This is a genomic window from Pseudomonas sp. Irchel 3E20, assembly GCF_900187645.1.
Lineage (GTDB): Bacteria > Pseudomonadota > Gammaproteobacteria > Pseudomonadales > Pseudomonadaceae > Aquipseudomonas.
On record NZ_FYEE01000001.1, the window covers coordinates 400,019 to 456,567 of the forward strand.

Sequence of the window (56,549 nt, forward strand, 5' to 3'; positions counted from 1 at the left end):
GCTTCGAGGCGGGCGAGGTGGTCGGCGTGTTTTTCGATGGCCCCGGCTATCGCCAGCAGAATATTGGAGCGCTGTTGCGGCGTGGTCCGCGACCATCCGGCGAAGGCGCGGTGGGCGGCCAGTACGGCGCTTTCGACCTGTTCGGTGCTGGCCTCGGCGATGCGCGTCAGCACCTCCCCGGTGGCGGGGTTGAGGATCGGCTCGGCCACGCCCTGGCCCTGGACCAGTTCGCCGTCGATCAGCAATGCGGTGGACAGTTGCGTCTGCGCGCCAGCCATCTTGGAGGTTCTCTTTTTTTGTACGGTCATTGGGGCTTCCCGCTGGGTGCGCCCGACCTTTCTTATTGGGTTCGCTGAGACTAGAGGTCGGGCGTGAGGTCGACAAATACTAAATACCGAAGGTGGCATTCGATTAAATAGATGGCTTGCGCCCGGTATGGGGTTGTTCGCGGGCCACGGTCAGGAAGGGGTCCACCAGGGCCGGGCGCGCCGTGCCCCGGCGCCAGGCCAGGCCGACGTCCAGGGTTTGGTTGAGGTCGGCCAGGGGCCGCGCCTCGATGATGTCGCCCTCCAGCGACCAGGGGCGGTAAGTCATGTCCGGTTGCACCGACACGCCGAGGCCCGCCGCCACCAGGCTGCGTACCGCTTCGGTGGAGGCGGTGCGCAGGGTGATGCGCGGTTGCAGGCTGGCGGCGGCCCACATGCGCTGGGCGTTGCGGTCCATTTCATCGACGTTCAACTGGATCAGCGGCTCGCGGGCCACATCCGCCAGGTTGATGCTGTCGCGTTCCAGCAGCGGGTGCTGGGCCGGCAGCCACAGGCGATGGGGCGAGTGGGTCAGCACCTCGGTCTGCAAGGCGTGGCGGTCTTCCAGGTTGGACAGGATCAGCACCCCCACGTCGATTTCGCCGCTCACCAGCAAGTGCTCGATGTAGGGCCGCTCGTCTTCCATCACGCGGATTTCCACGTTGGGGTAGGCGCGCTGAAAGCGGGTGAGCAGGTCTGCCAGGTAGTAACCGGCCACCAGGCTGGTGACGCCGACGATCAGTTGCCCGGCCACCTGGTCGGTGCTCTGTTGCAGGCTGCGCTTGGCGTTGTCCACGGTGGCCAGGATCAAGTGGGCCTGGCGCAAAAACTGATGGCCCTGGTGGGTCAGGGTCATGCCTTTGGCGTGGCGGTTGAACAGGGTCACGCCGATTTCCTGCTCCAGCTGCTGGATAGCCAGGGTCAGGGTGGACTGGGAGATATACACCGCTTGGGCGGCGGCCGAGATGGAGCCGGTTTCGGCCACGGCGATGAAGTGACGGATCTGGCGCAGGGTCATCATGGGGTTTACCGGTTAGGCGTTTTTATAGATTTGCTCGAGTCTATATCTTTTTTTTAGAAAGCCGAGGATCACCGCCTGCCGGCTCGTCAAGGGGTAAGCAACATCTGGAAGTACTCTTGAAAACTGTCGAAGGGCACTTAGCTCTACGCTGATGGCCTTATTGTTCCGGCTAATCCCATTTATTGGAGGCAACAAATGAACACCCGTGGATTGCTCGATCAACTGCTCAAGTCCGGCCAGGACATGCTGCAGAACAAAGCGGGCGGCACCCAGAACAAAGGTGCCGACAAAGGTGCGCTGGGCGGTTTGCTCGGTGGCTCGGGAGGCTTGGGTAGCCTGCTCTCCGGCGCGGGCGGCGGGGCGTTGGCGGCGGGCGCCATGGGCCTTTTGCTGGGCAACAAAAAAGCCCGCAAGTTTGGCGGCAAGGCCCTGACTTACGGCGGCCTCGCCGCCCTCGGCGTGCTGGCCTACAAGGCCTACGGCAACTGGCAGGCCCAGCAGGGCACGGCCCCGCGCAACGAGCCCCAGACCCTCGACCGCTTGCCCGCCGCCCAGGTGGAGCAGCACAGCCAGGCGATCCTCAAGGCCCTGGTGGCGGCGGCCAAGGCCGATGGCCATGTGGATGAGCGCGAACGTGCGCTGATCGAAGGTGAGTTCACCAAGCTGGACAACGACCAGGAGCTGCAACACTGGCTGCACGCCGAGCTCAACAAACCCCTGGACCCCGTCGACGTCGCCCGCGCCGCCAGCACCCCGGAAATGGCCGCCGAGATGTACATCGCCAGCGTGATGCTGGTGGACGAAGAAAGCTTCATGGAAAAGTCCTACCTCGACGAACTGGCCCGCCAGCTCAAGCTGGAACCGGGGCTCAAGGCCGAACTGGAAAAACAGGTACGCCAGGCCTCTGCCTGACCCCTTGTGGTAGCAAGCGGGCAAGCCCGCTTGCTACCACAACACCCGCATCAGGGCTTCTGGCCCATTAATGGCCTGGCAATGGCCATTACCCCCTCCCGCAGGGCCGTATCGGCACCTTAAAAAAACGCCTAAACCCCGACCAAACCCCCGATCCAGAGCCTATTCCAGGTTTTTTGTGCGGACTTTTGCGCCACCACACATCCGCGTGCTTAATGATGGCACCGCCTCGGCTATACTCCCCCCCATTTGAACGCCCCCCGAGGACTGACTGTGAAGAACTGGACGTTGCGCCAACGCATTTTGGCGAGCTTTGCGGTAATCATTGCCATCATGCTGTTGATGGTGGTGGTCTCGTATTCCCGCTTGTTGAAGATCGAGTCCAGCGAAGAAATGGTCCGCGCCGACGCGGTGCCGGGGGTCTATTACAGCTCGATGATCCGCAGCGCCTGGGTCGACAGCTACGTGCTGACCCAGCAGATCGTCGGCCTGTCCGACCGCCGCGAACTGACCCCAGCCGACAAGGCCGCCTACGCCAGTTTCGAGGCGCGGCTGAACCAGGAAATCGCCAACTATCACGGCACCATTTTCGATGCGCTCGACAAAGCCTCCTTCGATGAATTCGAGCAGCGCCACCAGGCCTTCAACAAAGCCCTGAACAATGTGCTGGCGCTGTACGAAGCCAAGGCCTACGACCAGGCCCGCGCGGCGTTGGACAACGAATTGACCCCCGCCTGGGTAGCCGGGCGCCAGCATCTGAACGGGGTCATCGACCACAACCGCGAGTCGGCCACCAGCGCCACCAATGCCATTGGCGATGCGGTCACGGCCGCCAAAGTGAGCATGGGCGTTTCCCTGCTGCTGGCGGTGATCGCCGCCGGCCTGTGCGGTTGGCTGCTGATGCGCACCATCATGGCGCCGATGAAGCGCATCGTGGAAATCCTCGACGTGATGCGCACCGGCGACCTCAGTGGGCGCCTGGACCTGGCGCGCAAGGACGAATTCAACGCCGTGGAAACCGGCTTCAACGACATGATGGCCGAGCTCACGGCCCTGGTGTCCCAGGCCCAGCGCTCATCGGTGCAGGTCACCACTTCGGTGACGGAAATCGCTGCCACCTCCAAGCAGCAACAGGCCACCGCCACCGAAACGGCGGCCACGACCACGGAAATCGGCGCCACTTCCCGGGAGATCGCTGCCACTTCCCGAGACTTGGTCCGCACCATGACTGAAGTCTCCACCGCCGCCGACCAGGCCTCGATTTTGGCCGGTTCCGGCCAGCAAGGCCTGGCGCGCATGGAAGACACCATGCACTCGGTGATGGGCGCCGCCGACCTGGTCAACGCCAAGTTGGCGATCCTCAACGAGAAGGCCGGCAACATCAACCAAGTGGTGGTGACCATCGTCAAGGTGGCCGACCAAACCAACCTGTTGTCCCTCAACGCCGCCATCGAGGCCGAAAAGGCCGGTGAGTACGGCCGCGGTTTTGCCGTGGTCGCCACCGAAGTGCGACGCCTGGCGGACCAGACCGCCGTCGCCACCTACGACATCGAGCAAATGGTGCGCGAGATCCAGTCGGCGGTGTCGGCCGGGGTAATGGGCATGGACAAGTTCTCCGAAGAGGTGCGCCGCGGCATGTCCGAGGTGCAGCAGGTGGGCGAGCAACTGTCGCAGATCATTCATCAGGTCCAGGCCCTGGCGCCGCGGGTGCTGATGGTCAATGAAGGCATGCAGGCCCAGGCCACTGGCGCCGAGCAGATCAACCATGCGCTGGTGCAACTGGGCGATGCCAGCAGCCAGACCGTGGAATCCCTGCGCCAGGCCAGTTTCGCCATCGACGAGTTGAGCCAGGTCGCGGTGGGGCTGCGCAGCGGCGTCTCGCGTTTCAAAGTCTGATGAGCCAGAGCGCGCTCAAACAGGGCGCCAGCGCGGCGCTGTTCCTGTTGTTTCGCATTGCCAACGAACGCTTTGCCCTCAAGGCCACCGAGGTGCTGGAAGTGCTCCCGCGCCTGCCGCTCAAGCCTATCGCCCGGGCCCCGGCCTGGGTCGCCGGGGTGTTCGGCCATCGCGGCGTGGTGGTGCCGGTGATCGACCTCAGTGCCCTGGCCTTCGGCCACCCGGCCCAGGCGCGCACCAGCACGCGCTGGGTGCTGGTCAACTACCGCCCCGGCCAAGTGCTGGGGCTGGTGCTCGAACAGGCCACCGATACCCTGCGCTGCAACCCGGCAGACTTCCAGCCCTATGGCCTGGACAACCCCGCTGCCCGCTACCTGGGCCCGGTGCGCCAGGACGAAGAGGGCCTGGTGCAATGGATCCGTGTCGCCGACCTGCTGGATGACGACGTGCGGGGGCTGTTGTTCCCCGCGCAGGCAACGGGCCTCGATCCGTTGGAGGCGCAGCCATGAGCAGCGACCAGCGGTTTTTCGACTTCCTCAAAGAGCGCATCGGCCTGGACGTGGCGTCCGTCGGCCCGGCAATCATCGAGCGCGCCGTGCGCCAGCGCAGCCTGGCGGCCGAGGGCCTGAGCAGCGACCAGTATTGGCAACGCTTGCAGGGCTCGCGGGACGAGCAACAGGCGTTGATCGAAGCGGTGATCGTCCCCGAAACCTGGTTCTTCCGTTACCCCGAATCCTTCGCCGCCCTGGGCAAACTGGCCCTCAAGCGCTTGGGCGAGCTGAACAACATGCGTGCGCTGCGCATCCTCAGCCTGCCGTGTTCCACGGGCGAGGAGCCGTACTCCATCGCCATGGCGCTGTTCGATGCGGGGCTGGCGCCCCATCAGTTCAAGGTTCAGGGCCTGGATGTCAGCCCGCTGTCGGTGGAGCGGGCCAAGCGCGCGGTGTACGGCAAGAACTCGTTCCGTGGGCAACTGGGGGATTTTCGCGAGCGCTACTTCAGCGCCGGGGCGGACGGCTACCAGCTCAGTGCGCGGGTGCGCGAGCAAGTGGCGCTGAACGTGGGCAACGTGCTCGACCCGACCTTGCTGGCCAATGAAGCGCCCTTTGATTTCGTGTTCTGCCGCAACCTGCTGATCTACTTCGACCAGCCCACCCAGCAGCAGGTGTTCGAGGTGCTCAAACGCCTGACCCACACCGACGGCGTGCTGTTCATCGGCCCGGCCGAAGGCAGCCTGCTGGGGCGTTTGGGCATGCGTTCGATTGGCATTGCCCAGTCTTTTGCCTTCAGCCGCCACACCGCCGTGGAACCTGCACCCCGCTTTGTGCCCACACCCTTGCCGGTGCCGCCGCCGATTCGCGCCCCGGCACCCTTGCCTGTGCGGGCGCGGCCCTTTATCAGCAGCGCGCCCGCCAGCCCGGTGAGCAAGCCCGTGGCCCCGGCCAGCGATGCCCAGGCCTTGCTCGCCACCATCGCTGCCCTGGCCAATGAAGGGAAAAGCAGCGAAGCGCAGCGCGCCTGTGAACAGTATTTGCGCAGCCACGAGCCGGTGGCCCAGGTGTTCTACTGGCTCGGCCTGCTCAGCGACGTGGCCGGTAGCGCGCTGCAGGCCCAGGGCTTTTACCGCAAGGCCTTGTACCTGGACCCGCAACACGCCGAAGCCCTGATGCACTTGGCCGCCCTGTTGGCTTCCCAGGGCGACGAGGCGGGGGCCCGCCGATTGCAGCAACGTGCCGCGCGCAGTGAGCGCGGCGCCGACAGTGAGCGTAAACGATGAGTCAATCCGCTGCGTTGAACGTCACCTGCGCCGATGCCCAGGCCATCGATGACTGCTGGAACCGTATCGGCATCCATGGCGACAAAACCTGCCCCTTGCTGGCCGACCATATCCATTGCCGCAACTGCGCGGTGTATTCGGCCGCCGCCACGCGCCTGCTCGACCGCTACACCCTGCAACAGGAAGACCACCACGCCGGCGCCGAGCAGGAAGCCGACGTCGTCACCCGCTCGCTGTTGATGTTCCGCTTGGGCGAAGAGTGGCTGGGCCTGGTGACCCGTTGCCTGGTGGAAGTGGCGCCGCAGCAACCCATTCACTCCCTGCCGCACCAGCGTTCGCGGGCCTTGCTCGGCGTGGCCAATGTGCGCGGCGCGCTGGTGGCGTGCCTGTCGCTGGTGGAGCTGCTGGGGCTGGACCCCGCCCCCGTGGCCTCGGCCGGCGGGCGGGTGACGCCGCGCATGCTTATCATCGCCGCCCACGGTGGCCCGGTGGTGGTGCCGGTGGATGAGGTGGATGGCATCCACGCCATCGACCAGCACGCCCTCGACGCCGCCTCGGTGCCCGGCCCCCAGGCCAGCGCCAAGTACACCCGTGGCGTGCTGCCTTTCAAGGGCCGCAGCCTGCGCTGGCTCGATGAAGAGCAACTGCTGGCCGCCGTGACCCGGAGCCTGACATGACCCCCGATCAGATGCGCGACGCCTCGTTGCTGGAACTCTTCAGCCTGGAAGCCGACGCCCAGACCCAGGTTCTCAACGCCGGGCTGCTGGCCCTGGAACGCAACCCGACCCAGGCCGACCAGCTCGAAGCCTGCATGCGCGCCGCCCACTCCCTCAAGGGCGCGGCGCGGATCGTCGGCGTGGACGCCGGGGTCAGCGTCGCCCACGTGATGGAAGATTGCCTGGTCAGTGCCCAGGAAGGGCGCCTGCTGCTGCGCCCGGAGCACATCGACGCCTTGCTGCAAGGCACCGATTACCTGATGCGCATCGCCACGCCGGGCAATAGCCTGGCGCCGGCGGATATCGAGGCCTATGTGGGCCTGATGGAGCGCCTGCTCGACCCGGCCGCCGCCCCCGTGCCCGCGCCGCCCACGGTGTCCGCGGTGTCCACGGTGTCCACGGTGTCCGCGGTGTCCGCGGCGCCGGAACCCAGCGAACCACCCCCCGAGGCGCCGGTGCTCGATACCCTGCTGCGCGAAGCGCAGATGCCGGCGCCCACGGTGGAGCGGGGCCGTGGCACGCGCACCGTCACCGAGGGCGGCGAGCGGGTGTTGCGGGTGACCGCCGAGCGGCTCAACAGCCTGCTGGATTTGTCGAGCAAATCCCTGGTCGAAACCCAGCGCCTCAAGCCCTGGCTGACCGGGTTGCAGCGCCTCAAGCGCATGCAGAACAACGGCCTGCGCGCCCTGGAAAGCCTCAACGTACACCTCAAGGAACACGAACTGAGCCTCGAAGCCCAGGAAGTGCTCAGCGATGCCCGGCGCATGCTCGCCGAATCCCAGCAACTGCTGGCCGAACAGGCCGCCGAGCTGGATGAGTTCGGCTGGCAGGCCAGCCAACGCGCCCAGGTGCTCTATGACACGGCCCTGGCCTGCCGCATGCGGCCCTTCGCCGATGTGCTGGCGGGGCAGGTGCGTATGGTCCGCGACCTGGGCCGCAGCCTGGGCAAGCAAGTGCGCCTGGAGATCGAAGGGGAAAAAACCCAGGTCGACCGTGACGTGCTGGAAAAACTCGAAGCGCCTCTGACCCATTTGCTGCGCAACGCGGTGGATCACGGCATCGAAATGCCCGAGCAGCGCCTGTTGGCCGGCAAACCCGCCGAAGGCCTGATCCGCCTGCGCGCTTCCCACCAGGCCGGGCTGCTGGTGCTGCAACTGAGTGACGACGGTAACGGTGTCGACCTGGACCGGGTGCGCCGCAGCATCATCGAGCGCCAGTTGTCCCCGGCCGAAACCGCCGCCCAGTTGAGCGAAGAAGAGTTGCTGACCTTCCTGTTCCTACCGGGCTTCAGCCTGCGGGACAAGGTCACCGAACTGTCCGGGCGCGGCGTCGGCCTGGACGCGGTGCAGCACATGGTGCGCCAACTGCGCGGTGCGGTGGTGCTGGAGCAGACCACGGGGCAGGGCAGCCGCTTCCACCTGGAAGTGCCGCTGACCCTCTCGGTGGTGCGCAGCCTGGTGGTGGAAGTGGGCGAGGAGGCCTACGCCTTTCCGCTGGCCCACATCGAACGCATGTGCGACCTGGAGCCGGACGACATCGTGCAGGTCGAAGGCCGCCAGCACTTCTGGCACGAAGGCCGCCATGTCGGCCTGGTGGCCGCCAGCCAGCTGTTGCAACGCCCGGCCGCGCAAAACGCCGCGCAAACCCTCAAGGTCGTGGTAATCCGCGAGCGCGATGCGGTGTATGGGGTGGCGGTGGAACGCTTTATCGGCGAGCGCACCCTGGTGGTGCTGCCCCTGGACGATCGCCTGGGCAAGGTCCAGGACATTTCCGCCGGGGCGCTGCTGGACGATGGCTCGGTGGTGCTGATCGTCGATGTCGAAGACATGCTGCGTTCGGTGGACAAACTGCTCAACACCGGGCGCCTGGAACGTATCGCCCGCCACAGCCAACACGTGGCCCAAGTGGCACGCAAGCGCGTGCTGGTGGTGGATGACTCCCTCACCGTGCGCGAGTTGCAGCGCAAGTTGCTGCTCAACCGCGGTTACGACGTAGCGGTGGCGGTCGATGGCATGGACGGCTGGAACGCCCTGCGTTCGGAGAACTTCGACCTGCTGATTACCGACATCGACATGCCGCGCATGGACGGCATCGAGCTGGTCACCCTGCTGCGCCGCGACAACCGTTTGCAGTCACTGCCGGTGATGGTGGTGTCGTACAAGGACCGTGAAGAAGACCGTCGCCGTGGACTGGACGCTGGGGCCGACTACTATCTAGCCAAAGCCAGCTTCCATGACGACGCCCTGCTCGATGCTGTGGTTGAGCTCATCGGAGGAGCCCACGCATGAAAATCGCCATCGTCAACGATATGCCCATGGCCATCGAGGCCCTGCGCCGCGCCTTGGCCTTCGAGCCCGCCCATGAAGTGGTGTGGGTGGCCAGCAATGGCCAGGAAGCGGTGCAGCGCTGCGCCGAGCTGACCCCAGACCTGATCCTGATGGACCTGATAATGCCGGTGATGGACGGCGTGGAAGCCACGCGGCGGATCATGGCCGAAACCCCGTGCGCCATCGTCATCGTCACCGTCGATCGCCAGCAGAATGTCCACCGCGTGTTCGAGGCCATGGGCCACGGCGCGCTGGATGTGGTCGATACACCGGCCATCGGCGGCGGCAATGCCAAGGAGGCCGCCGCGCCGCTGCTGCGCAAGATCTTCAATATCGGTTGGCTGGTGGGCCAGAGCGGCAGCCGCGTGCGCGCCGAGCCCAAGCCCCTGCGCACCATGGTGCAGCGCCAGAGCCTGGTGGCCATCGGCTCGTCGGCGGGTGGCCCGGCAGCCCTGGAAATCTTGCTCAAGGGCTTGCCGGCCAACTTTCCCGCCGCCATCGTGCTGGTGCAGCACGTGGACCAGGTGTTCGCCCAAGGCATGGCCGAATGGCTGAGCAGCGCCTCGGGCCTGACGGTGCGCCTGGCCCGCGAGGGCGAGCCGCCGCAACCCGGCACCGTGCTGCTGGCCGGCACCAACCACCATATCCGCTTGTTGAAAAACGGCACCCTGGCTTACACCGCCGAGCCGGTCAACGAGATCTACCGGCCGTCCATCGACGTGTTTTTCGAGAGCGTCGCCAGTTACTGGAACGGCGATGCCGTGGGTGTCTTGCTTACCGGCATGGGCCGCGACGGCGCCCAAGGGCTCAAGTTGATGCGCCAGCAGGGCTACCTGACCATCGCCCAGGACCAGAACAGTTGCGCGGTGTATGGCATGCCCAAGGCTGCTGCCGCCATCGACGCCGCCGTGGAGATCTGCCCGCTGGACAGGATCGCCCCACGTTTGCTGGAGATATTTGCCCAATGACCGACAATTACTGCTTTTTTGGCCACGTAGTCTTTCAGGTGACCGCACATGCATAACTTACAGCTCGACGAATTCAAGAACGATGAAAATGCCGCCATGGTGTTGTTAGTCGATGACCAAGCGATGATCGGCGAAGCTGTGCGGCGTGGGCTGGCCAATGAAGAGAACATCGACTTTCACTTCTGCTCCGACCCCCACCAGGCCATTGCCCAGGCGATTCGCATCAAGCCCACGGTGATCCTCCAGGACCTGGTCATGCCCGGCCTGGACGGCCTGAGCCTGGTGCGCGAGTACCGCAACCACCCGGCCACCAAGGACATCCCCATCATCGTGCTCTCCACCAAGGAAGACCCGATGATTAAAAGCGCGGCCTTCGCGGCCGGGGCCAACGATTACCTGGTCAAGCTGCCGGACAACATCGAACTGGTGGCACGCATCCGCTATCACTCGCGCTCCTTCATGACCCTGTTGCAGCGTGACGCCGCGTACCGGGCGCTGCGGGTCAGCCAGCAGCAGTTGCTCGACACCAACCTGGTGCTGCAACGCTTGATGAACTCCGACGGCTTGACCGGGCTGTCCAACCGCCGCCACTTCGACGAATACCTGGAACTGGAATGGCGCCGCGCCATGCGCGACCAGACCCAGTTGTCGCTGCTGATGATCGACGTCGACTACTTCAAAACCTACAACGACACCTTCGGCCACCTGGAGGGCGACGAAGCCCTGCGCAAAGTGGCCTTGGCCATTCGCGATGCCAGCAGCCGCCCCTCGGACCTGCCGGCCCGCTACGGCGGCGAAGAGTTCGTGCTGGTGCTGCCCAACACCTCGCCCGGCGGTGCGCGCTTGGTGGCGGAAAAACTACGCCAGACCGTCGCCGCCCTGAAAATCCCCCACATCGCCCCCACCGAAGGCGCGAGCCTGACCATCAGCATCGGCCTGTCCACCATCACCCCACAGCAGGGCAGCGATTGCCGGCAGCTGATCTCGGCGGCGGACAAGGGCCTGTACCTGGCCAAGCACAACGGCCGCAACCGGGTGGGCGTTGAGTGACCGCCCGCCCTGTGGCTGGCGTGCGGCACTCACAGGGGCGAGGCGGTGCCGGGCGTGGCCTTGATAAAGCGCCGGGCAATCCGCTCTGAATTGATGAAGATCGCAATGCCGATCAGCACCAGCGCAATCGCCAGCCCTTGGGCGGGGCTCAGGCGCTCATCGAAAAACAGGTAGGAGGTGAGCACCCCCGACACCGGAACGATCAGCGACAACGGTGCGACCAGCGACGCGGGGTAGTGTTTCATCAAGTTGTTCCACACCCAGTAGCCCAGGATCGTGGTGATGTAACTCTGGAAAAACAGCGAAAAGCCCGCACCCCAAGTGAAGTCGTCGAGCAAATTGCGAAATGGGCGCAACCCTTCGGCAAACAGGGTCATGATTAAAATCGCCGGCACCGAAAATAAACTCGACCAGACAATAAACGCGATCATGCTCTGCGGTTTTTTGACTTTGACGATGAGGTTGCACAGCGACCAGGAAAGTGCCGCCAATAACACCAACAAGATCCCCGTCGTGGTGGACGATTGTTCGGCCAAGTACAACATCATCAATAACCCGGCACCGGCAAGTAACATACCGGCCCCGTGCACGGCGTTAATCTTTTCTTTAAGAAATAGACTACTTAGCACGATGGTAAAAAACGCACTGAACTGCAAGAACACCGAAGACATGCCCGGCGACAGGCCGTTATACATGGCAAAGTTGACCACCCACCACAACCCGGCGCCAAACAGCACGCCATATAACGCCAAGGTGCGGTAACCGATGTTCGGCGGCTTCTTGATGAACAGGGCCAGGGGTATGGCGCAGAGGAAAAACCTGAGCAGGGTCAGTAGAAAAGGGTCGAGGGACTTGAGCCCCAGGCCGATCACGGAAAAGTTACAGCCCCAGATCACGGTCACCAATACGCCGGCCAACAGATCGATTTTTTTTAACTTCATGCAAGGTTCCACAGGTTGTGGTTAGACGCGGCGCCGGCGATGAGCCGCTGGCGCCCAGTGCAGTGCTGGTATCGCCTAGGCGGTCTGCTCGGGTTCCAGGGTCTTGGGCTTGATGCCGTAGTAGACGAAATTATCGAAGTCTTCGTGGCGGTAGGTGTCGTGGCGCTCGTAGTAGTTGTACACCACCGAGAGCTTCTGTTCGGTCACCGTGGGCTCGCTGTCGTGAAGGCTCTTGCGCCCCTGCATGACCAGCAGTGAACCCTTCTTGGCGAAGATCTTGCGGTGTTCGACCCAGGGTTGCTTCTTGCTCGGGTGGGAGCGTTCGACCTGCATGCGCAACGGCGCTTCATGGTTGGTGGTCAGGAACAGCAATACCGTGATGCCGTTGGTGTCGTAATGCAGCCCCAGGGTTCCGCCGCCGGGCGGGTAGGCTTTTATATTGATATCCGACGCCGGGTAGGGCGACACCACGGTGTCCGTGTGGGTGATAAGGCTTATCAGCGGTACCAGCGAGTGATACACCGCGTTGAGTTCGGGAAAGTGCTGACGGATATCGCTGCCCTTGAAGATGTGATGGTTATAAGCGCCCCCCAAGTCCGATACGGCATCGGTGCCCAGGCTTTCATGCCGAACCAGGTCAACTTTATTGGCCTGGATAATAGCGTTGGCCCGTTCTCTGAGGGTGTCGCACAGCGCATCGGGAATGATGCCGTCAATCACGGTTTCAAGGTTGTAGAAATAATTGTGTCGGTGTTGGTTGATGTCGAACACTTTTATTTTCCTCCGTTGAGTAAGTCAGAAAATAGGCAGTAGTTGTTATGCGCAACTTTTTCCTGATTTGTTGGCGGGTGTTATTGCTTGCCTGAATAGTGTTAGGAAAAACCTAGGTTTAGTGCAATAACGGTTATTGTGCGAAGTGTCTTCTAGTGCGGGTTATTGTTTCCTACATATGCAGCAGCGTATCTGCTTACTGCGAATAAGCAGGGAAGTTGCTGTAGGTGTTCGAGCCGCAGCGGGCTGTTTGCCGCCCAAGGCATTGACGACGGGCACCGTGCGCTTGTGGCCGATTGATTTGCCTATCGGCTGCCAGGCGGGCTGCCGCTGTGGGCTGATTGCGTTTATACTCGCCGGCTTTCAAAAGTTCGCCAACGAGTGCTGCCTGCCATGGAAATCAACCCGATCCTTAACAGTATCAAGGACCTGTCCGAGCGCTCCGAAACTATTCGGGGGTATCTTTGACTACGATCAAAAGCATGAGCGCCTGACCGAGGTCAATCGCGAGCTTGAAGATCCGAGTGTCTGGAACAACCCAACCTACGCCCAGGAACTGGGGCGCGAGCGTTCGATGCTGGCGCAGATCGTAGAAACCCTGGATGAAATGCACAGTGGCCTGGCCGATGCCAAGGACCTGCTGCTGATGTCCGCCGAGGAAGAAGACCAGGCTGCCGTCGATGACGTAGCCGCCGAAGTCGAGCGCTTGCGCGAGTCCCTGGAAAAACTCGAATTCCGTCGCATGTTCAGCGGTGAGATGGACGCCAACAACGCCTACCTGGATATCCAGGCCGGTTCCGGCGGCACCGAGGCCCAGGACTGGGCCAACATCCTGCTGCGCATGTACCTGCGCTGGGCCGACAAGCGTGGCTTCGACGCCACGATCATGGAACTGTCCGCCGGCGAAGTCGCCGGGATCAAGGGCGCCACCGTGCACATCAAGGGCGAATACGCCTTTGGCTGGTTGCGTACCGAGATCGGCGTGCACCGCTTGGTGCGCAAGAGCCCGTATGACTCCGGCAACCGTCGCCACACCTCGTTCTCGGCCGTGTTCGTGTCGCCGGAAATCGACGACAACATCGAAATCGACATCAACCCCTCCGACCTGCGGATCGATACGTATCGTTCCTCCGGCGCCGGTGGCCAGCACGTGAACACCACCGACTCGGCCGTGCGTATCACCCACGTACCGACCAACACCGTGGTCAGCTGCCAGAACGAACGTTCCCAGCATGCGAACAAAGACACCGCCATGAAAATGCTGCGGGCTCGTTTGTATGAGCAGGAAGTGCAAAAGCGCAACGCCGCGTCTCAGGCTCTGGAAGAAACCAAGTCCGATATCGGCTGGGGCCACCAGATCCGCTCGTACGTGCTGGACGCTTCGCGCATCAAAGACCTGCGCACCAACATCGAGCGCAGCGACTGCGACAAAGTGCTCGACGGCGATATCGACGAATACCTGATCGCCAGCCTCAAACAAGGCCTGTAAGTCCGCAATACGGGGCATGGCGCGCTCCCTGTGGGAGCGGGCTTGCCCGCGATCCCCAGCCGCAGGCTGGGGGCAACGAACCTGTGATGGAATCTTTAAAGACATGAGCGACCAACAACTCGACCAAGCCCTGCAACAGGAAGAAAACTCCCTGATCGCCCTGCGCAAGGAAAAGCTTGCGGCCGAGCGCGCCAAGGGCAACGCCTTCCCCAACGACTTCCGTCGCGACGCCTACTGCGAAGACTTGCAGAAGCAGTACGCCGACAAGACCAAGGAAGAACTGGCCGAAGCGGCGATCCCGGTCAAGGTGGCAGGTCGCATCATGCTCAACCGTGGCTCGTTCATGGTGATCCAGGACATGACCGGGCGTATCCAGGTCTACGTCAACCGCAAGACCCTGCCCGAAGAAACCCTGGCCGCGGTGAAAACCTGGGACCTGGGCGACATCATTGCCGCCGAAGGCACCCTGGCCCGTTCCGGCAAGGGCGACCTGTACGTGGAAATGACCAGCGTGCGCCTGCTGACCAAATCCCTGCGCCCGCTGCCGGACAAGCACCACGGCCTCTCCGACACCGAGCAGCGCTACCGCCAGCGCTACGTTGACCTGATCGTCAACGAAGAAGTACGCCAGACCTTCCGCGTGCGCTCGCAAGTGATCGCCCACATCCGCAGTTTCCTGATGGCCCGCGACTTCCTTGAGGTCGAGACGCCCATGCTGCAAACCATCCCCGGCGGTGCGGCGGCCAAGCCGTTCGAGACTCACCACAATGCCCTGGACATGGAAATGTTCCTGCGCATCGCCCCCGAGCTGTACCTCAAGCGCCTGGTGGTCGGTGGTTTCGAGAAGGTCTTCGAGATCAACCGCAACTTCCGCAACGAAGGTGTCTCGACCCGCCACAACCCCGAATTCACCATGTTGGAGTTCTACCAGGCCTACGCCGACTACGAAGACAACATGGACCTGACCGAAGAACTGTTCCGCGAGCTGGCGCAACTGGTGCTGGGCAGCACCGACGTGCCCTACGGCGACAAGGTGTTCCACTTCGGCGAGCCGTTCGTGCGCCTGTCGGTGTTCGACTCGATCCTCAAATACAACCCTGAACTGACTGCCGATGACCTCAACGACATCGACAAGGCCCGTGCCATCGCCAAGCAGGCCGGCGCCAAGGTGCTGGGCTTTGAAGGCCTGGGCAAGTTGCAGGTGATGATTTTCGAGGAACTGGTGGAGCACAAGCTGGAACAGCCGCACTTCATCACCCAATACCCGTTTGAAGTCTCGCCGCTGGCGCGCCGCAACGACGACAACCCGAATGTCACCGACCGCTTCGAGCTGTTTATCGGCGGCCGTGAAATCGCCAACGCCTACTCCGAGCTCAACGACGCCGAGGACCAGGCCGAGCGCTTCATGGCCCAGGTGGCTGACAAGGATGCCGGCGACGACGAAGCCATGCACTACGACGCCGATTTCGTCCGCGCGCTGGAATACGGCATGCCGCCGACCGCCGGTGAAGGCATTGGCATCGACCGCTTGGTGATGCTGCTGACCAACTCCCCGTCGATCCGCGACGTGATCCTCTTCCCGCACATGCGCCCGCAAGCCTGACGCGACTGCACCCCCGCCGCCTACAGCGGGCTGATATCAACCAGCCAAGGCAACCCGCGCTGTAGCAAGCCCGCTTGCTACAGCGCCGTTCAGGGTTTGCCTGGTTTGGCCGATATCAGCCTTGCCGGGCGGCTTTTTATTGCCTGAATGGAACAAACGTATCAACTTGTTACCTATCCGACCGTAAAGAGGAAGACCTGCCGTGAACCCTGCAATTGCTCAAGAAGGTGCAGCTGGCGTTGCCACTGCGGTCGCGCAAAGCGTTCAGTACCAGGGGCGCAAGCCCAGCCGCCAGGGCAGTGAGCAGCGTCGGCAGGACATTCTCGATGCGGCGATGCGCATCGTCGTGCGCGATGGCGTGCGAGCGGTACGCCACCGTGCCGTGGCCGCCGAGGCAGCGGTGCCGCTGTCGGCGACCACTTACTACTTCAAGGATATCGATGACCTGCTCACCGATACCTTCGCCCAATACGTGGAACGCAGTGCGGCCTTCATGGCCAAGCTGTGGGCCAACAACGAAGGCCTGCTGCGCGAGATGGTCGCCTTTGGCGATGGCAGCGTGGCGGCGCGCAGCCAACTGGCCGACGACATCGCGCGGCTGACCGCCGACTACGTGCAGCACCAGTTGCACACCCGCCGCGAGCACCTGATGGCCGAGCAGGCGTTTCGCCAGGAAGCCCTGCTCAACCCACGGTTGGCGCTGTTGGTGCGCTCGCACCAGCAAATTCTCCTACAGGGCACTTGCCATTTTTTCCAGGTGCTGGGGTCGCGTGAGCCACAGCAGGATGCCAAAGTGTTGACGGCGATTATCGGACGGATGGAGTATCAGGGCCTGCTTAATGGCCCTGAGCCACAAGCCGAAGAAGAAATGCTCGGCATCCTCAAGCGCCACATGCACTTGGTGCTGGCCTCGGCCTAGGGCGCCGAGTGGGGGCAATCAGGAGAAACCAATGAAAACCTGGCGTGTGCTGCTGATGACCCTGGCCTTCATGCTGCTAGGCGGCTGCCTGGTGACCTTCACCCAACCGATGGCCGAGCACCAGGCCCTGCCGGCCGGTTTGCTGGGCAAATGGACCAGCAAGAACAGTTGGGGCGAGCCCCTCAACCTGGAGTTGAGCCGCGTCGGCAAGGACCAATACCAAGCGGTCAGTTACGCCCGGGCCCGCCCCCGGGAGCGCGAAGCCTACGGTTTTACCGTGACCCGCCACGATGTGCGCTGGTACGCCTGGGGCAAAGTGCCCGCCGCCTATGGTGGCGGTTTCACCCTGGCAGGCTTTGAACTCAATGAAGACCACGAATTGGTGGTCTACAGTCTCGACCTTGAGGCAATCGGCGATGCCGCGGCGCGGGGCCTGCTCAAGGGCGCGCCGCTGGACACCGAACAAGGCCCGGGGCTGGCAGTCCAAAGCCCCATGGCGCAGGTGTTCGCCTACCTCGATGACCCGGCCAACGCCGACGCCTTTGTCGAAGTGGCCCGCTACAAACGCCCAGCCAACGCCAAGCCGTAAAGCATTCAGAGGAGTTTCGGGTGGACGATTACCAGCAAACGATACGCGCCTTGTCTGATCGCATCGTGATGGCGCAGACGCCGATCCGCGTACTGGATGCGGTGAAGTGGGACGACAACATCCGCCGGGGCTTTCTCAAGGCCAAGGGCAAGGAAATGCCCGCCGTGGACCGTGACTACTACCTGGGCCGGCCGCTGGCGTTCGACTCCAGCAAGGTCAAGCTGGAGTTCCAGAACATCGAGCGCGACATCACCCGGCAACTGGGCCAGTTCAACCCGGTCGGGCAGATCATGCGGCGCATGTGCAAGGAATACCGCATGGTGGTGCGCATGCTCGAAGCGCGCGGCACCGAGGATTTCGGCCTGATATCCCAGGAGCTGTATGGCGCCGCCTCCGATGCCTTCCACGCCGGCGACCCGACCCTGGCCGACCTGGGCCTGATGCTGTCCGATTACCTGAACAACATCGACGGGCGCGGCGACCTCAAGGACGAACCCAAGCTGCTCAGCGCCAAGCAAGCCGTGAGCCTGCTGCAAAGCCGCCTGAACAAGGTGTTTGGCGAAGCCGAGGAAACCATCCGGGTGTTCGAGTCCGACGGCATTGTCGCGGACGCGGCGGCCGGCGCCGACTACATCAAGATCCGCACCGACGCCATGTTCAACGAGCGCGACGTGCGCGCCCTGGAAGTCCACGAAGGCCTGGTGCACGTGGGCACTACCCTCAACGGCCAGAACCAGCCGATCTGCACCTTCCTGTCCAAAGGCCCGCCGTCCTCGACCGTGACCCAGGAAGGCCTGGCGATCCTGATGGAAATCATCACCTTCGCTTCCTACCCCAGCCGCTTGCGCAAACTGACCAACCGCACCCGTGCCATCCACATGGTGGAGGAGGGCGCGGACTTTTTGCAGGTGTACGAGTTCTTCCGCGAGCAGGGCTTCGAGATGGCGGAAAGCTACGGTAACGCCAGTCGGGTTTTCCGTGGCTCGGTGCCCAATGGCCTGCCGTTCACCAAGGACTTGTCCTACCTCAAGGGCTTCATCATGGTTTACAACTACATTCAGTTGGCCGTGCGCAAAGGCAAGCTGGAGCAGGTGCCGCTGCTGTTTTGCGGCAAAACCACCCTGGAGGACATGCGTACCCTGCGCCAATTGGTGGACGAAGGCCTGGTGGTGCCGCCCAAGTACTTGCCCGACCAGTTCCGCGACATGAATGCCCTGTCGGCGTGGATGTGCTTCTCCAACTTCCTCAACCACCTGAGCCTGGACCGGATCGAGGCGGATTACTCCAATATCCTGTGAGTTCTTTGCTGGCTCTATGTGGGATTTTTTTCTTGTGTCTGTGAGAGGGGGCGAGCCCGCTCCCACGCCAGCGTCGTTTTCACAGGAGAACGCTGAGGCTTTTACGCGATTGTCTTTCCACCCCTTTCACGAGGCGTCACCGGATGAGAACCCTCGGCATTCTGTGCCTGTTGTTGGCCCTGGGCGGTTGCAGCTCGCTGCTGTTCTACCCCGAGCCGGGCCTGCCGTTCACCCCGACCAAAGCGGGGCTGGCGTACCGCGATGTCAACCTGACCACCGCCGATGGCGTGCGCCTGCGCGGCTGGTGGCTGCCGGCCAAGCCGGGGGTGGCGGTCAAGGGCACGGTGCTGCACCTGCACGGTAATGGTGGCAACCTGGCGGCGCACCTGGGCGGTAGTTGGTGGCTGCCCGAGCAAGGCTATCAAGTGCTGCTGCTGGACTACCGCGGCTATGGCGTGTCCGAGGGCACGCCGCGTTTGCCGGCGATCTACCAAGACATCGACGCCGCGTTCGCCTGGCTGGACGCGGCGCCCGAGGTCCAGGGCAAGCCGTTGGTGCTGCTGGGCCAGAGCCTGGGCGGGGCGCTGGCGGTGCATTACCTGGCCGCGCACCCCGAGCGCGAGCGCCAGCTCAAGGCCCTGGTGCTCGATGGCGTGCCGGCCAGCTACCGTGCGGTCGGGCGCTTCGCCTTGGGCACGTCCTGGCTGACGTGGCCGCTGCAAGTGCCGCTGTCTTGGCTGGTGCCGGATGCCGACAGTGCGATCTACGCCGCGCCGCGCCTGGGCACCGTGCCGAAATTGATCTACCACAGCCTCGATGACCCTATCGTGCCTCTTTCCAACGGCATCGGACTGTATCAAGCTGCGCCCCCGCCCAGGGTCCTGCAACTGACCCGCGGTGGCCACGTGCAGACGTTCGCCGACCCGGTCTGGCGCGCCGTGATGCTGCGTTACCTGGATGACCCGCAGCATTTCAACGGCTTGCGCCGCCTGGCCGAAGTGCCGAACTATCCGCCGCCCACGAATCCTGCAATTGAACCTTCAGAGAGTCCGCAATGAGTGAAGAACGTAACGCCATCCCCCTGATTATCACGGGTGTCTGCAGCATCATCGGCACCGTGGCGTGCCTGTGGTACTACGGCTACCTGCACTTCGCCAAGCCCGAAGACGCGCTGCTGCTCAACGACTTCACCATGCTCAAGACCCAACCGGGCGAAGACTACAAGATCTCCCTGCAACCGGCCGCCGAAGTGGCGCAGTGCATCGATGGCGTGCTGGTGTTGTTCGACACCGAGCAAAAAGGCCTGACCGGTGTGCTGGTCAACAACAAGAAGCGCGCCGTGCGCTGCATGGGCGAAGAAACGCCGCAGCAGTTGCAGCCATAAATCCGGGGCAAAAAAAACTCCACTGAAGTGGAGTTTTGCGCGGTCAGGCAATTACCCACTGTGGGAGCGAGCCTGCTCGCGATGAGCGCGGCCCATTCAGCATCAATGAGTGCTGACCCACCGCTATCGCGGGCAGGGCCCGCTCCCACAGAGGTTGCCGGTAAATGGCAGAGGTTAGGCCGTTTTCCAGGTGATTTCTTCTTCACCGTCGCTGCTGATGCGAATCCAGCGGTCGGCCGCTTCCTCGCCTTCCTCCTCGACCCAACTGCCTGGCGCGCAGCGCACTTCGACGTTCAGCGCGGCGAACGCGGCACGGGCGCAGGCGATGTCGTCGTCCCACGGCGTTTGGTCGCTGTCCAGGTGCAGGCTGTTCCACTTGCCCACGGCTTTGGGCAGCCAGGTCACCGGCACGTTGCCGGCGCGGCATTTGTAGGTCTGGCCTTTTTGCACCCAGTCGGTGCACGGCCCCAGGGCGGCGCCGAGCCACGCGGCGATGGCCTTGTAGTCGGTGTCAGTGTCTTTGAGGTAAATCTCGATATCGGGTTGGCGCATGGACGTCCTCACTGCGGGTCTGAAAAATCCACTCGCGGATTTTGCGTGCCCAGGCAACGGCCCGGGCCCTTGAATTTAGGGGTTAAGACAAAACGAAGTAATCGTAGCGCATCGACACGGTGACCTCGAACGGCGCCACCTGGTCGATGACCTCGGCGCGGCGTTCGGCGCTGGCACGCCAGCCGTGGGGCGTCATGGCCAGCAGGTTGGCGCGGTCCTGGGGGTTGGCCAGGTGCAGCTTGAATTCCAGGGTTTCGCTGTGTTGCAGGCTCATGCCCTCGGGCACCAGGGCCAGGTGCTTGTCGTCGGTGTACTCGCGCACTTCGTCGTACAGGCGCTCGCGCAGCTCCATCAGGTGGCCGCGGGTGGGGCCGACTTTCATCAGGCCGCCGCCGGGGCTGAGCAGGCGCTTGGCTTCTTGCCAGTCGAGGGGGCTGAACACGCTGGCCAGGAACTGGCAACTGGCGTCCGCCAGCGGCACGCGGGCCATGCTGGCGATCAACCAGGTCAGCGTCGGGTTGCGCTTGCACGCACGTTTGACGGCTTCCTTGGAGATATCCAGGGCATAGCCGTCGGCGCGCAGCAGGGCATCGGCGATTTGCGCGGTGTAGTAACCCTCGCCGCAACCGATGTCGAGCCAGCGCCGTGGGGCGCGCTCGGCGGCCAGTTGCGCCAGGCGTTTGGCCACCGGGGCGTAATGCCCAGCGTTGAGGAAGTCGCGGCGCGCCTCGACCATCGCCAGGTTATCGCCCGGGTCGCGGCTGTTTTTGTGCTGCACCGGCAGCAGGTTCAGGTAACCCTGGCGGGCGCGGTCGAAGCGGTGCCCGGCGGGGCAGGCGACGCCGTTGTCGACCTCGGCCAGCGGCGCGGTGCAGATAGGGCAGGTGAGCATCAGGCGAGCAACTTGACGAGGGTCTGGTAGTAGATTTCGGTCAGCACGTCGAGGTCGCTGGCCAGAACCCGCTCGTTGACCTGGTGGATGGTCGCGTTGACCGGGCCCAGTTCCACCACTTGCGTGCCCATGGTGGCGATGAAGCGCCCGTCCGAGGTGCCGCCGCTGGTGGAGGCCTGGGTGTCGCGGCCGGTGACCTGCTTGATGCTCGCCGACACCGCGTCGAGCAGCGCGCCCGGTTCGGTGAGGAATGGCAGGCCCGACAACGCCCAGTCCACGTGCCAGTCCAGGCCATGTTGGTCGAGGATATCGGCAACGCGTTTTTGCAGGCCTTCGACTGTGGACTCGGTGGAGAAGCGGAAGTTGAACACCGCCACCAGTTCACCGGGGATCACGTTGGTGGCGCCGGTGCCGGAGTTGAGGTTGGAGATCTGGAAACTGGTGGGCGGAAAGAACGCATTGCCATCGTCCCAATGCTCGGCGGCCAATTGCGCCAGGGCTGGGGTGGCGAGGTGGATCGGGTTCTTCGCCAGGTGTGGGTAGGCGACGTGGCCCTGCACACCGCGCACCGTGAGGCGGGCGCCGAGGGAGCCGCGCCGGCCATTCTTGACCACATCACCCACCAGGGTGGTGCTCGACGGCTCGCCGACGATGCACCAGTCCAGGCGTTCCTTGCGCGCGGCCAGGCGTTCGACCACGGCTTTGGTGCCGTGGTGGGCCGGGCCTTCTTCATCGCTTGTAATCAGGAAGGTGACTTTGCCCCGGTGGTCCGGGTAGTCGCCCACAAACCGCTCGGCGGCCACGGTCATGGCCGCCAGGCTGCCCTTCATGTCCGCCGCGCCGCGCCCGCAGAGCATGCCGTGCTCGTCGATCACTGCGTCGAACGGGTCGATCTGCCAGGCCTGTACCGGGCCGGTGGGTACCACGTCGGTGTGGCCGGCGAAACACAGCACCGGGCCATCGTGCTTGCCGTGGCTGGCCCAGAAGTTATCCACATCCTCGATGCGCATCGGCTCCAACTGGAAACCGGCATCGCCCAGGCGCTGCATCATCAGCTTCTGGCAGTCAGCGTCGACCGGCGTCACGGACGGGCGGCGGATCAGGTCACAGGCGAGTTGCAGGGTGGGCGAAAGGTCGGCGTGGGCCGTCATGGAGAACTCCGGGAAACAGGGTATGGGCACAAGGCTGAATAAAACCGCTGGCGCCTCGCTGTGGCAGCGGGCAGGCCTTGGGGGCGAGGCGCACAAAGGGCCGTAATCTTATAGCAAAACAGCGGCCACTGGCCGCCGTTCGGTGGTTTTATGCGCTCGCCGGCCCAGGTTTGGGCAGGGATGAGAGAAACGCCATGACCAGCGCCGCCAGGTACGGCAGCGATTGCACCAGCAGCATGGCCACCCAGAAGCGCATGTCATTGCCCGGCAGGCCTTGCACCAGGCAGATGCCCAGCGCCGCGCCCCACAACAGCAGCATGATGAACAGCTCCTCGCGGGCCTCCGAGATCGCCCGCCAGAAGCCGTGGGTGGCGGCGTTCTTGGGCGTGCGAATAAACGGAATACTGCGGGTGAAAAAACCATACAGCACCGCTTTGGCGATGGTGTGGGACAACGCCAACCCGGCCAGGGCTGCGCAGCACGCGTCCTTGAGGTCCACCCCCACCGCGCGGCGGTAGAGGAACAGGATCTTGCCCACCTTGAATACGAATAGCGCCAGCGGCGGGATGGCAAAGATCAGCAGCGGTGGGTCGACCCGGTGCGGCACGATAATCATCGCCGCTGACCACAGCAGGGCACCGGCGGTGAAGAAAATGTTCATGCCATCGGCCACCCACGGCAGCCACCCGGCGAGGAAGTGATAGCGCTGGCCGCGGGTCAGTTCGCTGCCTTGGCCGCGCAGCAGGCTGGCGCTGTGGCGTTTGATGATTTGGATTGCGCCATAGGCCCAGCGAAAACGCTGTTTCTTGAAGTCGATAAAGGTGTCGGGCATCAGGCCCTGGCCGTAGCGGGTGTGGGAATAGGCCGCCGACAGGCCTTTCTCGAACACCCGCAGGCCCAACTCTGCGTCTTCGCAGATGCACCAGTCGGCCCAGCCCAACTCTTGCAGCACCGAACGGCGGGTCATGGTCATGGTGCCGTGCTGGATGATCGCGTCGCGGTCGTTGCGGGTGACCATGCCGATATGGAAAAACCCCTTGTACTCGGCGTAGCAGAGCTTTTTGAAGGTGCTCTCGTGGGCGTCGCGGTAGTCCTGGGGCGACTGCACCACCGCGATCTGCGGGTCGGCGAAGTGCGGGACCATGTGCTTGAGCCAGTCGGGGTGTACGCAGTAGTCGGAATCGATTACCGCAATCACCTGCGCGTCTGCGGCGGTGTGGGGGATCAGGTAATTCAGCGCGCCGCCCTTGAACCCGGCCAGGGGCGCGACGTGGAAGAACTTGAAGCGCGGGCCCAGGCTGGCGCAGTAGTCGCGCACCGGCTCCCACACAGCCGGGTCCTTGGTGTTGTTGTCGATAATCAGGACTTCGTAGTCCGGGTAGTCGAGGGCGGCCAGGGCATCGAGGGTCTGTTTGACCATCTCGGGCGGCTCGTTGTAGCAAGGCACGTGGATCGACACCTTGGGCCGGTAGGGTGAAGCTCCCTCAACGGGTAGGAACTCGCGGCGGCGCTTGTGGGTCCACACCGCTTCGGCCAATTCATGGGCCTCGGTCAGCAGCACGATAAACACCCCCAGCGCGCCGAGCGCGAGCAAAAAGCCCACGGTGAGGCTGAACCAGGTGCTGTATTGCTGGCTGTAGTCGTAGCCGATCCACACCAGCACCGAACCGCACAGAAACGCGATAAAGGTCAGGAAGGTGCGCCCGCGCTGGCGCAGTGACGAGCCGTCGATCATCAGCAGGGTCAGCGACAGCAACGCCAGCACCACCGAGCCGATGGCCAGCACGCGCCATTGGGGGATGGCCACTACCGGGCCTTCGAAGTTGAATTTCTGCTGGCGCGCGGCGTTGAACACGCCCCAATAGGCGCCCACCGAGCCTTCGTCGCTGGCCTTCCACGGCTGGTCGAAGGCTTCGATCACAAAGTAGTTGTAGCCCTGGCGGTTGAGGCGGTTGACCAGGCTGCGCAGGTAAATCGCCTGCTCGGCCGGGGTGGCGTCGGCGCCGCCGCCCATGCGGCCGTTGCTCGGCCAACCCACTTCGGAAAGCAGCAGGGGCTTTTTCGGGAAGAGTTTTTTCAACGCTTGGGCGTGGTCCATGACGAACTGCCCTGCCTCATCCACCGGCACGTTTTCCCAGTAGGGCAGGATGTGGGCGGCGATCAGGTCCACGTGTTGGGCCAGTTGCCGGTTGTTCTTCCAGATATGCCACTGCTCGGAGGTGGTCACCGGCACTTTGACGGCGGCGCGCACCCGGTCGAGCAGCACGATCAAGTCGTCGGCGCTGATGTCACGGCGAAACACCGCCTCGTTGCCCACCACCACCCGCACCACGCTGCGCGAGTGGTTGGCGATGTCGATGGCCTTGAGGATTTCCCGCTCGTTGCGCGCCAGGTCCTTGCTGATCCAGATGCCCAGGGTCACCCGCAGGCCGAACTCTTCGGCCAGGGTCGCAATCTCGCCCAGGGCGCCGTCCACCGAATAAATGCGGATGTTGTCGGTGAGTTTGCTGAGCATCTCCAGGTCGCGGCGCATCTGCTCGTTGGTGGGGTATTGGTGCTTCTGCGGGTACTGCCCCTGTTGGTAGGGCGAGTAGGAAAAACCGGAGATCTGTGCAGGCCAGTCGGGGGCGCTGACTGGGCGATTGATAAGCGCCCAGAAACCGCTGAACAGGGCGGCGATGGCCAGCACAACCACCAGGTTGAGTCCAAATTTACGCGATGACATAACGAGAGCGGGTCCCTTGGGCTGTTGAACGAGGGCGCGTTCGGCAGTGGCAAAGGGATCGCATCCTACACATGCTGGTAGGTTGGCGCACATTTGAAGGGGAAAGTGCTTACGTCTGGCGGCGAAAACTCAGCGGTGGTGGGAATGCCGTCATCGCGAGCAGGCTCGCTCCCCCTGTTGGGCCGGGCGGCAATCAGCCTTAGAACTTGGCGGCGGCTGGCCCTATAATGCGCGCCGGTTTTTGGGGTAATGGTCAATGAGCACAGAAGATCCACGGTTTGCCGGTATCGCCCGTTTGTATGGCATCGAAGGCCTGGCGCGGTTGCGGGCGGCCCATGTGGCCATCGTCGGGGTGGGCGGGGTCGGTTCCTGGGCGGCGGAAGCCATGGCCCGTTCAGGGGTGGGGGAGATTTCCCTGTTCGACCTCGACGACGTCTGCGTGAGCAACAGCAACCGCCAGTTGCACGCCCTGGACAGCACCGTGGGCAAGGCCAAGGTCGAGGTGATGGCCGAGCGCCTGCGCGGCATCAACCCGCACTGTACGGTGCACGCGGTGGCCGACTTCGTCACCCGCGAGACCATGGCCGAGTACATCACCCCGGATATCGACTGCGTGATCGACTGCATTGACAGCGTCAACGCCAAGGCCGCGCTGATTGCCTGGTGCAAGCGGCGCAAGATCCAGATCATCACCACCGGCGGCGCGGGCGGGCAGATCGACCCGACGCTGATCCAGGTCTGCGACCTGAACCGCACCTTCAACGACCCGCTGGCCTCAAAAGTGCGCTCCACCCTGCGCCGCGACTACGGCTTCTCGCGCACAGTGACGCGCCATTACAGCGTGCCTTGCGTGTTCTCCACCGAACAGCTGCGCTACCCCAAACCCGACGGCAGCATTTGCCTGCAAAAGAGCTTCGTGGGCGACGGCGTGAAACTGGACTGCGCCGGTGGTTTTGGCGCGGTGATGATGGTCACGGCGACGTTCGGCATGGTCGCGGCGACCAAAGCGGTGGATAAGATCGTGGCTGGTGTGCGCCGGCCTTCGGAGCGGGTGAAGGCGCCCTGAGTATCGCGCTACCTGTAGGCGCGGGCTTGCCTGCGATAGCAATCTGCCAGGCAATACGGCCGCGATTGAAGGCCCGCCATCGCTGGCAAGCCCGTGCCCATGTCAGCCCTGTGCTTGGCTGAGTTGGCGCATGCGCTGCAATACCGCATTCAAGCCGTTGCTGCGCGACGGCGATAACTGGCGCGACAGGCCCAGTTGGGCAAACCAACCCGGCAAATCGACGGTTTGCAGGTCTGCTGCCGACAAGCCATTGACCCGCGCCAGCAGCAACGCCACCAACCCACGGATCAACCGCGCCTCGCTGCTGGCACGAAACTGCCAGTGGCCGTCCTGCAACTCGCCCACCAGCCACATCAGGCTTTCGCAGCCCTGCACTCGGTTGGCTTCGGTTTTTTCCTCATCGCTCAAGGCCGGCAAGCGCTCACCCCATTGCATCAGCAGGCGCGCGCGTTGCTCCCAGGCGCCCGCGGCCGCGAAGGCTTGCAAGGCGTGTTCGGCCTCGCCGGGCAGGCTCATCGCAACAGCTCCAGGGCCTGATCCAGCGCCTCGAAAAAGCGCTCCAAGTCGTCGGAGTCGTTGTACAGCGCCAGGGAGACGCGGATCGCCCCGGCCAGCCCCATGCCCTTGAGCAGAGGCATGGCGCAGTGATGGCCGGCGCGCACGGCGATGCCTTGTTCGGTGAGCAAGTGGGCGAGGTCGGCGTTGTGTATGCCTTCGACGACAAAACTGGCCAGCGCCACGTGGGGGCGGCCCAGCAGGCGAATGCCGTTGCGCGCCTGCAAGCCACGCAGCAGGTAGTCGTGCAGCGCGGCTTCGTGGGCGGCCACGGCGTCCTGGCCGAGGGCGCGGAGGTAATCGAGGGTGGCGCCCAGGCCGATCACGGCGGCAATCGGCGGCGTGCCGGCCTCCAAACCCAGGGGCGCGGGGCGGAAGGTGGCGTGTTGATAGTCGGCGTCTTGCACCATCTCGCCGCCAAATTGCCAGTGGCGCAGTTGCGCCAGTGCATCGTGGCGGCCAAAGAGCACGCCCACGCCATCGGGGCCGTACAGCTTGTGGCTGGAAAACACGTAGAAGTCGCAGCCCAGGGCCTGCACGTCATGGCGGCCATGGACCACGCCCTGGGCGCCATCGACCACGGTCAAGGCGCCTTGGGCCTTGGCCAGGGCCAGGAGCGGCGCCAACGGCTGCCAGGTGCCGAGGACGTTGGACAACTGGCTGACGGCCAGCACGCGGGTACGCGGGCCGATAAGGCGTGCGGCGGCGGCGAGGTCGATCAGGCCCTCGGCGTCCACCGGCACGACCACCAGTTTCAGCCCCCGGCGCTGGGCCAGTTGCTGCCAGGGCAGTAGGTTGGCGTGGTGTTCCAGGGCGCTAATGACGATTTCATCGCCCGGGTTGAAAAGAGGCTCCAGGCCATAGGCCAGGAGGTTCAGCGCGCTGGTGGCGCCGTGGGTGAAGACGATGTGCCCGCTATCGCCACTGTTGAGCCATTGCGCCACTTTGTGGCGGCTGTCTTCAAAGGCCTGGGTCGCGTGGGCGCCGGGCAGGTGCTGGGCACGGTGCACATTGGCTGCGCCATTGGCGTAGTAATGGTGCAGGGCATCGAGCAGGGCCTGGGGCTTTTGCGTGGTGGCGGCGTTGTCCAGGTAGATCTGGGCCTGGCGTTGCAGGGCGGCGATGGCCGGGAAGTCGGCGCGCCAGGGCGAGGGCACAAGCATGGTGTCGGGGGCTCGTATGGGCGAACGGGCCGCCCGAGGGCGACCCGTTCCAGGGGCATCGAGTGGCTGCTTAGTTGTGAGCGTGCAGCGCTTCGTTCAGTTCGATGGCCGATTTGTGGGTTTTGCATTCCACGGCGCCGGTCTGCGAATTGCGGCGGAACAGCAGGTCGGTCTGGCCGGCCAGTTCGCGGGCCTTGACCACTTTGACCAGTTGGTTGTTCTCGTCCAGCAGCGCCACCTTGGTGCCCGCGGTGATGTACAGGCCCGACTCCACGGTGTTGCGGTCGCCCAAGGGGATGCCGATGCCGGCGTTGGCGCCGATCAGGCAGCCTTCGCCGACCTTGATGACGATGTTGCCGCCACCGGACAGGGTGCCCATGGTCGAGCAACCGCCGCCCAGGTCCGAACCCTTGCCGACGAACACGCCTGCCGAGACGCGGCCTTCGATCATGCCCGGGCCTTCGGTGCCGGCGTTGAAGTTGACGAAACCTTCGTGCATGACGGTGGTGCCTTCGCCCACGTAAGCGCCCAGGCGCAGGCGCGCGGCGTCAGCGATGCGCACGCCGGCCGGAACCACGTAGTCGGTCATTTTCGGGAACTTGTCCACCGAGAACACTTCCAGCAAGTCGCCGCGCAGGCGTGCTTCGAGCTGGCGCTCGGCCAGCTCGCCCAGGTCGATGGCGCCCTGGCTGGTCCAGGCCACGTTCGGCAGCAGCGGGAAGATCCCGGCCAGGTTCAGGCCGTGGGGCTTGACCAGGCGATGGGACAGCAGGTGCAGCTTGAGGTAGGCCTCGGGGGTGGAGCTCAGTTGGCTGTCTTGCGCCAGGACGGTGGCCACCAGCGGCTTGTGGCTTTCGGCCAGGCGCGTCAGCAGGGCGGCTTGGGTGGCGTCGAACGGCTTGACCGCTTCGGCCAGTTGCGCCGCTTGCGCGGTGCTGAAGGCGATAGCCTGGTTGCCTTCGCTGTAACCCAGGATCGGCGCGATGGCGGCGATCAAATCAGCCGATGGGTTGAGCAGGGGTTGGGCGTAGAACACTTCCAGCCATGCACCTTGACGGTTCTGGGTGCCGACACCGAAGGCCAGGCTGAACGAAGAATTGGACATGCGGTTACCTCTACAAAAAAGAATGGGCAGGCTTACGTGAGGGCTGCCGCGTAGATTTCTGGCTTGAAGCCAATCAGGGTTCGGTCACCCAGATCAAGCACCGGGCGCTTAATCATCGAGGGTTGGGCGAGCATCAGTTCGATGGCTTTCGTCTGGTCGAGATCGGCTTTGCGTTCGTCGTCGAGTTTGCGAAAGGTCGTGCCGGCGCGGTTCAACACCACTTGCCAGCCGTGCTCGTCACACCATTGGGTCAAGTGCGCGCGGTCGATGCCGGCGGTTTTATAGTCGTGAAAGTCATAGCTGACAGCGTGTTCATCGAGCCAGGTGCGCGCCTTTTTCATGGTGTCGCAGGCTTTGATGCCGAAAAGGTGCAACGTTTTGCTTGAAGCGGTCAAGAAATTGCCTCCCTTAACAGGTGCCGGGTACGAAAGGGCACGGATTATGCCATGAGTCGGCGTCAATCGGGTTTTGTGCGCCCGCGCGGGCGGCGGTGCGACTTTGGTGCAACGGTGGGCGCTAGCTTAAGTGGCTAATATGGCACTTAAATGGCCATCTGTTGCCTGATAAATGCCATCGCTGGGAATCACGCTTTATGCAAACCGCTTATACCGTCCTCATTCTGCTGATGCTGGTGAGCGTTTCCCGTTTGGTCGGGCGGGTGATTCCCCTGCCGCTGCCGCTGGTGCAGATCGGCGCCGGGGCCTTGCTGGCGTGGCCGACCCTGGGCCTGCATGTGGCCTTGGACCCGGAACTGTTCCTGTTTTTATTCCTGCCACCGCTGTTGTTTTCCGATGGCTGGCGCATGCCCAAGCGCGAATTGTGGAAGTTGCGCGGGCCGATCCTGACCCTGGCGGTGGGGTTGGTGCTGTTCACGGTGGTGGGCGCTGGTTACTTCATTCATTGGCTGTTGCCCAGCATCCCGCTGGCGGTGGCGTTTGCCCTGGCGGCGGTGCTGTCGCCCACCGATGCCGTCGCGGTTTCGGCGATTTCCCAGAACCGTTTGCCCACGCCCCTGATGCACATGCTTCAGGGCGAGGCGCTGATGAACGACGCTTCGGGCCTGGTGACCTTCAAGTTCGCCCTGGTGGCGGCCGTGACCGGGGTATTTTCCCTAGCCAACGCCAGCCTGACGTTTGTCTTGGTGGCGCTGGGCGGCCTGGCCATTGGCGTGGCCCTGAGCTGGCTGGTGGGGCGGTTGCGGGCGTGGATGATCGCCCGCGGCTGGGACGACCCGGCGACCCACGTGGTGTTCATGTTGTTGCTGCCGTTCGCCGCCTATGTGCTGGCCGAACGCCTTGGCGCCTCGGGCATCCTCTCGGCGGTGGCGGCGGGGATGATGCAGAGCTGGCTCGATTTGCTGCCGCGCCAGACCAGCACGCGGCTGCTCAACCGCAGTGTGTGGTCGCTGTTGGAGTTCGCCTTCAATGGCCTGATCTTCCTGCTGCTGGGCCTGCAACTGCCGGACATCATCAAGGCGGTGGTCAGCCACGAGAGTTCGCTGTGGCCGACGCTGCTCTATCGCTGCTTGGACGTGGTGGCGATTTTCCTCGCCCTGCTGTTGTTGCGCTTTGTCTGGGTGCAAAGCATCTGGCGTTTGTCCGGCCTGCTGCGGCGCTGGCGCGGCAAGGGCGAATTGACCCAGGTGCCGACGGCGCGCTCGTGCTGGTTGCTGACGGTGGGTGGGGTGCGCGGGGCGGTGACGCTGGCGGGCGTGATGTCGGTGCCGCTGCTGATCGGCCCGGGCAAGGATTTCCCTGAGCGCGACTTGCTGATCTTTATCGCCGCCGGGGTGATCCTGTTGTCGTTGATTGCGGCCTGCATCGCCTTGCCCTTGCTGCTACGCGGCATCGAGGCCAGCCCGGACGACAAGCGTCGCAGTGAAATTCGTGACGCCTGGCGCAAGACCGCCGAGGCGGCGATCCATGCCTTGGAAGTGGAGGAGTTGGCCGAGGCCATCAACCCCCAGGACGCGGCGCAAGCGGCCCTGGCCGCGGAGCTTAAGGCGCGGATCATGTCCGAGTACCGCCATCAATTGGAGGTGTTCAACGATTCCGCCGAAGCCCAGGCCCTGGCCTCGCAGATGGATCTGTTGGAACGGCGCCTGCGCTTGAAAGCTTTGCGGGCCCAGCGCCTGGAGTTGTACAGCCTGAGCCGGCATCACCAGATAGGCGACGACGTATTGCGTGAAGTACTGGGAGAGCTCGACATGAGTGAGGCGAATTTGGGCCAGGTGAAGTGAAAACCATAGCCTTTGATCTATCAGCGCACGATGCTGCCGATTGATTGGCCGGGGCGTGCGCTGAATTTTGATTCAGGGGAATGTGCGTAATTAGTTGGATGGATAGATCTTGCGCAAGTTAATTTTATCTTGCTCGCTAATAGTGGTATTGACCCCTACTTCCCAGTCGCCAAGAGTGATTTCATTAGGCACTTGATAGTGCATGATGGATTTTTTGTCATAACTGCCGCGAAATACATCTGCGTCGTAATGAACTTCGAAAATTTGGCTGTTGACGTCGTTCTCATCCCAACCGAATCTCTCTTTGAAGTAACGATAGGTTCTATCCATGTCCCAGGGGATGTTGGCGTCAGGATGCTGATGTTCATGGTTCAAACCTAGCGCATGGCCGAACTCATGCAGGAGGTCGGGCTCGAACGAGGGGTGGTCGGACGGGGTCGCCAGCGTCAGGGTTGGAATGTCAGCGGGTATATACAGTGCGTTATTACCTAATTCTGAGCGATTCTGCATGCCATTGAGGGAAATGCGGATATTTGCCTGTCTGCCTTCCACGAACTCCATGGCCAGACTCATGTGAGGTTCCCAGCGCCGAATGACTCGTTCTACTCGGTATTTCAATTCGTCGGAAAGATCTTCCATGAAACTGACGGTGATCGTACTGCGATTAGGCCAGAACTTACTAATAAAACCCGTTGAGCGTTTCGCTTTGTTAGAGTCTTCGGCGGATTCTGCAGGAGATGAATTTTCAGTGCTATTGGTATTGTCCGCCTGCTGTACGGAGGGCGTGGGAACTTTGCGAAGATCGTCTGTATTCATGGGGGTGTCTCTCGGTTGTTCATGGTGTGTGTAGGAAGGGGCAAGAGTTAGGTTAGTTTCAACGGTGCAGTTGTGAAGTGTCGTTGTTGTAACGAGGTGTTTGGTCGGAAAATTGTAGTTCTATAGGCTTTTATGAATCAGGGCGGGGTCAAAGGATGATGGTTTTTGATGCCTGCCCTGAAGTGCCTGGTTTTTAGGTGGGTTAAAAGTTTAGGCAGGTGGGTAGATATTACTGATACTGATTTTGTCCTGTTCGCTGAGTTCTGTGTTATAGCCAACTGTCCAATCGCCGATGGTTAGATCGTTGAGTATTTCATAATGCATGATGGAGTGGGGGTCGTAAGAGCCACGATAAATATCGGGGCTATTATCGATATCGAACAAGTTGTAGGTGATTTCCTCGAGAGTCCATCCTTGGGTTTCTTGGAAATAACGAAAGGCTTTTTCCTTGTCCCAGGGAATGTTGGCGCTGGGATGTTGGTGTTCGTGGCTCAACCCTAGAGCGTGGCCGAACTCATGCAAGAGCGTGGGGTTGAAATCCTCGCTGGTATGCGGGGTTGCGATGCTCAGCGTTGGCTCATAGGAGGGGACGGACAATGCGTCGGTACCCATCACTGATTCGTTGAACTTGGCGTTCAGTGCAATACGAATATCGCCATGGTCACCGTCTTCAAACTCGAACTTCAAGTTGACATAGGGCTCCCACATCCGGATGACCTGCTCAACTCGGGCCTTGATCGCTTCAGGCAAAGCCTGCGTGAAGGTGATGGTGATAGTCCGGCCAGGGCTCCAGAACTTGCTATAGAAGCCAACGGCGCGTTTTGAACGGCTGTTAGTGGGTTGGCAGAGTGCGTTAAGCGGGTTTTCGTTAATCGCACAGCTATAAGCGTGCTGTTCATTGTGTGGGCAGGTTATCTTGCAGAAGTGGTGGGTGGGCATAGAATAACTTCCTTGTTTTATTGCATGGTGGCCTCTTTCCGTAGAGGCGTAAGTTGTTTTGTTTATAGAAGGTTAGTTTGATAGTGAAGGTTGTAAAGTTCGCGGGGTGGTGCTGCTGTAACTTGATATTTTTGTTTGGCTTTTGATGGTGGCCCCACCCTGCGTTGCACAGGGTGGGGCGCTGTAAGTTAGCGCTTGCGGATAATGAAGTCGCGCATGCGGGTGGCCGCTTCTATGCACTCGGCCAGGGGGGCGACCAGTGCCAGGCGCACGCGACCGGCGCCGGGGTTGTGGCCATCGACTTCGCGTGACAGGTACGAGCCCGGCACGACGGTGACGTGCTCTTCGACGAACAGATCGCGGCAGAACGCGGCGTCGTCGCCCTGTACGTTGGGCCACAGGTAGAAACCGCCATCGGGGCGCTGCACGTCCAGCACCGGGCTGAGGATGTCGAGTACCGCGTCGAATTTTTCGCGGTACAGGGCACGGTTGGCGGCGACGTGTTCTTCGTCGTTCCACGCCGCAATGCTGGCAAGTTGGGTTTGGATCGGCATCGCGCAGCCATGGTAGGTGCGGTACAGCAGGAACGCCTTGAGGATTTCGGCGTCGCCGGCCACGAAACCTGAACGCAGGCCGGGCAGGTTGGAGCGCTTGGACAGGCTATGGAACACCACGCAGCGTTTGAAGTCCTGGCGGCCCAGTGCCACGCAGGCGCTGAGCAGGCCCGGTGGCGGGGTCTGTTCGTCGAAATACAGTTCGCTGTAGCACTCGTCGGCGGCGATCACAAAGTTGTGCTTATCGGCCAGGGCGATGAGGTTTTTCAGGGTGTCGAGCGGGATCAGCGCGCCGGTGGGGTTGCCCGGTGAGCACAGAAACAGGATCTGGCAGCGTTCCCAGACGTCGGCCGGCACGGTATCGAAGTCGGGGTTGAAGCCGTGGTCGGCCAGGCACGGCAGGTACAGCGGCTTGGCCCCGGCGAGGAACGCCGCGCCTTCGTAGATTTGGTAGAACGGGTTGGGGCTGACCACTAGGGCGTCGTCGCTGCGGTTGACCACGGTCTGGGTGAAGGCGAACAGGGCTTCACGGGTGCCGTTTACCGGCAAGATGTGCCGTGCCGGGTCGAGCCAGCCCTGGGGCACGCCGAAGCGTCGTTCGCACCACGTCGCGATGGCTTCGCGCAGTGCTGGCAGGCCCAGGGTGCTGGGGTAGACCGCCATTTGGTCGAGGTTGTCGGCCAGCGCCTGGGCCACGAACGCGGGGGACTTGTGCTTGGGTTCGCCAATGGACAGGGCAATCGGGCGTTTGTCCGGGTTTGGCGTCACGCTGCCCAGCAGGGCTCGCAGTTTCTCGAAGGGGTAGGGCTGCAACTGGTTCAGGGCGTTGTTCATGGTCACAGGCTCGTGCATTCAGTGTGGAGGCAGGCGCGGCCGCAAGGGCGGTGGGCCGGCGCCGTTGTGCTACAGGGGTGTGAGTGGGCTCAGATCGTTAGCTTGAAACCTTGCGCGCTGGGCTCCTGGTTGACGCTCAACTGCTCGACGATGGCGTCCTGCAAGCGTTGGCACAGCTCTGGGTCGGACAGCGGCTGGTTGTGGGCATCGGTGATGAAAAAGACGTCTTCCACGCGCTCGCCCAGGGTGGCGATCTTGGCGTTTTGCAACGACAGGTCGAACTCCAGGAAGATCCCGCCGATGCGCGCCAGCAGGCCCGGGCGGTCGGGGGCGCTGAGTTCCAGCACGGTCACCGGGCGTTGGGCGTCATTGTGGATGGTCACTTGCGGGGCGAAGGCGAAGTGCTTGAGCTGGCGCGGTACGCGGCGCTGGATGATGGTTGGGTAGTCGTCCGGGTTGCGCAGGGCTTCGGTCAGGCCGTCGCGGATCTGCTTGACCCGCTCCGGGTTGTCGCCGATCGAGTCGCCGTCGGTGTCGAGCACGATGTAGGTGTCGAGGGTGAACTGGCTGCTGGAGGTGATGACCCGGGCGTCGTGGATGTTCAGGTTGAGCTGGTCCATTGCGGCCACGGTTACGGCGAAGAAGTCGTGCTGGTCGGGAGCGTAGATGAAAATCTGCGTGCCGCCCTCGAACTCGCGCTGGGTGGTTTCCTTAATCAGCACCAGCGGGCCGCCGTCGGCGGGCTGTTGCAAGATGGCATCGGTGTGCCAGGCGACGTCGCCGGCAGTGTGGCGCAGGAAGTAGTCGTCGCCCAGTTGCGACCAGAGCTGCTCCACGTCGTCGGGGTCGTTGCCGCCGCGCACGAGGATGTCTAGGGCCGCGCTCTGGGTCTGGCGGATCTGCTCTTCGCGGTCTACCGGGTTTTCCAGGCCGCGGCGCAGGGCGCGCTTGGTCTCGGTGTAGAGCTGGCGCAGCAGGCTGGCACGCCAGGAGTTCCACAGCGTGGGGTTGGTGGCGTTGATGTCGGCCACGGTGAGCACGTAGAGGTAGTCCAGGCGTGTTTCGTCGCCTACCGCCAGGGCAAAGTCGTGGATCACTTGCGGGTCGGACAAGTCCTTGCGCTGGGCCGTGGTGGACATCACCAAGTGGTTTTGCACCAACCAGACAATTAAGCGGCTGTCCCACAGCGGTAATTGGTGACGCTGGCAAAACGCCTCGGCATCGACGGCGCCGATTTCCGAGTGGTCGCCGTGGCGGCCCTTGCCGATGTCGTGGTACAGGCCGGCGAGGTAGATCAGCTCAGGCTTGGGCAAGCGGCCCATGAGCTTACTGGCCAGCGGAAATTTCTCTGACACCTGGGTGTATTGCAGCTTACGCAGGTGCTTTATCAGGTTCAGGGTGTGGGCATCGACCGTGTAGATGTGGAACAGGTCGTGCTGCATCTGCCCGACGATAAAGCCGAACTCCGGCAGATAGCGCCCGAGAATGCCGTAGCGGTTCATCCGGCGCAGGTTGCGGTGGATGCCGATCTCGCACTTGAACAGTTCAATGAACAGGCTGGTGTTGCGGATATCGTTGCGGAAATCGTCGTCGATCAGGTGGCGATGTTCGCGTAACAGGCGCACGGTGTCGGCGCGCACGCCCTTGATTTCCGGGTGCTGGGCCATGAGCAGGAAGATTTCCAGCATGGCGAACGGTGTGCGTTTGAACACGTTGACGTGGCTGACTTCGATATAGCCGTCGTGCAGTTGGAAGCGCGAGTTGAGGGGCTGGGGCGGCGCCTCGTCGGCCGGGGCGAGGATGATTTCCTCGAAGTGCTGGATTATCAGGTCGCTGAGCTGGGCGATGCTCATGACCACTCGGTAGTACTGCTGCATGAAGCTTTCGATGGCTTGTTTGGCGTCATCGCCGGTAAAGCCCAGCAGGCTGGCGATAGAGCGCTGGTGGTCGAACAGCAGGCGATCTTCGGCGCGCCCGGCCAGCATGTGCAGGGCATAGCGCACTTTCCAGAGGAACTCCTGAGACGACGCCAGCAGGGCGTTTTCGCTCTCCACCAGGAAGCCTTCGCCGGCCAGGGCCCGCAGATTCAGGGTGCCGTACTGGCGGCGCGCCACCCAGAGCAGGGTCTGGATATCCCGCAGGCCACCGGGGGAGCCTTTGACGTTGGGTTCCAGGTTGTATTCGGTGTCGTTGTACTTGTGGTGCCGGGCCTTTTGCTCGGCGCGCTTGGCCAGGAAGAATTCCTTGCTCGGCCACATGTGCGCGGTGCTGGTGACTTCCAGCATGCGTTGGCGCAGGCGCTCGGGGCCGGCGATGGTGCGGCTTTCCATCAGGTTGGTGATGATCGTCAGGTCGGCGCGGGCCTCCTGGGCGCATTCGTCCACCGAACGTACGCTTTGCCCGACTTCCAGGCCGATGTCCCACAGCAGGGTGAGAAAACGCTCGATGGAGTCGCGAAAAATCTCATGGTCGGCGTTGTCGAGCAGGATCAGCAGGTCGATGTCGGAGTAGGGGTGCAACTCACCGCGCCCGTAGCCGCCGACCGCCACCAGGGCAATGTCGGCGTCCTCGCTCCAGGTGAACTGCTCCCAGGCCTTTTGCAGGATGTTGTCGACGAACCAGGCGCGATCCTCGATCAAGCGGCGGATATCGCGCCCGGCGCGAAAGCGCTCGTCGAGCACTTCGCGGGCCTGGCGAATGGCCTTCTTGAAAGCGGCAATCGGGCTGGCCTTGAGGGCCAGTTCGGCCTGGAACTGGCCGCGGTCGAAGAGTTCTGGGTCCACCTGCGGCATCGATTGCTTTCCTTTATAGGCGCTGGGCGCGGGGCGGATCAGGCCGAAACGCGAGGGATGGTGTCATCGCTGCGCAGGGTGAATATCTCGTAGCCGGTGGCGGTCACCGCCAGGGTGTGTTCCCACTGGGCCGAGAGCTTGCGGTCCTTGGTGATGGCGGTCCAGCCATCGCCCAGCACCTTGGTGTCGGCGCGGCCCTGGTTAATCATCGGTTCGATGGTGAAGGTCATGCCTTCCTTGAGCTCCATGCCGGTGCCGGCGCGGCCGTAGTGCAGGATCTGCGGCTCTTCGTGGAACACCTTGCCGATACCGTGGCCGCAGAACTCGCGCACCACCGAGAAGCCGTTCTTTTCCGCGTGCTTCTGGATGACTTCGCCGATGTCGCCGAGGCGGCAGCCAGGCTTGACCAGTTCGATGGCTTTGTACATGCATTCCTGGGTGATTTGGGACAGGCGCTCGGCCCAGACCGGCACGGTGCCGACGTGGAACATGCGGCTGGTGTCGCCGTGATAGCCATCTTTGATGACGGTTACGTCGATGTTCAGGGTGTCGCCATCCTTGAGCGGTTTCTCGTTCGGGATGCCGTGGCAGACCACGTGGTTGATCGAGGTGCAGATCGACTTGGGGTAGCCCTTGTAGTTCAGCGGCGCCGGGATGGCGCCCTGGACGTTGACGATGTAGTCGTGGCAGAGGCGGTCCAGCTCTTCGGTGGTGACGCCGGGCTTGACGTGTTCGGCGATCATTTCCAGCACGTCGGCGGCCAGTTTGCCGGCGACACGCATTTTTGCGATGTCCTCTGGAGTCTTGAGGGTGACGGTCATACGGGCTCTCTAGCGCTCGAAGGCGCAACTTGAAGGAATGTGGGCGCGCGCGGCGGCTTTGACGGCAAGCCTGCCCGCGGCCCGGAAAAACGCGATTCTAACAGACGATCGGCGCAAATCATGAGGGTCTGTGCATTGCGCCTTCTATATAGGCGCGAGGGCGCATTTCTGGGCGATTCCCGCAGAGGCCAAGAACGTGGCGATGGCGATGCTATTCCAGGTTTCGTTTTTGACTTGTCTGTGGTATAAAATGCGCCGCTTTCCGGGGATGCCCCGCGAAGCTTAAATCCACACACGTGTCGACACGATGACCTGGGTGCCTTCAGCTTTATGCTGCTGGTTGGTCATTGGGATACGTGGAGGCCAAACCCGACTTATCAAGGAACTATCATGTCCCAAGTCAACATGCGCGATATGCTCAAAGCCGGTGTCCACTTCGGTCACCAAACCCGTTACTGGAATCCGAAAATGGGTAAATACATTTTCGGCGCGCGTAACAAGATCCACATCATCAACCTTGAAAAAACCCTGCCAATGTTCAACGAAGCTCTGACTTTCGTAGAGCGCCTGGCCCAGGGCAAAAACAAGATTCTGTTCGTCGGCACTAAGCGTTCCGCTGGCAAGATCGTTGCTGAAGAAGCAGCACGTTGCGGCTCGCCGTACGTCGATCACCGCTGGTTGGGCGGCATGCTGACCAACTTCAAGACCATTCGTGCTTCCATCAAGCGTCTGCGTGACCTTGAAGTTCAGGCCGAAGACGGTACTTTCGCCAAGCTGACCAAGAAAGAAGCGCTGATGCGCTCTCGCGACCTGGAAAAACTGGACCGCAGCCTGGGTGGTATCAAGGACATGGGCGGTCTGCCTGACGCACTGTTCGTGATCGACGTTGACCACGAGCGCATCGCGATCACCGAAGCCAACAAGCTGGGTATCCCGGTTATCGGCGTTGTCGATACCAACAGCAGCCCGGAAGGCGTTGACTACATCATCCCAGGCAACGATGACGCAATCCGCGCCATCCAGTTGTACATGGGCGCGATGGCTGACGCTGTTATCCGTGGCCGCAACCACGTCGCTGGCGGTACCGAGCAGTTCGTTGAAGAAGCTCCAGTAGCCGCAGCTGAGTAATCGACGCCCTGGCGTTGACTCAGTAAGCAAAAAGGGGGCTTGGCCCCCTTTTTGCCACCTCGAAAACCATTTGTCGGCAACCTAGCTGCAACGGCTGTAATGTGCGGCGGCCTACAACGGAGATTCGGGAAGAATTGATCGCCCGTTTGATCGGGTGGAATGGTTGAAAACCTATCCAAGAGGATTTTGAAAATGGCAGAGATTACTGCAGCGTTGGTTAAAGAACTGCGTGAGCGTACCGGCGAAGGCATGATGGATTGCAAAAAGGCCTTGACCAAGGCCGGCGGCGACATCGAAAAAGCCATTGATGACATGCGTGCTTCCGGCGCCATCAAGGCTGCCAAGAAAGCAGGCAACGTCGCTGCTGAAGGCGCTATCGCTCTGAAAGAAGACGGTAAAACCGCCGTTCTGCTGGAAGTGAACTCGCAGACCGACTTCCTGGCTCTGCAGGACGACTTCAAGGCATTTGTTGCTGCAAGCGTTGAAAAGGCGTTCGCCGACAAACTGACTGACGTCGCTCCGCTGATCGAAGCTCAAGAAGCCGATCGCCTGGTTCTGGTCGGCAAGGTTGGCGAAAACGTCAACATCCGTCGCCTGGCACGGGTTGAAGGTGACGTGGTCGGTGGTTACCTGCACGGTAACAAGATCGGTGTTGCGGTGGCTCTGAAGGGCGGCGACGTTGAACTGGCCAAGGACATTGCTATGCACGTAGCGGCGACCAACCCTGAGTTCCTGCTGCCGTCGGAAGTTTCCGCTGAAGCGATCGAGCGTGAGAAGGGCGTATTCCTGTCCCTCAACGCTGACAAAATCGCCGGCAAGCCGGAAAACATCGTTGAAAACATGATTAAAGGCCGCATCAGCAAGTTCCTGGCTGAAGCCAGCTTGGTTGAGCAGGCGTTCGTCAAGAACCCTGAAATCAAGGTCGGCGACCTGGCCAAGAAAGCCGGCGCTGAAATCGTTTCCTTCACCTACTTCAAAGTAGGCGACGGCATCGAGAAGCCTGTGGACGACTTCGCTGCTGAAGTTGCCGCGCAGGTTGCTGCCAGCAAGCAATAAGACGGTTTCCAACTGTCGCCCAAAGGAGGCTGCCCGCTCACGCGCGCAGCCTCTTTTCAAATGGGGTTGCCAATTTATTTGGTTTCTTCCCGGAACTGGCTTACAAAGCCGTGTTCCGATGGCGCTGTGATAGCGTCGAGCTAGAAGTAAGCGCAGGCTGCAAACAGCTTGCAAAGAATTTTTAAAATACGCCGCAGGAGAGATTCGCAATGGCTCAGCAGGGCAGTGGTTATCAGGCTCGCTATAAACGCATTCTACTCAAGCTTAGCGGCGAGGCCCTGATGGGCTCGGAAGAGTTCGGGATCGACCCTAAGGTCCTGGATCGCATGGCGCTGGAAGTCGGCCAACTGGTCGGCATCGGTGTCCAGGTCGGTCTGGTGATCGGTGGCGGCAACCTGTTCCGCGGCGCGGCATTGAGCGCTGCCGGCATGGATCGCGTGACAGGCGACCACATGGGCATGCTGGCCACTGTGATGAACGCCCTGGCCATGCGCGATGCGCTGGAACGCGCCAATATCTCCGCCATCGTGATGTCTGCGATCTCCATGGTCGGGGTGACTGACCATTACGACCGCCGCAAAGCCATGCGCCACCTCAATGCCAAGGAAGTGGTGATTTTTGCCGCTGGTACGGGTAATCCGTTCTTCACCACGGATTCGGCCGCCTGCCTGCGCGCGATTGAAATCGACGCCGATGTGGTGCTCAAGGCCACCAAGGTGGACGGGGTGTACACTGCTGACCCATTCAAAGACCCGCATGCCGAGAAGTTCGATCATCTGACCTATGATGAAGTGCTGGATCGCAAGCTGGGTGTGATGGATCTGACAGCTATTTGCCTGTGCCGCGACCATAAAATGCCGCTGCGCGTATTTAACATGAACAAGCCCGGCGCCCTGCTGAACATCGTGCATGGCGGCGCTGAAGGGACGCTGATCGAGGAAAGCCAGCAATGATTAACGACATCAAGAAAGACGCCCAAGCGCGTATGCAGAAATCCCTGGAGTCTCTGAGCCACGCATTCGGCCAGATTCGTACCGGTAAGGCACACCCCAGCATTCTCGGTAGCGTGATGGTGCCTTATTACGGCGCCGACACCCCTTTGAGCAGCGTCGCCAACGTCACTGTGAAAGACTCGCGCACCCTGCAGGTCGTGGCTTTCGAGCGCAACATGCTCGCTGCGGTCGATAAGGCTATCCAGAGTGCCGGCCTGAACCTCAACCCGACCAACCTGGGTGAGTTGCTGCTGATCTCGATGCCTGCCCTGACCGAAGAAACCCGCAAGGGCTTCACCAAGCAGGCGCGCAGCGCTGCCGAAGACGCTCGTGTGGCTGTGCGCAACATCCGTCGTGATGCGTTGGGTGAGCTGAAGAAGCTGGTTAAGGACAAGGAAATCAGCGAGGACGAAGAGCGCCGTGCTGCCGCTGATATCCAGAAGCTGACCGACAAGGCCGAGGCTGAAATCGACGCGGCTACCAAGCAAAAAGAAGCTGACCTGATGGCCGTATAAGGGTCTGGGCGTTTTCATGGAAAAGACCAAGCAAGCGGTTCTGTCCTCTGTGCCGCGGCATGTCGCGATCATCATGGATGGCAATAACCGTTGGGCCAAGAAACGCTTCATGCCCGGTGTTGCCGGGCATAAGGCGGGCGTGGACGCGGTGCGCGCCGTTATAGAGGTGTGCGCCGAAGCCAAGGTCGAAGTGCTGACGCTGTTCGCATTCTCCAGCGAGAACTGGCAGCGCCCGGCCGACGAAGTCAGTGCCTTGATGGACCTGTTCTTCAAGGCACTGCGCCGCGAGGCTAAGCGCCTGAATGACAACAACATCAGTTTGCGCATCATCGGTGACCGCTCGCGTTTCAATCCGCAATTGCAGGCGGCGATGCGTGAGGCCGAGGCGCTGACTGCCGGCAGCAACCGTTTTGTGCTGCAAATCGCGGCCAATTACGGTGGGCAGTGGGATATCGCCCAGGCTGCCCAGCGTTTGGCGCGGGAAGTCCAGGCCGGGCACTTGCAACCTGAGGACATCACGCCCGAGTTGCTGCAAACCTGTCTGGCCACCGGCGACCTGCCATTGCCGGACTTGTGCATCCGTACCGGCGGCGAACACCGCATCAGCAACTTCTTGCTGTGGCAGTTGGCTTACGCCGAGTTGTATTTCTCCGACCTGTTCTGGCCGGACTTCAAACACGATGCCATGCGTACCGCGCTGGCCGATTTCGCTTCCCGCCAGCGCCGTTTCGGTAAAACGAGCGAGCAGGTCGAAGCTGGAGCCCGGGTTTAATGCTTAAACAACGAATCATTACTGCACTGATCCTGCTGCCGATCGCCTTGTGCGGGTTTTTCCTGCTCGAAGGGGCGGGTTTCGCCTTGTTCATCGCTCTGGTGGTGACCCTGGGGGCCTGGGAGTGGGCGCGGCTGGCCGGCTTTGCTGCCCAGCCCCAGCGCGTTGCCTTCGCGGTGCTGGTCGCTGCGGCGTTGTTCCTTATGCACACCTTTCCGGGGCTGGCGCCTTGGGTGCTCGGCGCCGCGGTGTTGTGGTGGGTGGTGGCGACGTTCCTGGTGCTGACTTACCCGCGCACTGCGCCGCTGTGGTCCAGCGCAGCCTGCAAGCTCTTGATCGGCCTGCTGATCCTGCTGCCAGCCTGGCAAGGCCTGGTTCTGATTAAGCAGTACCCGCTGGGTAACTGGCTCATCATGGCTGTGATGGTGCTGGTCTGGGGGGCGGATATCGGTGCCTATTTTTCCGGTCGGGCCTTCGGCAAGCGCAAGCTCGCGCCACAGGTCAGCCCGGGCAAGAGCTGGGAAGGGGTCTATGGCGGTTTGCTGCTGAGCCTGCTGATTACGCTGGCGGTTGGCGTCGTTCGCGAATGGGGCGTTGCCCAGATGCTGTCCGGCCTGATCGGCGCGGCGGTGGTGGTGCTGATTTCCGTGGTGGGCGACCTGACCGAAAGCATGTTCAAGCGCCAGGCCGGGATCAAGGACAGCAGCAACCTACTGCCGGGCCATGGCGGTGTGTTGGATCGTATCGATAGCCTGACCGCAGCTGTTCCGGTATTCGCCGTGCTGCTGTGGATGGCGGCTTCGTGAGTCGGGTCCAGCAGGTCACCGTGCTCGGGGCGACTGGCTCCATCGGTCTGAGCACGCTGGATGTGATTGCCCGCCACCCGGATCGTTATCAGGTGTTTGCCTTGAGCGGTTTCAGCCGCCTCAAGGAGTTGTTCGCACTGTGCGTGCGCCATACGCCGCGTTTCGCGGTGGTGCCGCAGGCAGCCATCGCCCGGGACTTGCAGGATGAGTTACGAGCCGCGGGCTTGCGTACTGAAGTGCTGGTGGGCGAAGAGGGCTTGTGCCAAGTTGCGGCCGATCCTGAGGTCGATGCCGTGATGGCTGCGATCGTTGGTGCGGCAGGCTTACGCCCGACCCTGGCGGCCGTGCATGCCGGCAAGAAAATCTTGCTGGCCAATAAAGAAGCGCTAGTGATGTCCGGCGCCCTGTTTATGCAAGCCGTGCGCAAGAGTGGTTCGTTGCTGTTGCCGGTGGATAGTGAGCACAACGCGATTTTTCAGTGCATGCCCGGCGATTTTGCCAGGGGCCTGGGGCAGGTCGGCGTGCGGCGGATTCTGTTGACCGCCTCCGGCGGCCCGTTCCTACACACGCCCCTGTCGGAGCTTGAGCACGTTTCGCCGGAACAGGCCTGTGCCCATCCGAACTGGTCCATGGGCCGCAAGATCTCGGTGGATTCGGCCAGCATGATGAACAAGGGCCTGGAGTTGATCGAGGCCTGCTGGCTGTTTGATGCAAAGCCGGCCCAGGTCGAAGTAGTCATTCATCCTCAAAGCGTGATCCATTCGCTGGTGGACTACATAGACGGTTCGGTGCTGGCGCAGTTGGGTAACCCGGACATGCGCACGCCCATCGCCAATGCCTTGTCGTGGCCGCAGCGCATTGACTCCGGCGTGGCGCCGCTGGACCTGTTCGCTATCGCGCGCCTGGACTTCCAGGCCCCGGATGAGCAGCGTTTTCCTTGCCTGCGCCTGGCGCGTCAAGCAGCAGAGGCGGGCGCGAGTGCGCCGGCGACCCTGAATGCGGCCAACGAAGTGGCAGTGGCAGCGTTTCTCGAGGGGCGCATCCGTTACCCGGAGATCGCGAGTATCATCGAGGAAGTTTTGAATCGTGAGCCTGTGGTGGCGGTCGATGAGCTCGACGCGGTGTTCTCGGCGGATGCCCGGGCGCGCGAGTTGACCGGGCAGTGGCTCAAGCGCCACGGGCGGTAGCATGAGGCTGCGAGTCTGGGCGGGTCAGGAATGCGGAGAAGGTAAATGAGCGCGCTCTATATGATTGTCGGCACCCTGGTTGCGCTGGGCGTGCTGGTCACTTTCCATGAATTCGGTCACTTCTGGGTCGCGCGTCGCTGTGGCGTGAAGGTTCTGCGTTTTTCCGTGGGTTTCGGCATGCCGCTGGTGCGCTGGCACGACCGCCATGGCACGGAATTCGTGATCGCCGCCATCCCGTTGGGTGGCTACGTCAAGATGCTCGATGAGCGCGAAGGCGAGGTGCCGGCCGAACAGCTGGATCAATCCTTCAATCGCAAGACCGTCCGCCAGCGTATCGCCATCGTGGCCGCCGGGCCGATTGCCAACTTCATGCTGGCCCTGGTGTTCTTCTGGGTGTTGGCGATGCTCGGCAGCGAGCAGGTGCGGCCGGTCATTGGTGCCGTAGAGGCGGGCAGTATCGCCGCCAAGGCTGGCCTGGGAGCTGGGCAGGAAATCGTCGCCATCGATGGCGAGCCGACTTCCGGTTGGGCTGCCGTTAATCTGCAACTGGTGCGGCGCCTGGGTGAAAGCGGCTCCCTGCAATTGCTGGTGCGCGAGCCGGGCGCCTCCGCTGATTCGCCCCGTGAGCTGGTGCTGGATAGCTGGCTCAAGGGGGCCGACGAGCCGGATCCGATCCGCTCACTGGGCATTCGTCCGTGGCGGCCGGCGTTGCCGCCGGTGCTGGCGGAACTGGACCCCAAAGGTCCGGCCCAGGCTGCTGGCCTGAAAACCGGTGATCGTCTGTTGGCGGTCGATGGCCAGGCGCTGAATGAATGGCAGCAGGTGGTGGACTGGGTACGCGTGCGCCCTGCAACCGCAATCATTCTGCAAGTCGAGCGTGACGGGGCACGGATCGATGTGCCGGTTACCTTGGCCAGTCGTGGTGATGGGAAAGCTGCCAGTGGCTACTTGGGGGCTGGCGTCAAAGGTATCGACTGGCCGCCGGAAATGATCCGCGAGGTCAGTTTCGGCCCGCTGGAGGCCATTGGCGAGGGCGCGCGACGCACCTGGACCATGAGTGTGCTGACCCTGGATTCACTCAAGAAAATGTTGTTCGGCGAGCTCTCGGTAAAAAACTTGAGTGGACCGATAACCATTGCTAAAGTGGCGGGCGCTTCTGCCCAGTCGGGCGTTGCTGATTTCCTGAATTTCCTGGCTTATCTGAGTATTAGCCTTGGAGTTCTCAATTTGTTGCCCATCCCTGTACTGGATGGGGGGCATTTGTTGTTTTATCTGATCGAGTGGGTGCGTGGTCGCCCCTTGTCGGATCGGGTGCAGGGTTGGGGGATACAGATCGGTATCAGTTTGGTGGTCGGGGTGATGTTGCTTGCCCTGGTCAACGATCTGGGTCGGCTGTAGCGCTTCGCCGAATTGCGAATCTGCCGCATTTTGCGGCAGTTTGTTTATTGCCAGTTGGAATAAGAAAGGACTTCATGAAACGTCTGCTGCTAACTGCGGTTCTCTCCGTATTGATGATCGCCGAAGTTCACGCCGAGTCCTTCACTATCTCCGATATTCGCGTCAATGGCCTCCAGCGGGTCTCCGCGGGTAGCGTCTTTGGTGCCTTGCCGTTGAACGTCGGTGAACAGGCTGACGATCGTCGCCTGGTGGAATCCACTCGTGCGCTGTTCAAAACCGGTTTCTTTCAAGACATCCAACTGGGGCGTGACGGCAATGTCCTCGTCATCACGGTCGTCGAGCGTCCTTCTGTCGCCAGCATCGAGATCGATGGCAACAAGGCGATCTCCACCGAAGACCTGATGAAAGGCCTCAAGCAGTCGGGCCTGGCCGAAGGCGAGATTTTCCAGCGTGCCACCCTCGAAGGTGTGCGTAACGAGCTGCAGCGCCAATACGTCGCCCAGGGTCGTTACTCGGCTACGGTCGACACCGAAGTGGTGCCGCAGCCGCGTAACCGCGTCGGCCTCAAGGTCAACATCAACGAAGGTACGGTTGCGGCGATCCAGCACATCAACGTGGTGGGCAACACTGTTTTCCCGGCCGACGACTTGATCGACCTGTTCGAGCTGAAAACCACCAACTGGTTGTCCTTCTTCAAGAACGACGATAAGTACGCTCGTGAAAAGCTGTCCGGTGACTTGGAACGGCTGCGTTCCTACTACTTGGACCGTGGCTATATCAACATGGATATCGCCTCCACCCAGGTGTCGATCACGCCGGACAAAAAACACGTCTACATCACCGTCAACGTCAACGAAGGCGAGAAGTACAGCGTTCGTGAGGTCAAGCTCAGCGGTGATCTGAAAGTCCCTGAAGAGCAGGTCAAGGCATTGCTGCTGGTGCAACAGGGCCAGGTGTTCTCGCGCAAGTTGATGACCACCACCTCCGAACTCATTACCCGCCGCCTCGGTAACGAAGGCTATACCTTCGCCAACGTCAACGGCGTGCCGCAGCCCCACGACGAAGATCACACGGTTGATATCACTTTCGTGGTCGATCCGGGCAAGCGTGCCTACGTCAACCGCATCAACTTCCGTGGCAACACCAAGTCCGAAGACGAAGTGCTGCGTCGCGAAATGCGTCAGATGGAAGGTGGCTGGGCTTCGACCTACCTGATCGACCAGTCCAAGACCCGTCTGGAGCGTCTGGGCTTCTTCAAGGAAGTGAACGTCGAGACACCGGCCGTGCCGGGTGTGGATGACCAAGTCGACGTCAACTACAGCGTTGAAGAACAAGCCTCCGGCTCGATCACCGCCAGCGTGGGTTTTGCCCAGAGCGCCGGTCTGATCCTCGGCGGCTCGATCACCCAGAACAACTTCCTGGGTACGGGTAACAAGGTCAGCGTCGGCCTGACCCGCAGCGAATACCAGAGCCGCTATAACTTCGGCTATGTGGACCCCTACTGGACTGCCGACGGCGTCAGCCTGGGCTACAACGCCTTCTATCGCACCACTGACTACGACGAACTCGATGTCGATCTGGCCAGTTACGCCGTGGACAGCCTGGGTGCGGGCGTCAGCGTCGGCTACCCGATCAGCGAGACTTCCCGCTTGACCTTCGGCCTCACAGCTCAGCAGGACAAGATCAACACGGGCACCTACACCGTCGACGAGATCAATGATTTCGTGGCCAAAGAAGGTGATAACTACCTGAACTTCAAAGCTTCGGCCGGTTGGTCCGAGTCAACCCTGAACAAAGGCGTGCTGGCCACCCGTGGTCATTCCCAGAGCGTAGTGTTGGAGGCCACCACCCCGGGCAGCGACCTGGCGTTCTTCAAGCTTGATTATCGCGGCCAGTTGTTCCAGCCGTTGAGCGATAACTACACCATGCGCCTGCACACCGAACTGGGTTACGGTGACGGCTATGGCGACACCGACGGCTTGCCGTTCTATGAGAACTACTATGCCGGTGGCTTCAACTCGGTACGTGGCTTCAAGGACAGCACCCTTGGTCCGCGCAGCACTCCGAACAAGAAGGACCCGGACCAGGACCCACTGCCGTTCGGTGGCAACGTCCTGATTCAAGGTGGCGTGGAAGTTCTGTTCCCGCTGCCATTCATCAAGGATCAGCGTTCGTTGCGGACCTCGGTCTTCTGGGATGTGGGTAATGTCTTCGACACCAACTGCAATACCGGCAAGACGACTAAAGGCAAAAAAGTTGAATGCAACGACATCGGTCTTGATGGTCTGGCCAGTTCCGTCGGTATTGGCGTGACCTGGATTACCGCACTCGGCCCGTTGAGCTTTGCGCTGGCGATGCCGATCAAGGAACCGGATGAGGCTGAGACCCAGGTGTTCCAATTCTCCCTTGGCCAGACTTTCTAAGAGTCTGACCCTAGATAACGACAATGGATTTTGTAGGAGTGCATCGTGCGTAAGTTGACTCAATTGGTTCTCCTGGCGACTGTCCTGGTAGCGACCCCGGCATTTGCCGAAATGAAAATCGCGGTACTGAACTACCAAATGGCCTTGCTGGAGTCCGATGCGGCGAAGAAGTACGCCGTGGATGCCGAGAAAAAGTTCGGCCCGCAGTTGACCAAGCTCAAGACTCTGGAAAGCAGCGCCAAGGGCATCCAGGATCGCCTGGTCAGCGGTGGCGACAAAATGGCCCAGGGCGAGCGTGAACGTCTCGAGCTGGAATTCAAGCAAAAGGCCCGCGACTTCCAGTTCCAATCCAAGGAGCTGAACGAAGCCAAAGCCGTTGCCGACCGTGAAATGCTCAAGCAACTCAAGCCAAAGCTCGACAGCGCCGTGGAAGAAGTCATCAAGAAAGGTGCCTTTGACCTGGTCTTCGAGCGGGGTGCAGTGATTGATGTCAAACCTCAGTACGACATCACTCGCCAAGTTATCGAGCGTATGAATCAGCTGAAGTAATCCATGATCGCGACTAAAAAACTCGGCCAGTTGGCCGAGTTCCTTGGCGCCACCCTGCGTGGCGACCCGGAGAAAGAAATCACTGGGCTGGCCACTTTGCAAGAGGCCGGCCCAGCTCAGTTGAGCTTCCTGGCAAACCCCCAGTATCGCAAGTACCTGGGTGATAGCCACGCGGCTGCGGTGCTGTTGAAGGCCGCGGATGCCGAAGGCTATGCCGGCGACGCGCTGGTGGTGCCCGACCCTTACGCGGCGTACGCACGGGTCTCCCATCTGTTCGACCCCAAACCCGTGGCACAGGCCGGTATCCACCCGACAGCGGTGGTGGCCGAGGACGCTGTGGTCGATCCGCTGGCGAGCATCGGCCCGTTTGCCGTGATCGAGAGCGGTGCGCACATTGCGGCCGGTGTCACCGTGGGCGCCCATTGCTTTATCGGCGCTCGCTCGCAGATCGGCGAGGGCGGTTGGCTGGCCCCGCGGGTCACGCTCTACCACGACGTGCGCATCGGCAAACGTGTGGTGATCCAGTCCGGGGCCGTGCTGGGTGGCGAGGGCTTCGGCTTTGCCAATGAGAAGGGTGTCTGGCAGAAGATCGCGCAAGTGGGCGGTGTATTGATCGGCGATGACGTCGAGATCGGCGTCAATACCGCCATTGACCGCGGTGCATTGGCCGATACAGTTCTTGGCAACGGCGTGAAACTGGACAACCAGATCCAGATTGCCCACAACGTGCAGGTCGGTGACCACACGGCCATGGCTGCGTGCGTGGGGATCTCGGGCAGCACCAAGATCGGCAAGCATTGCATGCTCGCCGGTGGCGTTGGCCTGGTGGGGCATATCGATATCTGCGACAACGTGTTCCTGACCGGCATGACCATGGTCACCCACTCCATTACCGAGCCGGGTGCCTACTCCTCCGGCACGGCAATGCAGCCCGCGGCCGAATGGCGCAAAAGCGCGGCCCGCATTCGGCAACTCGATGACATTGCGCGGCGTTTGCGCCAACTGGAAAAGCGTGTAGGGGACGTGACCCCCGGCGGTATTGCTTCATCTGATGGCTGATACCCTTTCCATATCAAGTGTGCACGGCCGCTAGACTGCCTCCTTGATTTGCTACTTGAGGAGTGCGCGTTGTCGCGTGCTCCCAATCTTTACTACAGGCTTCCCCCCGAAATGATGGACATCAACGAGATTCGCGAATACCTGCCTCACCGTTACCCGTTCCTGCTGGTGGATCGGGTGGTGGACTTGGATGTTGAGGGCAAGCGCATTCGTGCCTACAAGAATGTCAGCATCAACGAACCCTTCTTCAATGGCCACTTTCCAGCCCACCCCATCATGCCGGGTGTGCTGATTATCGAGGCCATGGCGCAGGCCGCGGGTATCCTGGGCTTCAAGATCATGGGCGTGAAGCCGGCGGATGGCACCCTGTACTACTTCGTCGGCTCCGACAAACTGCGTTTCCGCCAGCCTGTGTTGCCGGGTGACCAGTTGATCCTCGAAGCCAAGTTCATCAGTTGCAAGCGTCAGATCTGGAAGTTCGAGTGCCAGGCCACGGTGGACGGCAAGCCGGTCTGCTCCGCTGAAATCATCTGTGCGGAACGCAAGCTATGAGTTTGATTGACCCTCGCGCAATCATCGATCCGTCGGCCGTACTGGCCGACGATGTCGAGGTCGGCCCCTGGTCGATCATCGGTGCCGGTGTGGAAATCGGCGAGGGGACGGTGATCGGGCCGCACGTGATTCTCAAGGGCCCGACCCGGATCGGCCGGCACAATCGTATCTACCAGTTCTCCTCGGTAGGCGAAGACACCCCCGATCTCAAATACAAAGGCGAGGAAACCCGCCTGGTCATCGGTGACCACAATGTCATCCGCGAAGGCGTGACCATTCACCGCGGCACCGTGCAGGACCGCAGCGAAACCACCCTGGGCGACCACAACCTGATAATGGCCTATGCCCATATCGGTCACGACAGCGTGATCGGTAACCATTGCATCCTGGTCAACAACACCGCACTGGCCGGCCATGTTCACGTCGAAGACTGGGCGATCCTCTCCGGTTTCACCCTGGTGCACCAGTATTGCCACATCGGCGCCCACAGCTTTTCCGGGATGGGCACGGCCATTGGCAAGGACGTACCGGCCTATGTGACCGTATTTGGCAACCCCGCCGAAGCACGCAGCATGAATTTTGAAGGCATGCGCCGTCGCGGCTTCAGCGACGAGGTGATCCACGCCCTGCGTCGCGCCTATAAAACCGTTTATCGCCAAGGCCTGACGGTTGACCAGGCATTGGCGCAATTGGCCGAACCCTCGGCGCAGTTCCCCGAAGTCGCGGTATTCCGTGACTCGATCCAGTCCTCGTCCCGCGGCATTACCCGATAACCATGACGACTTTGCGTATTGCGTTGGTGGCGGGTGAGGCATCCGGGGACATCCTGGGCGCAGGTTTGATGCGTTCGCTCAAGGCCCGCCACCCCGATGTGGAATTCATCGGCGTCGGCGGCCCGCTGATGGAAGCTGAGGGCCTGGTGTCCTATTTTCCGATGGAGCGCTTGGCGGTCATGGGCTTGGTGGAAGTGCTCGGGCGCTTGCGCGAGCTGCTGGCACGGCGCAAGAAGCTCATCGCGACCCTGATCGCCGAGAAGCCGGATGCGTTCATCGGCATCGACGCCCCGGACTTCACTCTCAATATCGAACTCAAGCTGCGCCAGGCCGGGATCAAGACCGTGCACTACGTCAGCCCGTCGGTCTGGGCGTGGCGGCAGAAGCGCGTGCTGAAGATCCGCGAAGGCTGCGACCTGATGCTCACGCTGTTCCCGTTCGAGGCCCGGTTCTACGAAGACAAGGGTGTGCCGGTGCGGTTTGTCGGGCACTCCCTGGCCGATGCCATTCCACTGGAGGCCGACCGCATTGCGGCCCGCGAAGAACTGGGGCTACCTGATGGCCCTCTAGTGGCGTTGATGCCAGGCAGTCGTGGCAGTGAAGTCGGGCGCCTGGGGGCGTTGTTTCTCGATGCTGCCCAACGCTTGCGTGCGTTGCGTCCTGGCGTGCGGTTTGTCATGCCCTGCGCCAGCCCGGAGCGCCGTGCGCAACTGGAAGAGCTGCTCGCCGGCCGCGACCTGCCACTGACCCTGCTCAACGGCCGTTCCCACCAGGCCTTGGCTGCGTGCGATGCGGTGTTGATCGCCTCTGGCACTGCGACCCTTGAAGCCTTGTTATACAAGCGGCCGATGGTAGTGGCCTATCGCTTAGCGCCGTTGACGTTCTGGATTCTCAAGCGCATGGTCAAAAGCCCCTACATTTCGTTGCCCAACCTGCTGGCCCAGCGTTTGCTGGTGCCCGAGTTGCTGCAGGACGAGGCCACTGCCGACGCCTTGGCCCTGACCCTGGCGCCCCTGATCGACGGGGGTGAGGAACAAACCCGCGGTTTCGACGAAATTCACCGCACCTTGCGCCGCGACGCCTCTAATCAAGCGGCGGACGCGGTGCTGAACCTGATCGGCAAATCCGTATGAGCAGCCTCAAGCAAATGGGCCTGGATTTCACTCTGGTTGCCGATGCTCAGGACTTGGTGGCCGGTGTCGATGAAGTGGGCCGCGGCCCGTTGTGCGGCGCGGTGGTCACGGCGGCAGTGATCCTCGATCCCAATCGCCCGATCATCGGCCTCAATGATTCGAAGAAACTCACCGAGGCCCGGCGCGAAAAGCTCTACGACGAAATTTGCGAAAAAGCCCTGAGCTGGTGCATCGCCCGGGCGGAAGTCGAGGAAATCGACGAGCTCAACATCCTGCACGCCACCATGTTGGCCATGCAGCGCGCGGTGCAGGGCCTGAGCATTCAGCCGAAGTTGGCGATGATCGACGGTAATCGCTGCCCGAAGTTGGCGATGTCGGCCGAAGCGGTGGTCAAAGGTGATAGCAAGGTGCCAGCGATCGCCGCCGCCTCGATCCTGGCCAAAGTCAGCCGTGACCGGGAAATGGCCGCCATGGAACTGATCTACCCCGGCTACGGCATCGGCGGGCATAAGGGTTATCCCACCCCAGTGCACCTCGAAGCCCTGGCGCGCTTGGGCCCCACCCCGATTCACCGGCGCTCTTTCGCACCGGTGCGCCTGGCCTACGAGGCGCTGGACGCCAAGACCAGGGTTTAGCCAACAGGCTGATGTTTTACTCAGGGCCCGGTACAATCCGGGCCTTGTTGTCTTTACGCTTTCTGGACAGGATCACTATGCCGGCTTCATTCGTTCACCTGCGCCTGCACACTGAATACTCCCTGGTCGATGGTCTGGTGCGGATCAAACCGCTGGTTAAGACCCTCGTCGGTATGAACATGCCGGCCGTGGCGGTCACCGACCAGAACAACATGTGTTCCCTGGTCAAATTCTACAAAGCCGCCATGGGGGCGGGCATCAAGCCGATCTGCGGCGCTGACCTGTGGCTGTCGAACAAAGACCCGGACAATGCCCTGAGCCGCATCAGCCTGCTGGCGATGAACGCGGTTGGCTATCGCAACCTCACCGAACTGATTTCCCGTGGCTTCATTGATGGCCAGCGCAATGGCTCGATCATCATCGAGCGCGAATGGGTCGCCGAGGCCAGTGAAGGCCTGATTATGTTGTCAGCGGCCAAGGAGGGTGAGATCGGCCTGGCCCTGTTGGGCGGCAACCCGGACGAGGCCGAGGTCCTGGCACGGGACTGGATGGCGGTGTTCCCGCAGCGCTTCTACCTGGAAGTGCAGCGCACCAACCGGCCCAACGACGAAGAGCACCTGCACGCGGCCGTAGCCCTGGCCGAGAAGCTTGGCGCGCCGCTGGTGGCAACCAACGATGTGCGCTTCATCAAGCCCGAAGACTTCGAAGCCCACGAAACCCGCGTGTGCATTGGCGAGGGCCGCGCCCTTGACGACCCGCGTCGCTCCAAGAACTACAGCGACCAGCAGTACCTCAAGAGCGCCGCGCAAATGGCCGAGCTGTTCAGCGACTTGCCTGAGGCGCTGGAAAACAGCGTGGAGATCGCCAAGCGCTGCAACATCGAAGTGAAACTGGGTAAGCACTTTCTGCCCAACTTCCCGATCCCCGATGGCATGACCATCGACGAATACTTTCGCAAAGTGTCCTTCGATGGCCTTGAGGAGCGCCTCAGCGTCCTGCTGCCCCGGGACACCACTGAGGATTACGAGGCCAAGCGCCAGGTCTATGTCGACCGTTTGAATTTCGAGCTGGATATCATCATCCAGATGGGCTTCCCCGGTTACTTCCTGATCGTGATGGACTTCATCCAGTGGGCTAAGAGCAACGGCGTCCCGGTAGGCCCGGGGCGGGGTTCGGGTGCAGGGTCGCTGGTGGCCTATGTGCAGAAGATCACCGACCTCGACCCGCTGGAATATGACCTGCTGTTTGAACGGTTCCTTAACCCGGAACGGGTTTCGATGCCCGACTTCGACGTCGACTTCTGCATGGACGGGCGCGACCGGGTCATTGAATACGTGGCCGAAAAGTACGGCCGCAACGCGGTCAGTCAGATCATCACCTTCGGTTCCATGGCGGCCAAGGCTGTAATCCGCGACGTGGCGCGGGTGCAGGGCAAGTCCTATGGCCTGGCGGACAAGCTGTCGAAGATGATCCCCTTCGAAGTCGGCATGACCCTGGAAAAAGCCTACGAACAGGAAGAAATCCTGCGCGACTTCATCAAGGTCGATGAAGAGGCCGCAGAAATCTGGGCCATGGCCCGCAAGCTCGAAGGCGTGGTGCGTAACGTCGGCAAGCACGCCGGTGGCGTGGTGATCGCACCGACCAAGTTGACTGACTTTTCGCCCATTTACTGCGACGAAGAAGGCGATGGCCTGGTAACCCAGTTCGACAAGGACGACGTGGAGGCGGCCGGCCTAGTGAAGTTCGACTTCCTTGGCCTGCGGACCCTGACGATCATCGACTGGGCGCTCAAGACCATCAACCGCGACCGCGCCAAGGTCAATGAAGCGCCGTTGGACATCGCGTTCATCCCGCTGGACGACAAGCCCACCTACAGCCTGCTGCAAAAAGCCGAAACCACGGCGGTGTTCCAGCTTGAGTCGCGTGGCATGAAAGAGCTGATTAAAAAGCTCAAGCCCGACTGCCTGGAAGACTTGATCGCCCTGGTGGCGCTGTTCCGCCCCGGCCCGCTGCAATCGGGCATGGTGGACGACTTCATCAACCGTAAGCACGGGCGCGCCGAGTTGGCGTATCCCCACTGCGACTACCAGTACGAGGGCCTCAAGCCCGTATTGGCGCCGACCTACGGCATCATCCTGTACCAGGAACAGGTGATGCAGATTGCCCAGGTCATGGCCGGCTACACCCTTGGTGGCGCGGACATGCTGCGCCGGGCCATGGGTAAGAAGAAACCCGAAGAGATGGCCAAGCAACGCGGTGGCTTCATCGAAGGTTGCGCAACCAACAATATTGACGCGGACCTGGCGGGGAACATCTTCGATCTGGTGGAGAAATTCGCCGGTTACGGCTTCAACAAGTCCCACTCCGCCGCCTATGGCCTGGTGTCGTACCAGACCGCTTGGCTCAAGGCGCACTACCCGGCGCCGTTCATGGCGGCGGTGTTGTCGGCGGATATGCACAACACCGACAAGGTTGTCACCTTGATCGAAGAAGTTCGCACCATGAAGCTGCGTCTCGACGCACCGGATGTGAACGCCTCGGAATTCAAATTCACCGTTAATGACGAAGGCCGGATCATCTACGGGCTCGGTGCCATCAAGGGTGTCGGCGAAGGCCCGGTGGAGGCCATCACCGAAGCGCGCCAGGACGGGCCGTTCAAGGACTTGTTCGATTTCTGCGCCCGGGTCGACCTCAAGCGCATCAACAAACGCACCCTGGACGGCTTGATCCGCAGCGGCGCCCTAGACCGCCTCGGCCCGCACTTCTTCGATGAAACCAAGGCCTACCAGGCCAATATCGACCGTAACCGGGCTGTGCTGCTGGCGGCCATGGAAGAAGCCATCAAGGCTGCCGAACAGACCGCGCGCACCCATGACAGCGGCCATGCCGACCTGTTCGGCGGCTTGTTCGTCGAGGCGGACGCGGATGTCTACGCCAACCACCGCAAGGCCAAGGAACTGACCCTCAAGGAACGCCTCAAAGGTGAGAAAGACACCCTGGGCCTGTACCTGACCGGCCACCCGATCGACGAATACGAAGGGGAAATCCGCCGCTTCGCCCGTCAGCGCATCATCGACCTGAAACCGGCGCGCGACACCCAAACGGTCGCCGGGATGATTATTGCCTTGCGAGTAATGAAGAACAAAAAGGGCGACAAGATGGGCTTCATCACCCTCGATGACCGCTCCGGGCGCATCGAAGCGTCGCTGTTTGCCGAGGCATTCCATTCGGCGCAATCGTTGTTGCAGACCGACGCGATGGTGGTGGTCGAAGGCGAGGTCAGCAACGACGACTTCTCCGGTGGCTTGCGCCTGCGGGTCAAGCGCGTGATGAGCATGGAAGACGCACGCACGAACCTGGCCGAGAGCCTGCGCCTGAAGGTGCAGGCCGACGCCCTCAAG

The 56,549-nt window shown here is 62.0% G+C and carries 50 protein-coding genes (2 of these 50 running past the window's edge); 33 read left to right on the forward strand and 17 right to left on the reverse strand.

The features are described from left to right. On the reverse strand, positions 1-308 hold the 5' end (the start) of the coding sequence (locus CKW13_RS01685; RefSeq protein ID WP_095106318.1) for a gamma-aminobutyraldehyde dehydrogenase. It extends 1,180 nt beyond the left edge of the window; only the first 308 of its 1,488 coding nucleotides appear in the window; it begins with the start codon at positions 306-308; the stop codon falls past the left edge of the window. Positions 309-411: 103 nt separating this feature from the next. Continuing rightward, positions 412-1,326, reverse strand: a complete 915-nt coding sequence (locus CKW13_RS01690; protein WP_095106320.1) for a LysR family transcriptional regulator — start codon at positions 1,324-1,326, stop codon at positions 412-414. Between the two features lie 195 nt (positions 1,327-1,521). On the opposite strand from CKW13_RS01690, the gene CKW13_RS01695 reads away from it, so the two are divergent. From CKW13_RS01695 to CKW13_RS01730, 8 genes are all read left to right on the forward strand, one after another. Then, a complete protein-coding gene (locus CKW13_RS01695; RefSeq protein ID WP_095106322.1) occupies positions 1,522-2,238 on the forward strand; it encodes a tellurite resistance TerB family protein in 717 nt (238 codons plus the stop codon). Between the two features lie 273 nt (positions 2,239-2,511). Beyond that, complete coding sequence (locus CKW13_RS01700; protein WP_095106324.1) at positions 2,512-4,134, forward strand: methyl-accepting chemotaxis protein; 1,623 nt, start codon at positions 2,512-2,514, stop codon at positions 4,132-4,134. Further along, positions 4,134-4,643, forward strand: a complete 510-nt coding sequence (locus tag CKW13_RS01705) for a chemotaxis protein CheW (RefSeq protein ID WP_095106327.1) — start codon at positions 4,134-4,136, stop codon at positions 4,641-4,643. Before CKW13_RS01700 ends, CKW13_RS01705 begins: the two co-directional genes overlap by 1 nt. After that, positions 4,640-5,911: a protein-glutamate O-methyltransferase CheR gene (locus CKW13_RS01710; RefSeq protein ID WP_095106331.1), complete on the forward strand. Its 1,272-nt coding sequence runs from the start codon at positions 4,640-4,642 to the stop codon at positions 5,909-5,911. The genes CKW13_RS01705 and CKW13_RS01710 overlap by 4 nt, the downstream gene beginning before the upstream one ends. Beyond that, positions 5,908-6,588 (forward strand): chemotaxis protein CheW, encoded by a 681-nt coding sequence (locus tag CKW13_RS01715; protein ID WP_095106336.1) that lies wholly within the window; start codon positions 5,908-5,910, stop codon positions 6,586-6,588. The genes CKW13_RS01710 and CKW13_RS01715 overlap by 4 nt, the downstream gene beginning before the upstream one ends. Further along, complete coding sequence (locus tag CKW13_RS01720; RefSeq protein ID WP_095106339.1) at positions 6,585-8,915, forward strand: hybrid sensor histidine kinase/response regulator; 2,331 nt, start codon at positions 6,585-6,587, stop codon at positions 8,913-8,915. The genes CKW13_RS01715 and CKW13_RS01720 overlap by 4 nt, the downstream gene beginning before the upstream one ends. Then, complete coding sequence (locus CKW13_RS01725) at positions 8,912-9,922, forward strand: chemotaxis response regulator protein-glutamate methylesterase (protein WP_095106341.1); 1,011 nt, start codon at positions 8,912-8,914, stop codon at positions 9,920-9,922. Before CKW13_RS01720 ends, CKW13_RS01725 begins: the two co-directional genes overlap by 4 nt. A 48-nt stretch (positions 9,923-9,970) precedes the next feature. Beyond that, positions 9,971-10,972 (forward strand): PleD family two-component system response regulator, encoded by a 1,002-nt coding sequence (locus CKW13_RS01730; RefSeq protein WP_095106342.1) that lies wholly within the window; start codon positions 9,971-9,973, stop codon positions 10,970-10,972. Between the two features lie 29 nt (positions 10,973-11,001). On the opposite strand, the gene CKW13_RS01735 is transcribed toward CKW13_RS01730, so the two are convergent. Together CKW13_RS01735 and CKW13_RS01740 are read right to left on the reverse strand one after the other, a co-directional pair. Next, positions 11,002-11,913, reverse strand: a complete 912-nt coding sequence (locus CKW13_RS01735) for a DMT family transporter (protein ID WP_095106343.1) — start codon at positions 11,911-11,913, stop codon at positions 11,002-11,004. Between the two features lie 75 nt (positions 11,914-11,988). Continuing rightward, a complete protein-coding gene (locus CKW13_RS01740) occupies positions 11,989-12,684 on the reverse strand; it encodes a hypothetical protein (RefSeq protein ID WP_095106345.1) in 696 nt (231 codons plus the stop codon). Between the two features lie 393 nt (positions 12,685-13,077). Between CKW13_RS01740 and prfB the strand changes: the two genes are divergently transcribed. From prfB to CKW13_RS01775, 7 genes are all read left to right on the forward strand, one after another. Then, positions 13,078-14,173 (forward strand): peptide chain release factor 2 gene (gene prfB, locus CKW13_RS01745; RefSeq protein WP_141233936.1). Its coding sequence is split into 2 segments (ribosomal slippage): positions 13,078-13,149 and positions 13,151-14,173, totalling 1,095 coding nucleotides; the frame shifts between segments, so codons are not numbered across the junction. Between the two features lie 103 nt (positions 14,174-14,276). Beyond that, a complete protein-coding gene (lysS, locus tag CKW13_RS01750; RefSeq protein WP_095106347.1) occupies positions 14,277-15,776 on the forward strand; it encodes a lysine--tRNA ligase in 1,500 nt (499 codons plus the stop codon). A gap of 202 nt (positions 15,777-15,978) precedes the next feature. Then, positions 15,979-16,695 carry a TetR/AcrR family transcriptional regulator gene (locus CKW13_RS01755; protein ID WP_095106349.1) on the forward strand — a complete coding sequence of 239 codons (717 nt, stop codon included), beginning with the start codon at positions 15,979-15,981 and terminating at the stop codon, positions 16,693-16,695. 31 nt (positions 16,696-16,726) lie between these two features. Further along, positions 16,727-17,284: a hypothetical protein gene (locus CKW13_RS01760; RefSeq protein WP_095106351.1), complete on the forward strand. Its 558-nt coding sequence runs from the start codon at positions 16,727-16,729 to the stop codon at positions 17,282-17,284. 68 nt (positions 17,285-17,352) lie between these two features. Next, positions 17,353-18,582, forward strand: coding sequence for a flavohemoglobin expression-modulating QEGLA motif protein (locus tag CKW13_RS01765; protein ID WP_256576498.1), 1,230 nt, complete (start codon positions 17,353-17,355; stop codon positions 18,580-18,582). Between the two features lie 143 nt (positions 18,583-18,725). Further along, positions 18,726-19,640, forward strand: coding sequence for an alpha/beta hydrolase (locus CKW13_RS01770; RefSeq protein WP_095106354.1), 915 nt, complete (start codon positions 18,726-18,728; stop codon positions 19,638-19,640). Next, positions 19,637-19,966, forward strand: a complete 330-nt coding sequence (locus tag CKW13_RS01775; protein WP_095106355.1) for a hypothetical protein — start codon at positions 19,637-19,639, stop codon at positions 19,964-19,966. The genes CKW13_RS01770 and CKW13_RS01775 overlap by 4 nt, the downstream gene beginning before the upstream one ends. Positions 19,967-20,140: 174 nt before the next feature. Here CKW13_RS01775 and CKW13_RS01780 read toward each other — a convergent pair whose 3' ends face one another. The 4 genes from CKW13_RS01780 to CKW13_RS01795 all read right to left on the reverse strand — a co-directional run bounded on the left by CKW13_RS01780 (position 20,141) and on the right by CKW13_RS01795 (position 25,286). Further along, positions 20,141-20,518, reverse strand: coding sequence for a hypothetical protein (locus CKW13_RS01780; RefSeq protein ID WP_095106357.1), 378 nt, complete (start codon positions 20,516-20,518; stop codon positions 20,141-20,143). Positions 20,519-20,600: 82 nt separating this feature from the next. After that, positions 20,601-21,410 (reverse strand): putative RNA methyltransferase, encoded by an 810-nt coding sequence (locus tag CKW13_RS01785; RefSeq protein ID WP_095106358.1) that lies wholly within the window; start codon positions 21,408-21,410, stop codon positions 20,601-20,603. Beyond that, entirely contained in the window at positions 21,410-22,561 is a 1,152-nt protein-coding gene (gene dapE / locus CKW13_RS01790; RefSeq protein WP_095106359.1) for a succinyl-diaminopimelate desuccinylase, read from the reverse strand. Before dapE ends, CKW13_RS01785 begins: the two co-directional genes overlap by 1 nt. Positions 22,562-22,709: 148 nt before the next feature. Then, positions 22,710-25,286: a glycosyltransferase gene (locus CKW13_RS01795; RefSeq protein WP_095106361.1), complete on the reverse strand. Its 2,577-nt coding sequence runs from the start codon at positions 25,284-25,286 to the stop codon at positions 22,710-22,712. A gap of 256 nt (positions 25,287-25,542) precedes the next feature. Here CKW13_RS01795 and tcdA point away from each other — a divergent pair, with 256 nt between their 5' ends. Next, a complete protein-coding gene (gene tcdA, locus CKW13_RS01800; RefSeq protein WP_095106364.1) occupies positions 25,543-26,352 on the forward strand; it encodes a tRNA cyclic N6-threonylcarbamoyladenosine(37) synthase TcdA in 810 nt (269 codons plus the stop codon). Positions 26,353-26,454: 102 nt separating this feature from the next. Here tcdA and CKW13_RS01805 read toward each other — a convergent pair whose 3' ends face one another. From CKW13_RS01805 to CKW13_RS01820, 4 genes are all read right to left on the reverse strand, one after another. After that, complete coding sequence (locus CKW13_RS01805; RefSeq protein WP_095106366.1) at positions 26,455-26,868, reverse strand: SufE family protein; 414 nt, start codon at positions 26,866-26,868, stop codon at positions 26,455-26,457. Next, the gene (locus CKW13_RS01810; protein WP_095106368.1) at positions 26,865-28,070 is read right to left on the reverse strand and encodes an aminotransferase class V-fold PLP-dependent enzyme; all 1,206 of its coding nucleotides are present in this window, start codon (positions 28,068-28,070) and stop codon (positions 26,865-26,867) included. Before CKW13_RS01810 ends, CKW13_RS01805 begins: the two co-directional genes overlap by 4 nt. Positions 28,071-28,140: 70 nt before the next feature. After that, a complete protein-coding gene (dapD, locus tag CKW13_RS01815; RefSeq protein WP_095106370.1) occupies positions 28,141-29,175 on the reverse strand; it encodes a 2,3,4,5-tetrahydropyridine-2,6-dicarboxylate N-succinyltransferase in 1,035 nt (344 codons plus the stop codon). A gap of 32 nt (positions 29,176-29,207) precedes the next feature. Then, positions 29,208-29,516, reverse strand: a complete 309-nt coding sequence (locus tag CKW13_RS01820) for an arsenate reductase (RefSeq protein ID WP_256576499.1) — start codon at positions 29,514-29,516, stop codon at positions 29,208-29,210. A gap of 251 nt (positions 29,517-29,767) precedes the next feature. Between CKW13_RS01820 and CKW13_RS01825 the strand changes: the two genes are divergently transcribed. Next, on the forward strand, positions 29,768-31,414 hold the full coding sequence (locus CKW13_RS01825; protein ID WP_095106379.1) for a Na+/H+ antiporter: 1,647 nt from the start codon (positions 29,768-29,770) through the stop codon (positions 31,412-31,414). A gap of 90 nt (positions 31,415-31,504) precedes the next feature. Here the strand turns inward: CKW13_RS01825 and CKW13_RS24115 are convergent, their stop codons facing one another. From CKW13_RS24115 to map, 5 genes are all read right to left on the reverse strand, one after another. Continuing rightward, on the reverse strand, positions 31,505-32,230 hold the full coding sequence (locus CKW13_RS24115) for a peptidase M12 (protein WP_141233937.1): 726 nt from the start codon (positions 32,228-32,230) through the stop codon (positions 31,505-31,507). Between the two features lie 210 nt (positions 32,231-32,440). Continuing rightward, positions 32,441-33,169: a M12 family metallopeptidase gene (locus CKW13_RS01835; RefSeq protein ID WP_095106382.1), complete on the reverse strand. Its 729-nt coding sequence runs from the start codon at positions 33,167-33,169 to the stop codon at positions 32,441-32,443. Between the two features lie 188 nt (positions 33,170-33,357). After that, positions 33,358-34,557, reverse strand: coding sequence for a succinyldiaminopimelate transaminase (gene dapC / locus CKW13_RS01840; RefSeq protein WP_095106383.1), 1,200 nt, complete (start codon positions 34,555-34,557; stop codon positions 33,358-33,360). Between the two features lie 89 nt (positions 34,558-34,646). Further along, a complete protein-coding gene (locus tag CKW13_RS01845) occupies positions 34,647-37,349 on the reverse strand; it encodes a [protein-PII] uridylyltransferase (RefSeq protein ID WP_095106387.1) in 2,703 nt (900 codons plus the stop codon). A gap of 38 nt (positions 37,350-37,387) precedes the next feature. Then, on the reverse strand, positions 37,388-38,170 hold the full coding sequence (gene map, locus CKW13_RS01850) for a type I methionyl aminopeptidase (RefSeq protein WP_095106392.1): 783 nt from the start codon (positions 38,168-38,170) through the stop codon (positions 37,388-37,390). Between the two features lie 390 nt (positions 38,171-38,560). On the opposite strand from map, the gene rpsB reads away from it, so the two are divergent. From rpsB to dnaE, 16 genes are all read left to right on the forward strand, one after another. Then, the gene (rpsB, locus tag CKW13_RS01855) at positions 38,561-39,298 is read left to right on the forward strand and encodes a 30S ribosomal protein S2 (protein WP_095106396.1); all 738 of its coding nucleotides are present in this window, start codon (positions 38,561-38,563) and stop codon (positions 39,296-39,298) included. Between the two features lie 192 nt (positions 39,299-39,490). Further along, positions 39,491-40,354, forward strand: coding sequence for a translation elongation factor Ts (tsf, locus tag CKW13_RS01860; protein ID WP_095106399.1), 864 nt, complete (start codon positions 39,491-39,493; stop codon positions 40,352-40,354). Positions 40,355-40,563: 209 nt separating this feature from the next. Beyond that, positions 40,564-41,307: a UMP kinase gene (gene pyrH, locus CKW13_RS01865; RefSeq protein WP_095106401.1), complete on the forward strand. Its 744-nt coding sequence runs from the start codon at positions 40,564-40,566 to the stop codon at positions 41,305-41,307. Next, positions 41,304-41,861: a ribosome recycling factor gene (frr, locus tag CKW13_RS01870; protein WP_095106404.1), complete on the forward strand. Its 558-nt coding sequence runs from the start codon at positions 41,304-41,306 to the stop codon at positions 41,859-41,861. Before pyrH ends, frr begins: the two co-directional genes overlap by 4 nt. A gap of 16 nt (positions 41,862-41,877) precedes the next feature. Beyond that, a complete protein-coding gene (uppS, locus tag CKW13_RS01875) occupies positions 41,878-42,633 on the forward strand; it encodes a polyprenyl diphosphate synthase (protein WP_095106406.1) in 756 nt (251 codons plus the stop codon). Next, positions 42,633-43,439 (forward strand): phosphatidate cytidylyltransferase, encoded by an 807-nt coding sequence (locus CKW13_RS01880; RefSeq protein ID WP_095106408.1) that lies wholly within the window; start codon positions 42,633-42,635, stop codon positions 43,437-43,439. Before uppS ends, CKW13_RS01880 begins: the two co-directional genes overlap by 1 nt. After that, positions 43,436-44,626 carry a 1-deoxy-D-xylulose-5-phosphate reductoisomerase gene (gene ispC, locus CKW13_RS01885; protein ID WP_095106410.1) on the forward strand — a complete coding sequence of 397 codons (1,191 nt, stop codon included), beginning with the start codon at positions 43,436-43,438 and terminating at the stop codon, positions 44,624-44,626. The genes CKW13_RS01880 and ispC overlap by 4 nt, the downstream gene beginning before the upstream one ends. A 45-nt stretch (positions 44,627-44,671) precedes the next feature. Then, the gene (gene rseP / locus CKW13_RS01890; RefSeq protein ID WP_095106412.1) at positions 44,672-46,024 is read left to right on the forward strand and encodes a sigma E protease regulator RseP; all 1,353 of its coding nucleotides are present in this window, start codon (positions 44,672-44,674) and stop codon (positions 46,022-46,024) included. A 74-nt stretch (positions 46,025-46,098) separates the two neighbouring features. Next, positions 46,099-48,447, forward strand: a complete 2,349-nt coding sequence (gene bamA / locus CKW13_RS01895; RefSeq protein ID WP_095106414.1) for an outer membrane protein assembly factor BamA — start codon at positions 46,099-46,101, stop codon at positions 48,445-48,447. Between the two features lie 45 nt (positions 48,448-48,492). Next, positions 48,493-48,996, forward strand: a complete 504-nt coding sequence (locus CKW13_RS01900) for an OmpH family outer membrane protein (protein ID WP_019692093.1) — start codon at positions 48,493-48,495, stop codon at positions 48,994-48,996. 3 nt (positions 48,997-48,999) lie between these two features. Continuing rightward, positions 49,000-50,055, forward strand: coding sequence for a UDP-3-O-(3-hydroxymyristoyl)glucosamine N-acyltransferase (lpxD, locus tag CKW13_RS01905; protein WP_095106416.1), 1,056 nt, complete (start codon positions 49,000-49,002; stop codon positions 50,053-50,055). Positions 50,056-50,166: 111 nt separating this feature from the next. Continuing rightward, positions 50,167-50,607 carry a 3-hydroxyacyl-ACP dehydratase FabZ gene (fabZ, locus tag CKW13_RS01910; protein ID WP_095106418.1) on the forward strand — a complete coding sequence of 147 codons (441 nt, stop codon included), beginning with the start codon at positions 50,167-50,169 and terminating at the stop codon, positions 50,605-50,607. Beyond that, complete coding sequence (gene lpxA, locus CKW13_RS01915; protein ID WP_095106420.1) at positions 50,604-51,380, forward strand: acyl-ACP--UDP-N-acetylglucosamine O-acyltransferase; 777 nt, start codon at positions 50,604-50,606, stop codon at positions 51,378-51,380. Before fabZ ends, lpxA begins: the two co-directional genes overlap by 4 nt. A gap of 2 nt (positions 51,381-51,382) precedes the next feature. Next, positions 51,383-52,513: a lipid-A-disaccharide synthase gene (gene lpxB, locus CKW13_RS01920; protein WP_095106422.1), complete on the forward strand. Its 1,131-nt coding sequence runs from the start codon at positions 51,383-51,385 to the stop codon at positions 52,511-52,513. Next, positions 52,510-53,148 (forward strand): ribonuclease HII, encoded by a 639-nt coding sequence (gene rnhB / locus CKW13_RS01925; protein ID WP_176465025.1) that lies wholly within the window; start codon positions 52,510-52,512, stop codon positions 53,146-53,148. The genes lpxB and rnhB overlap by 4 nt, the downstream gene beginning before the upstream one ends. 77 nt (positions 53,149-53,225) lie before the next feature. Beyond that, positions 53,226-56,549 carry the 5' portion of a DNA polymerase III subunit alpha gene (dnaE, locus tag CKW13_RS01930; protein WP_095106423.1) on the forward strand. 198 nt of this gene lie beyond the right edge of the window, so the window shows 3,324 of its 3,522 coding nt (coding positions 1-3,324); the start codon lies at positions 53,226-53,228; its stop codon lies beyond the right edge, outside the window.

What these genes read in the sequence shown, in the direction of transcription:
- CKW13_RS01690 (WP_095106320.1), bottom strand. Translation starts at nt 1,326, where the DNA reads ATGATGACCCTGCGCCAGATCCGTCACTTCATCGCCGTGGCCGAAACC.
- CKW13_RS01695 (WP_095106322.1), top strand. Translation starts at nt 1,522, where the DNA reads ATGAACACCCGTGGATTGCTCGATCAACTGCTCAAGTCCGGCCAGGAC.
- CKW13_RS01705 (WP_095106327.1), top strand. Translation starts at nt 4,134, where the DNA reads ATGAGCCAGAGCGCGCTCAAACAGGGCGCCAGCGCGGCGCTGTTCCTG.
- CKW13_RS01710 (WP_095106331.1), top strand. Translation starts at nt 4,640, where the DNA reads ATGAGCAGCGACCAGCGGTTTTTCGACTTCCTCAAAGAGCGCATCGGC.
- CKW13_RS01715 (WP_095106336.1), top strand. Translation starts at nt 5,908, where the DNA reads ATGAGTCAATCCGCTGCGTTGAACGTCACCTGCGCCGATGCCCAGGCC.
- CKW13_RS01720 (WP_095106339.1), top strand. Translation starts at nt 6,585, where the DNA reads ATGACCCCCGATCAGATGCGCGACGCCTCGTTGCTGGAACTCTTCAGC.
- CKW13_RS01725 (WP_095106341.1), top strand. Translation starts at nt 8,912, where the DNA reads ATGAAAATCGCCATCGTCAACGATATGCCCATGGCCATCGAGGCCCTG.
- CKW13_RS01730 (WP_095106342.1), top strand. Translation starts at nt 9,971, where the DNA reads ATGCATAACTTACAGCTCGACGAATTCAAGAACGATGAAAATGCCGCC.
- CKW13_RS01735 (WP_095106343.1), bottom strand. Translation starts at nt 11,913, where the DNA reads ATGAAGTTAAAAAAAATCGATCTGTTGGCCGGCGTATTGGTGACCGTG.
- lysS (WP_095106347.1), top strand. Translation starts at nt 14,277, where the DNA reads ATGAGCGACCAACAACTCGACCAAGCCCTGCAACAGGAAGAAAACTCC.
- CKW13_RS01760 (WP_095106351.1), top strand. Translation starts at nt 16,727, where the DNA reads ATGAAAACCTGGCGTGTGCTGCTGATGACCCTGGCCTTCATGCTGCTA.
- CKW13_RS01765 (WP_256576498.1), top strand. Translation starts at nt 17,353, where the DNA reads ATGGCGCAGACGCCGATCCGCGTACTGGATGCGGTGAAGTGGGACGAC.
- CKW13_RS01770 (WP_095106354.1), top strand. Translation starts at nt 18,726, where the DNA reads ATGAGAACCCTCGGCATTCTGTGCCTGTTGTTGGCCCTGGGCGGTTGC.
- CKW13_RS01775 (WP_095106355.1), top strand. Translation starts at nt 19,637, where the DNA reads ATGAGTGAAGAACGTAACGCCATCCCCCTGATTATCACGGGTGTCTGC.
- CKW13_RS01780 (WP_095106357.1), bottom strand. Translation starts at nt 20,518, where the DNA reads ATGCGCCAACCCGATATCGAGATTTACCTCAAAGACACTGACACCGAC.
- CKW13_RS01785 (WP_095106358.1), bottom strand. Translation starts at nt 21,410, where the DNA reads ATGCTCACCTGCCCTATCTGCACCGCGCCGCTGGCCGAGGTCGACAAC.
- dapE (WP_095106359.1), bottom strand. Translation starts at nt 22,561, where the DNA reads ATGACGGCCCACGCCGACCTTTCGCCCACCCTGCAACTCGCCTGTGAC.
- CKW13_RS01795 (WP_095106361.1), bottom strand. Translation starts at nt 25,286, where the DNA reads ATGTCATCGCGTAAATTTGGACTCAACCTGGTGGTTGTGCTGGCCATC.
- tcdA (WP_095106364.1), top strand. Translation starts at nt 25,543, where the DNA reads ATGAGCACAGAAGATCCACGGTTTGCCGGTATCGCCCGTTTGTATGGC.
- CKW13_RS01805 (WP_095106366.1), bottom strand. Translation starts at nt 26,868, where the DNA reads ATGAGCCTGCCCGGCGAGGCCGAACACGCCTTGCAAGCCTTCGCGGCC.
- CKW13_RS01810 (WP_095106368.1), bottom strand. Translation starts at nt 28,070, where the DNA reads ATGCTTGTGCCCTCGCCCTGGCGCGCCGACTTCCCGGCCATCGCCGCC.
- dapD (WP_095106370.1), bottom strand. Translation starts at nt 29,175, where the DNA reads ATGTCCAATTCTTCGTTCAGCCTGGCCTTCGGTGTCGGCACCCAGAAC.
- CKW13_RS01820 (WP_256576499.1), bottom strand. Translation starts at nt 29,516, where the DNA reads ATGAAAAAGGCGCGCACCTGGCTCGATGAACACGCTGTCAGCTATGAC.
- CKW13_RS01825 (WP_095106379.1), top strand. Translation starts at nt 29,768, where the DNA reads ATGCAAACCGCTTATACCGTCCTCATTCTGCTGATGCTGGTGAGCGTT.
- CKW13_RS24115 (WP_141233937.1), bottom strand. Translation starts at nt 32,230, where the DNA reads ATGAATACAGACGATCTTCGCAAAGTTCCCACGCCCTCCGTACAGCAG.
- CKW13_RS01835 (WP_095106382.1), bottom strand. Translation starts at nt 33,169, where the DNA reads ATGCCCACCCACCACTTCTGCAAGATAACCTGCCCACACAATGAACAG.
- dapC (WP_095106383.1), bottom strand. Translation starts at nt 34,557, where the DNA reads ATGAACAACGCCCTGAACCAGTTGCAGCCCTACCCCTTCGAGAAACTG.
- CKW13_RS01845 (WP_095106387.1), bottom strand. Translation starts at nt 37,349, where the DNA reads ATGCCGCAGGTGGACCCAGAACTCTTCGACCGCGGCCAGTTCCAGGCC.
- map (WP_095106392.1), bottom strand. Translation starts at nt 38,170, where the DNA reads ATGACCGTCACCCTCAAGACTCCAGAGGACATCGCAAAAATGCGTGTC.
- rpsB (WP_095106396.1), top strand. Translation starts at nt 38,561, where the DNA reads ATGTCCCAAGTCAACATGCGCGATATGCTCAAAGCCGGTGTCCACTTC.
- tsf (WP_095106399.1), top strand. Translation starts at nt 39,491, where the DNA reads ATGGCAGAGATTACTGCAGCGTTGGTTAAAGAACTGCGTGAGCGTACC.
- pyrH (WP_095106401.1), top strand. Translation starts at nt 40,564, where the DNA reads ATGGCTCAGCAGGGCAGTGGTTATCAGGCTCGCTATAAACGCATTCTA.
- frr (WP_095106404.1), top strand. Translation starts at nt 41,304, where the DNA reads ATGATTAACGACATCAAGAAAGACGCCCAAGCGCGTATGCAGAAATCC.
- uppS (WP_095106406.1), top strand. Translation starts at nt 41,878, where the DNA reads ATGGAAAAGACCAAGCAAGCGGTTCTGTCCTCTGTGCCGCGGCATGTC.
- CKW13_RS01880 (WP_095106408.1), top strand. Translation starts at nt 42,633, where the DNA reads ATGCTTAAACAACGAATCATTACTGCACTGATCCTGCTGCCGATCGCC.
- rseP (WP_095106412.1), top strand. Translation starts at nt 44,672, where the DNA reads ATGAGCGCGCTCTATATGATTGTCGGCACCCTGGTTGCGCTGGGCGTG.
- bamA (WP_095106414.1), top strand. Translation starts at nt 46,099, where the DNA reads ATGAAACGTCTGCTGCTAACTGCGGTTCTCTCCGTATTGATGATCGCC.
- lpxD (WP_095106416.1), top strand. Translation starts at nt 49,000, where the DNA reads ATGATCGCGACTAAAAAACTCGGCCAGTTGGCCGAGTTCCTTGGCGCC.
- fabZ (WP_095106418.1), top strand. Translation starts at nt 50,167, where the DNA reads ATGATGGACATCAACGAGATTCGCGAATACCTGCCTCACCGTTACCCG.
- lpxA (WP_095106420.1), top strand. Translation starts at nt 50,604, where the DNA reads ATGAGTTTGATTGACCCTCGCGCAATCATCGATCCGTCGGCCGTACTG.
- lpxB (WP_095106422.1), top strand. Translation starts at nt 51,383, where the DNA reads ATGACGACTTTGCGTATTGCGTTGGTGGCGGGTGAGGCATCCGGGGAC.
- rnhB (WP_176465025.1), top strand. Translation starts at nt 52,510, where the DNA reads ATGAGCAGCCTCAAGCAAATGGGCCTGGATTTCACTCTGGTTGCCGAT.